The sequence below is a fragment of the Stenotrophomonas sp. YJH_SMC_16 genome (assembly GCF_059367875.1).
Map to the genome: position 1 here is coordinate 1 of NZ_JCAFRH010000006.1, position 57,671 is coordinate 57,671.

The window sequence follows — 57,671 nt, forward strand, 5'->3', positions numbered from 1 at the left end:
ACTGCGCCAGTCTCTACATTGTCAGGGCCTGCAACGCCGGTGGCTGTTCGGCATGGTCCGCAGACTTCCCCGTCACCCGCGGCGTATTGAATTGGGACTAAGCCATGAATGGACTCTGTTCGCTGTTGATTCGGGCGGTGCCCACGGTGGTGCTGCTGGCGGCCTGTGTGGCTCCGGCGGTCGCACAGGAAGTCGTCGAGTACATCCACACTGACGCACTGGGTCACCTGTGGCGATCACCGATGCCAGCGGAAACGTCATCGAGCGTACGGTGTATGAGCCGTATGGGGCGGTGGTGAATCGGCCGTTGAAGGATGGGCCGGGATATACGGGGCATGTGACGGACTCCGGGACCGGGCTGAGTTACATGCAGCAGCGGTACTATGACTTCCAAACTGTCGCATTTCTGGGGGCTGATCCAGTTGCAGCTAGTTCGGAAGGGGCTTCATTCAATCGCTATCGCTACGCTTCTGCCAATCCGTATAAGTTCAAGGATCCGGACGGCAGGGCAGACATGAACGTGTTCAGTGAAGCTGATCCGAACGGGCTGAGAGCGGCAGGAGATGCGCTCAACATTCCGGGCAAGTTCACGGTCGGAGGGCACGCCAATAACATGGTCATTCAGGACCAGCGAGGGGGGCGCATGGAAAACTACTCCACAGTCAGCTCATGGAATATGGCTCGGACCCAGTTTGGGCTAAAACAGGGCCAGGAAATATTCATGGCAGGTTGCCACCTTGGGGCGGAAATCGGTCAGGCAAAGGCTTTTGCTCAGGGATGGGCGAACCTGAATAAGTCGTCCGTATATGCTCCCAACGGATTCGTTCGCTATCCAAAAAACTACAAGCCTGGAGATGACATGACGCTCCGTGTCAGTATGGGTGAGAACGGAACCGGAGGTGCAGGTGTATGGCAAAGGTTCTCGCCTGGAGGGACGGGGCCGACGGGTCCAGCTATTCGTTCGATTACGATCAAAGCTGATGGTTCAATATCCTATCAGTTTGCTGAGCCTGAATTGGGGTCCGGAATTCGTAGAATGGAAACGGTGAAGGTGAAGCAATGAAAATTCTTTCGAATTCCGTTGTTTTGTCTTTGCTGCTTGTTGGCTGCGGTAACGGGGAGCCCCAGGAAGAGCGGCTTTCCCGAAATGAGAAGCATGATGAAGCGCCAAGTTTGGCCCTTTCCGAGGAAGAGTTGGAACGTCAGATTTCGATGGCTGAAAACGGGAATGCAGGGGCCCGTCTTAAGCTTGAATGGCACTACTCGACGCGTGGCGACATGGAGCGGTATCGCTACTGGCTTGAGGAGGGGGTCGCACGAATGGACGTTAGTTCAATGCAGCGATTGGCACTGTTTCTCTCCCTTGAGCAAGGCGGGGGAGACTGTAAGCGCGCGATGCAAATCCTCGAGGAAGGTTTGCGTCTTGATCCGCCGGAGACTACGCGCGAACTGATGGAGATGGATCTTCAGAGATTGCGGCATGAACGGGTCGGGGTTCCACCTTGCGGGGTGGGGCTCTCCAATTAGAGGCAGCAGTTGCGCGAATGCCGATAATAATTCGTTTGGATTCGATGATAGGAACGGGTGGTGCGGAGCGCATTCTGGTTTGAACTCGAGGTTATTGGTTGGGCAGGTCTCGATGAAGATCATAATTTCTCTATCTGCTGCCTTACCGATGCTGCTTCTTGCCTCCTGTGTGCAGGACCGCGGTTGTCTTCTTCGGGTGGCCAACCAGGACCACGACAGCTCCTCATCTCAGAAGATCCATGCTGATATGGATGAACTCATACATTCGCGCCCTGTGGATGGGGAGCGGGAAGTGAATGCAGAGTTAGTGGTATCGCAGCTCGAACTCTCTCGGGAGGGGCGGAGAAATAGAAGGATTTTCTATGTATTGACTGATGGTAGCGGGAAACTCTTGACTGCGGGGACTTGTGGTATTGACGAACGCCAGTGTGCCTCGATCATTGTGAAGCGAATGCTCAGGTTCTGTGAAAGGATGTAGATTGCGGGTGCGCCAAGTTTTGGGAGGTATTTCAGTGAGAAATTCCCAAGTGCTTGATCGCTTTGGGTGGCTGGCCGGTATTATTGTGGCGGCGCTTTGTTTTTTAGGAATTGCCGCCTGTGGCGGAAGAGATGAACGTTTGGATGTGGTCATGAATCATGATCCGGGAAACGCAGCGGCTAATCACTACGCACTTGCGCTTGAGTCAGTTTTTAGTGATTCCGGGAGCGTGCCAGAAGCGCAAATATGCAGGGTACATTTAATTGATGTCAGGAAATCATTTGATCAGGCTGGAAGCGAAAGGGTGAGGGTATATTTCGTCTTGGCCGATCATCAAGGTGTCGTCAGGTCGGCGGACACCTGTGGGCTTCCTTTGAATGAGTGTGTGACGATTATTGCCGAGAGGTCGAGGGTGGGCTGTCGTAAGGAAAAAGGGCTGGCTTTCCACTGATTCGGGCGGCAATCGCGGTGTTGGTGCGCATAGCCTGTATATAGTGCTGGGCGCTGCCGATGAAGTGGTCATGTACACTTGCACCGATGCGTTGGCTTCACCGGCGGTGATTACCGCTGTCAATGGAAATGTCATCGAGCGTACGGTGTATGAGCTTTCTGGTGAGGTGGTTCGGATGGTCATGGCTGAAGGGGTGATGGGCGAATGGCTATCCCAAGTAGAATGGGAGCACGTTGTCGCCAAACAGTGGCTGACGCGCTATTGATAGAATCACCACCGCAAACGCGGGTGGACACGCGGCCCACGGTGTTCCTTCCTGGGTTTCTCGACAAGTGGCGGGAGTGCTGTGAAATCCACAAGTTCATCTCGATGCCGACGGCCAGCGATGGTTCTTCAAGGGTTTGCGCGCACTTCAGTGCTATGTCTTGTATCTGTCGCTGGTTGTTCGCTACATGAAATAGGAAGCGGTCGGCTGGATGACAACTGTCTTTTGGTGGTGGCCGACTATGTAAAGTCGTCGCGGGGGTGGGGTGGGGATGTCTACGACATTGCTCCTGAGGGGACGGTGGCAGGGCTGCGAGGATATGCAGTAATGCATCGCTCGGACGACGGAAAACTGCCGTCCGGGGAGTTGAAATCATTTCATGTCGATTTGGATCCCGAGTGCAAGGCTATTGTTGATGAGCTTGGCTATCAATGATTCCGCGCACTTTTCGGCTGGCAGGAGGAGCTTGGGTTTATGGGTGTGGAGCGAAGAAGGTGAGCGGTATCCCATGGCGCTGGATGGCGACGCAGAGGTGTGGGCGTGAATGTTGATTTCCGGTTTTTCATGGTTATTTTTTTTATTTTCTACGGGGCTGGTTGCAGGCATCAAGAAGGCGGGGGCGAACCGTCTGGAAAGAGCTGTGGGGTCGAGGGCAGCTCCGCTTGCCGAGTCAGCTTCCGGGAACTAGCTGCTACGCCCCGGCTATTCGATGGAAAGTTGGTGCGGATGGAGGGCTATCTCGGGGTGAGCCGGGAGCTCTTTGTACTGAGTTCAAGCAAAGAGTTGTTTGAGGCCGGAGTGACTGAGGAGACTCAAGTTCGAATTAGAGGTCCAGTAGATATGCAGCAAGGCGTATTTGACGAATACGCGTATTCATGGGTTTCGATAATTGGGGTGTTCAGGACAAGAGAAGCTGACAATTCGACAGGTGATCTGCTGCTTGGCGAAATTCACGCCCCCCTTGAAGTTCGCTCCCTACGAATCCCTGGTCCCGTGCCACGTGCGAAATTTGGAGATGTGCTCGTCAATCTTGAAGATCTGAAGTGAGTGATAGGTTGTGGAAATGACGTCATGTGCTTTCATTTCTGCCTTCTATGGCAGGAAAGCGGGATGATTCAAAGGCGCGCCTAACATGTGATCACATGGTCCCCGTCTTAGGGGTGACACTTGCCAGGAAGGGGCTTCGGAACATTCTCGATCGCTGGTAGAGTCGCAGATGTCACATTACGCCATGGCACTCCTGGGCAGCTCAGTTCTCCTCGTTGCGCGATTGCGTCTGTGTCATTGCGAGCTGATCGATCACGTCGATAGGCTTTGGGGGGTTGCGCCTTGGTTGAAGAATATGAGGTATCGCATTGAGCGCTATCGATGAAAAGAATCTCGTTTTAGCCTGTCTGTGGAGGCTGTTGGAATCCGAGCCTGCTTCCGAGGAACAGGTGTCTGGCTGGTACCAGAGGGCGCAATTTATCAAGAACGTGATTCGGTCAAGTTCGTATGAAATCGGGGTTCCTCACGTGATATGGCACTATCTTGATGATGCCGATATCCGTATTCGCGATCCCCGCTATGCCGAAGCACAGGTGTTGGCCGTTAGGCGGAGTATTGATGAGTGGGCTTGAGTGCACTCAGAGAAGCCATGAGCATTACATGTTGCTGGCCAGATTTCATTGCGGCATCCCTCTCGGATGCTAACCCTCCGGATCTCCCTCTCCTCCGGGAGGACTGGGCAGGGATGGCGTTTGATCGCAACCTGTATGAGGATTTTGCTCCGAACGATGTTTGGGCGGCGTGGCTGAGCGCACTTTCGGAGCACTTTGCAGATATCGCAATGTGCGCGGTTCGATGTTCAGAGTGCTCCGACGGTGGAAGCTCTGTGGAAATTGAGCGAGGGCTGGATAGCCTGCGCTTTTACTGGCTGGAAGATGGGAACTTCATGCGTGATCATTTCTTGTTTTCGCGTGATGGTCGCTGGGTCGTAAAGCTGGATCAGGACGTGACGTTATTTGCGGGAGATGTCACTTTCCTTGCGGATGTTGTCGCGCGACTTGGTGGTGTAGAGCATGTCGAGAAGATGATGCGACGGGACCTGATTGGTACAGCTGAGGACGTAGTTGGCCTCGGTGGGTACGTCAAGGGTCTTCTTGCGCCCTTGAACGCATCGACTCCTCAGCCCGGCTCAGCGCTGAACGAACCGGAACCAAGATTAAAGAGGTGATTAAGGTTGGACTTAAGGAGGAGTAGGTTGCATGTTTGGTGATGATTCCCTGCTTTTTATGAAATATGTGAAAGGGCGGAGCAACGCTGTATACCCGTGGTCGTTGTCAATTGTGGATTGCTATTTTATATGGCTCGCATTTTGCAAGGTCTCTGGCAGTGACCGGCCGCTGCTGTCGAGGATATCTGCGGACGGCGAGCAGATTGAGGATGTTCTCATTGCTGATGCCTACGATATTTACGAGATTGATAGTCGCGCTGAAGGTTTCGAAGTTGTGCTGCGCCACCATTCGTCCGGCTCACTGTGCTATTGGGATATTCATGAGCGTTTTGTTGTAGCTGTTGGTGGTCGTGATTTTCTTGAGGTGGCAAGCCCCTATCCTGGGGACATAGAAAAACATCGCTATATTGAGGAGATGATGCATAGAGAGGCGTTCGGAATTGATGAGCCGCCTGAAGTGATTTATGCGGCCATCTCCAATCCGTTCTCTTGAAGGAGTGGCTAGCGTCGTTGTTCAGCACTTCAGTTGATCAACTCGCTGTGATAGTTAGGCTCGCCGGGTGAGAGACTAAACACCCGTGGGAGGGTGAACCCTGTCGGGCATCGTGAGAATCTCTGTCGCGCTTCCCGAGCTGATCAGTGCTCGCGAACGGTGCCAGCTTCTCGCTTCAGCTGAGCAGGGTGTAAGTGTGGCGGCTGAGTCATCGAGCGCCGTCGCGTTGTTGATGGCTTTGGAACACTGGCCGGGGCGGTACATCAGTTCGGGAGGTGCAGATTCTTCTCCATGTTCGGAGGCTGCAAGAAATGGCGAACTGCAAGTTGGATGCTGAGCACTCAGCCGCGTGGAGTGGTCGAATCCACTCATGCCTGGCTGCTGTGGTTCTTTCGCTGGGGTTGCAAGGTTGTGATTGGTTGTCGGATCCGGTGATTGTTGGAATGTTGGAAGGGAGGTGATTTATGACGTCAGCTTGGAGGTTGGCGGTGGTGGTAGGCGTAGGATCAATTCCTGTCGGTGAAAGCAGGGTTGTGAAGCCTGAGGTCGCTACTGATTCCTCACTTCTTTTAACTTACTACGAGAGCAGTGTCCGAGTGGTCTGCCATGGGGATGTGTATTTTACGAATAATCTCCACGTCAAGGTTGAGGCGGATGTGGGTGGAGGGGTTTGCCGTATTGCAGAAATTGCGGAATGATTTGATCTGCGGAGCGTGTTTGACGATTTTTATAGCGCGGTGCCAGGGTGAAGAACGATGAAAAGCCTTGTTGAGAGCTTCCCCATTTGGGCTTCCATCATCCTAGGTGCCATGTGCGTAAACGCATTTGCGGCTCACAGAATGTTGCTGAAAATCGAGCGTGAACGGCCGGAAGTACTCGCTGCAGTCGGAATCATCAAGGTTGATTGGTGGCTTAGGTGCTTGCGCGGTATTGCAGTGCTTGCCCTTACTTCCAAAGGGCAGACGCTCCATCAGGGGGAACGGTGGGTGTTGAGGGGCGTCGTGATGATGTACGTTTTCTTGATTGCCTCCGGGGTATCCATGCTTGTTGGCATGTAGAAGACGGTGTCTCAAGGCCGTTGATGATGGATGGATCGGCATTAGGGTGAGATTGCCCGTTCCTGGCATCACTCAGCATTTCCCCGTTACGCCTCTGCTTGCTTGCGTCCAGCGCGCAATAAAAAACGCCGCAGTTCCCTGCGGCGTTCTCGTAGTTCCCTGATTCTTGCGAATCCTCAGCCCAGCAGCTTCCGCACCTTGGTCAGTGCGGTCATGAACCGCTCGATCTCGGCATGCGTGTTGTAGAACGCCAGCGAGGCGCGGCAGGTAGCCGCGACGCCGAAGTACTGCAGCAACGGGTGTGCGCAGTGCTGACCCGAGCGCACGGCCACGCCTTCCAGATCCAGAAGGGTGGCCAGATCGTGCGCATGCGCGCCATCGATCAGGAACGAGACCACCGCAGCCTTCTCCGGCGCTTCGCCGATGATGCGCAGGCCATCCACCCGACGCAGCTCTTCGGTGAAGTGCGCCAGCAGTTCGGCTTCGCGGGCTTCCACGTTCTCCTGGCCGAGCTGCTGCAGGTAGTCGGCAGCCACACCCAGGCCGATGAAACCGGCGATGTTCGGGGTGCCGGCTTCGAATTTGTGCGGGGCATCGTTGAACACGGTGCCGTCGAAGCTGACTTCCTTGATCATCTCGCCGCCACCGAGGAACGGCGGCATCGCATCCAGGTGCTCGCGGCGCGCCCACAGTGCGCCGGTGCCGGTCGGGCCGCACATCTTGTGGCCGGTAATGGCGTAGAAATCGCAGCCGATCGCGGCGACATCGACCTTGCGGTGCGGCACGGCCTGCGAGCCATCGACCACGGTGATGATGCCGCGCTTGCGCGCTTCGCGGCAGATCTCGCGCACCGGGTTGACCGTGCCCAGCACGTTGGAGACGTGGGTGACGGCCAGCAGCTTGACCTCCGGGGTCATCGCCGCGCGCAGCGCATCCAGATCGAGTGCGCCGTCAGGCGTGATCTCGGCTACGCGGATGGTGGCGCCGGTACGCTGCGCGACCAGCTGCCACGGCACGATGTTGGCGTGGTGCTCCATGCGCGTGATCAGGATCACGTCGCCGGCCTTCAGTCGAGGCAGCGCCCACGAATAGGCCACCAGGTTGATGGCGAAGGTGGTGCCACTGCACAGCACCAGGTCGCTGGGCCGCACGTTGAGGAAGCGCGCCAGCGTGTTGCGTGCGCCTTCGTAGGCGTCGGTGGCTTCGCTGCCCAGTGCATGCACCGCGCGGCTGACGTTGGCGTTGTAGCGGCGGTAGAACTCGTCCACCGCGCCGATCACCTGCACCGGCTTCTGGCCGGTATTGGCATTGTCGAAATAGACCAGCGGCTTGCCGTGCACTTCACGCATCAGCAGCGGGAAGTCGAGGCGGACGCGGTCCCAGTCGGGGGCGCCGGTGCGTTCTTCGATCGGGCGCGGCGTGGACAGGTTCATGCCACACCTGCCTCGGCCAGCGCCTTGTCCAGGCGGCGTGCCAGCTGCGCACGCAGTGCGTCCGGCAGGATCTTCAACGGCTCGTGGCAGAACGCGGCGCTCAGCAGTGCCTGCGCCTGTGCCTGCGGCAGGCCGCGCGAGCGCAGGTAGAACAGCGCATTGGCGTCGAGCTGGCCGACGGTCGCGCCATGCGCGGCCTTCACTTCATCGGCGTCGATCACCAGCGTTGGCTGGGTGTCGATCTCGGCATCGGCCGACAGCAGCAGGTTCTTGTTGGACAGGTTCGCGTCGGTGCCATCGGCGCCTTCGCGGATCTGGATGCCACCATGGAACACCACGCGGCTGCGGTTGGCGGCGACGCCGCGCCACAGCAGTTCGCAGGCGGTATCGCGTGCGATGTGGTCGATACCCAGGCGGGTTTCGACGTGGCGGCGGCCATTGCCAAGCAGCACGCCGTTGGCGGTCAGCTGGGCATTGTCGCCTTCCAGGCGCACGTTCAGTTCATGGCGGCTGAGCGCGGCGCCCAGTTCCAGGTCCACGCGGTGGTACTGCGCGTCGCGGGCCAGCACCGCGTCGGTGCGCAGGAAGCTGGTCTGGCGCGCGCTGCCGGCCTGCACGCGGGCGTGCTTGAGCACGGCATCGCGGGCGACATGGGCATGCAGCACGGTATTGTCCAGGTGGGCGGAGTCGCCCACGCTGAAGCGATGCTCGACCACGCCCAGGCTGGCGCCGGCACGCAGTTCGATCAGGTGGCGGTGATGCCAGGCCAGGTCGGTGTCACCGGCGACGCTGGCGAACACCAGCTGCAGCGGCACGTCGACCTGCACGCCTTCATCCACGCGCAGCACCACGCCTTCATCGGCCAGCGCGGCATTCAGGCGGGCGAAGATCTCCTCGCTGCGCTCGTAGCGGCGGCCAAGGAAACGCACGGCGTCTTCGCCGGCGGCCAGTGCGGCCGACAGCGGCTGCAGCTGCACGCCGGCCGGCAAGGCCTGCACGTCGCTCAGCGCGGCATCCAGACGGCCGTTGACGAACACCAGGCGCGGCGCCGGGATGTCGTCCAGCAGGGCGGCGTCCAGCGCCGGGCCCTGCAGCGGTGCCGCAGCGAACGCACGGCGTTCCAGCTGGCGCAGCGAGGTGTACTTCCAGGCTTCGTTGCGGGCGGCCGGCAGGCCGTCACGCAGGGCCGCATCCAGCACTTCGCGGCGCGCATCGCTGCCGCAGAAGGCCTGGGCCATCGAATCAAGCAGGGCGCTCATCAGACCGCCGCCTCGGGCACGACCCGGTCCTTCAGGAAATCATAGCCGTGCGCTTCCAGCTCCAGTGCCAGCTCCGGGCCGCCACTTTTGACGATGCGGCCATCTGCCAGCACGTGCACCACGTCCGGCTTGATGTAGTCCAGCAGGCGCTGGTAGTGGGTGATGACCAGGAACGAGCGATCAGCAGCGCGCAGTGCGTTGACACCATCGGCCACGCTCTTCAGTGCATCGATGTCCAGGCCCGAGTCGGTTTCGTCCAGGATCGCCAGCTTCGGTTCCAGCACGGCCAGCTGGAAGATCTCGTTGCGCTTCTTCTCGCCACCGGAGAAGCCTTCGTTGACGCCACGGTGCAGCAGTTCGTCCTTCAGGTGCAGCACGGCCAGCTTCTGGCGCACCAGCTTGAGGAACTGCATGGAATCGAGTTCCTCCTCACCGCGTGCCTTGCGCTGGGCGTTCAGTGCCGCGCGCAGGAAGTAGGTGTTGTTCACGCCCGGGATTTCCACCGGGTACTGGAACGCCAGGAACAGGCCGGCGGCGGCGCGCGCTTCCGGGTCCTGGTCGAGCAGGTCGACGCCATCGAACTGCACGCTGCCTTCGGTCACTTCGTAGCCGTCGCGGCCGGCCAGGACATTGCCCAGGGTGGACTTGCCGGCGCCGTTCGGGCCCATGATGGCGTGCACCTGGCCCGGCTGGACGTCCAGCGACAGGCCCTTGAGGATTTCCTTGTCGCCGATGCGGGCGTGGAGGTTTTCGATCTTCAGCATGGTGGGGATTTCCGTGGGGCGGGCCGCGGCCCGCCGGTAAAGAGAATGCGTTTGCGAGGGGCAGGGGCGGGCGGTCAGCCCACCGAACCTTCCAGCGAGACTTCCAGCAGCTTCTTGGCTTCCACCGCGAACTCCATCGGCAGTTCGCGGAACACCTGCTTGCAGAAGCCGTCGACGATCATCGACACCGCGTCTTCCTGGCTGATGCCACGGGCGCGGCAATAGAACAGCTGGTCGTCGGAGATCTTGGAGGTGGTGGCCTCGTGCTCGACGGTGGCGCCCGGGTTCTTCACCTCGATGTAGGGGAAGGTGTGGGCGCCGCACTGCTTGCCGATCAGCAGCGAATCGCACTGGGTGTAGTTGCGCGCGCCATCGGCGTTGCGGTCCACCCGCACCAGGCCGCGGTAGGTGTTCTGGCCTCGGCCGGCGCTGATGCCCTTGCTGACGATCTTGCTCTTGGTGCGCTTGCCGATGTGGATCATCTTGGTGCCGGTGTCGGCCTGCTGGCGGTGGTGTGTGAGCGCCACCGAGTGGAACTCGCCCACCGAATCGTCGCCCAGCAGCACGCAGGACGGGTACTTCCAGGTGATCGCCGAACCGGTCTCGACCTGGGTCCAGGTGACCTTGCTGCGCGCGCCACGGCATTCGGCACGCTTGGTGACGAAGTTGTAGATGCCGCCGACGCCGTTCTCGTCGCCCGGGTACCAGTTCTGCACGGTGGAGTACTTGATCTCCGCGTCTTCCAGCGCGACCAGCTCGACCACGGCGGCGTGCAGCTGGTTCTCGTCGCGCATCGGCGCGGTGCAGCCTTCCAGGTAGGACACGTAGGCCTTGTCCTCGCACACGATCAGGGTACGCTCGAACTGGCCGGTGTGGCCGGCGTTGATGCGGAAGTAGGTGCTCAGCTCCATCGGGCAGCGCACGCCCTTGGGAATGAACACGAAGCTGCCATCGGAGAACACCGCCGAGTTGAGCGCGGCGAAGTAGTTGTCGCCGACCGGCACCACGGTGCCCAGGTACTGGCGCACCAGCTCCGGGTGTTCCTTGATGGCCTCGGACATCGAGCAGAAGATGATGCCCTTCTCGGCCAGTTCCTTGCGGAAGGTGGTACCGACCGACACCGAATCGAACACCGCGTCCACCGCCACGCCGGCCAGCTTGGCGCGCTCGTGCAGCGGCACGCCCAGCTTGTCGTAGGTGTCCAGAAGCTCCTTGGGCACGTCATCCAGCGAGGCGTACTTCGGGCCCTTCGGCGCGGAGTAGTAGCTGAGCGCCTGCAGGTCGATCGGGGCGATCTCCAGCTTGGCCCAGTCCGGCATCGGCATGGTCAGGAAGTGGCGGTAGGCGTCCAGGCGCCACTGCGTCATCCACTCCGGCTCTTCCTTCTTGGCCGACAGGGCACGGATGGTGTCCTCGTCCAGGCCCGGCGGCAGGGAGTCCGACTCGATCTCGGTGATGAAGCCGGCCGAATACTTGCGGCCGAGCTGCTCGTGGATCTCGCGGTTGGGGGTGTCGTCGTGGGCGACGTTTTCGATGGTTTCGGTGGCCATGGGGGGCTGCCTACGGATCAGGAGACGACGTCGACAGCGATGGTGCGGCGCTGTTCGTCATCGGCAAGGGGGAGAGGGGGCAGGATCTGGGCGAGGGTGACATCGCGCAGGGCCTCGGAGACCACGTCGTTGATCAGCCGCCAGCTGCTGCGCGCGCCGCACTTGGGCGCCATGCCGCACTGGTGGTGGTCATGGCTGCATTCGGTCAGGGCCAGCGGCCCTTCCATTGCTTCGACCACTTCGAACAGCGAGATCTCGATGGCCGGGCGGGTCAGGCGGTAGCCGCCACGGACGCCGCGCAGGCCTTCAACCAGGCCGGCCTGGGCCAGCGGCTTGAGTACCTTGCTGACGGTGGGCGGCTCCAGACCGGTGAATTCGGCCAGCTCGGTGGCACTGAGCACCTCGCCCGGACGGGCGGCGAGCACGGTCAGTACGACGGTGGCGTAATCGGTGAGTTTGGTGACGCGCAACATGGGGATGCGAGTGGCTCTTAAAGCGGACTGAAATTGTACGCTTTTATTCGTCGCCATCCAACCCGGGCATTCAGCCGGCGCTGGGGCCGGGCCGGGAGGACACACCGGGGCCGTTGCCAAGGCGCAATGCTGCGCCAACGGGGTGATTTTCGCAATCACCCGGAATGGGCGAGAATCAACGTTCCTTTCGCTGCAGACTTCCCTTGCCGATGCCCAAGAAGATCCAAGCCCGCAAGTCCGCCATCCACGGCAACGGTGTGTTTTCCGTGGCCCCGATCAAGCAGGGCGAGCGCGTGATCCAGTACAAGGGCCTGCTGCGCAGCCACGGCGACGTTGATGCCGATGACAGCGGCGACGTTGAAAGTGGCCATACCTTCCTGTTCACCCTCAATGACGACTGGGTGATCGATGCCAACTACAAGGGCAACGACGCGCGCTGGATCAACCACAGCTGCGACCCGAACTGCGAGGCAGTGATCGAGGAAGACGAGGACGGCGACAGCCGTGGCGACAAGGTGTTCATCGAGGCGCTGCGCGATATCAAGGCCGGTGAGGAACTGACCTACAACTACGGCATCACCCTGGCCGAGCGTCATACCGCCAAGCTGAAGAAGATCTGGGAGTGCCGCTGCGGCTCGCCCAAGTGCACCGGCACCATGCTGCAGCCCAAGCGCTGACCGGTACCGGGGACTGCCGGCCACTGGCCGGCACTACCCGGAGGGTCTCCACCTGCCGTGCACGGCAGGGTCACCGCCGTGCAAGGGCCGTTCTTCCATTCTGTCGGCTCCCCCAACCGGAGTGCACCCATGGCAGAGCGATTGAAGGGCAAGCAGATTGCCATCCTGGCCACCCACGGCTTCGAACAGTCCGAATTGACCGAACCCAAGCGGCTGCTGGAAGCCGAGGGCGCGCGCGTCAGCGTGGTGTCGCCCGCAAAGGAGGCGACGATCAAGGGCTGGAAGGAGAAGAACTGGGGCGACGCCGTCGCGGTGGACATTCCGCTGGATGAAGCGGATCCGGCACGCTTCGATGCCTTGGTCCTGCCCGGAGGCGTCATCAATCCGGACACGCTGCGTACCGACGAGGTTGTACTCGGCTTCATCCGGGCAGTGGATGAAGCCGGCAAGCCTGTCGCGGCCATCTGCCACGGCCCGTGGTTGCTGATCAACAGCGGCCTTGCTGAGGGGCGCGACGTGACGTCCTGGCCGTCCCTGCAGCAGGATCTGGTCAACGCAGGTGCGAAATGGCGCGATACCGCGGTTGTGATCGATGGAAACCTGATCACCAGCCGCAAGCCGGACGACATCCCCGCCTTCAGTGAGGCGGTGGTCAAGGCACTTGCCGCCTGATGCGCTACCGGTAGTGCCGGCCAGCGGCCGGCACTACCTCATTTACCCAGCACGCCTGCCGGCACCAGGTTGCCCAGGTTCTGGTTGAAGGTGACCACCAGCTTGCCGTTCTTCACCTGTGCCGACTGCACCTGCAGCGCGCCGAGCACCCCGGCCACGGCCGGGTCCAGCTTGTAGATCGGTTCGCGCTGGGCGTAGTCGCTCAGCCAGGCATTGAGCAGGCCGCGGGTGCGCGAATCGAGGCGACCGCCCTGGTTGGCCGGGGTGAAGTCATCCACGCTCGGCTGCTGCAGGTGGAAGCCCTGGGTCTGCGCGTCGTAGCGCAGGCCGCTGCTGAGCTTCACCGTTCCCAGCTTGGACGGGTTGCCACCGGCGGTGGCCAGTGCGACGTCCATGCCCAGGTTCAACCGTTCGCCGGCCGGAAGGCTCAGCTGCGGATGGCTCATGGTCAGGGCAATCAGGCCCCCCAGGGCGTCCTGGGTGCGCGGGAAGCTGCCATCGAGGTACTGCTGCACGTCGCTGGCACCGACCGACAGTTCGCGGCCGGAAATGGAAGGGGCGGCCTGGGCGCCGATCGCAGCAGCGATCAGCACGGTGGAGGCCGCGAGGCGGGTCATCAGGGAACGCAGGCGCATGGCGGTGACCGGTGAATGCGGAATGGATGGACCAAAGAGTAGCCTTGCCGGCTGAATCGCGCGTGCATGCCGCTGCAACGGTTCAGTCCAGCGATGGCCGCAGTTGCGCCGACTGGATCTGCCAGGCGCGGCCATCGCTGCTGGGCTGCACGCGGTACCAGCCGCCGAAGCGGAAGGTGCCCTCAGCGGTCACCGCGCGGATCTGCACCGGAACCTCCAGCAGCTGCGGTGGCTGGTGACCGTCGCGCGCGACTGGCAGTTCGCTGGTCAGGCGCAGGCTGCGCACGTCCGTGAGCTGGCGCAATGCGGCATCGTCGGCGCGTCGTGCATCGCTGGGCGGGAAGGTCCATGCGGCGTCGATGGCCTTGCGATCGCGATTGAGCAGGGCCATGACATAGGCATTGAGCATTCCCGCCGGCAGCTCGGCCTCGGCCGCGACGGCGGCAAACAGGGGATCGACATCGATGGCCTGCACGGCCGCTGCATCGCCTTCTGCGACGGCCTGTGGCTTCGCGCGGGCAGCCGCCTCGGTCGTGGCCGGCGGAGCGGCATCCGCAGGATGAGGTTGCGATGGCGGCCGGGAACAGGCCAGCAGCACCAGCGGTGCGATCAGTATCAGGAACCTGCGCATGTCTGCCTCCTCCCCGAGGCGAACGGAAGGAGGCAGTGTATCGGCTGTGCCGCGATCAGCGGGAGGAGGGCAGCTGTTCCAGTGCATCCAGCGCCGGCAGCACCTGCGCGGCGATGGCGGCCAAGGCATGGCCTTCGGTTTCGGCGTGGCGCTGCACGATGTCGCGCAGCAGCTGGGTGGCGATCACCAGGGTCGCGCGCTCGTCGCCGCTGATGCCTGCGGTGCGCGGCGCCGCTTCCAGCAGGCGCATCAGGTCGCGGCTGGCGCGATGTTCCAGTTCGATGGTGCAGCGCCCGGTGCACTGCAACCCGTCCTTTTCGATGGGGGTCACCGAGATCCGGTAGCGGGTGGAGGGGCTGGCCATGAGGGGACGCTCGCCGTAGCTGTGGAGGATGTGCCCACCTTAGGCAAGGCCGTGCCCGGCGGCGATGGCCGGGGCTGCACGCAGTGTTCCACCCGGTACGTTCCGGGGCCGCAACGCACCACGCCCAGCCAATGGCGACGGGCCTGTACGCGCATTCCCGGGGATGCGGCAACGCTGTGTTGCGGGCTGTGGTTGGGACAAAAAAAACGGGACGGCCAGAGCCGTCCCGTCGGAATCCGCGTTGGGGCGCGCGCTTACAGCGCGGCGTCCTTCAGCTTCTTCAGCGGACGCACCTTCAGCTTGGTGGTGGCCGGCTTGGCAGCGAACCACTGCTCTTCCTTGGTGAACGGGTTGATGCCCTTGCGCTTCGGCTTGGCCGGCACATTGACGGTGGTGATCTTCAGCAGGCCCGGCAGGGTGAACGAGCCAGCGCCCTTCTTGTGCACCGAGGAGGCGACGGCGCTTTCCAGCGAGGCCAGCACAGCGCGGACGTCCTTGGCGATGACGCCGGAGGCTTCAGCGATGTGTGCAACCAGGCCGGACTTGGTCAGCACTTCCTTGATCGGCTTCGGAGCGGCCGGCTTGGCGGCTGCCTTCGTCGCGACTTTCTTCACTGCCTTCTTCGGGGCAGCCTTCTTAGCGGTCTTTGCCATGGTTTCCTGTTCCGTGAACGGTTGGTTGTTTGGTCGGCGCCGAACCCCGTCGGCAAGCGCAATGTAGGGCAACTCTCGGGCGCCGCCAATAGCCCGAAGCGCGGAAAGTGCATGTTTTTTCATATCCAGGCCGATTCAGTACATGGCCGGCAGTGGGGGATGGGGGTGTGGCAGCGCACGCCATGGCCGGCGCCCGCCCATCGTCGGAATGCGCGAAACCACTGAAAACAAGAGGGAAATGCGTTTCCGGTTGGCGAGGAAGTGTCCACGCGCCGGGTTCGGAAGACGACCTCCAGCGTGCGGCGGAGCGACGCAGGGCTAACGCCTCCCGTGCGAGGGTGACCGTTCATCACCGTCACGCAGGAGCAGCACATGGGAATCTCGCGACACGCCACCGCGCACTGGGAAGGCGATCTGAAGTCGGGCAAGGGGCAGTTGAGCACGCCGCAGAGTGGCCTGCTGGACAAGACCCGCTACGGCTTCAACAGCCGTTTCGGCGACGAAAAGGGCACCAATCCGGAAGAGCTGATCGCTGCCGCGCACGCCGGTTGTTTCACCATGGCGCTGTCGGCCAAGCTCGGCGAAGCCGGCTTTACCCCGACCTCGCTGGATACCGAAGCCAAGGTCGATCTGTCGCTGGAAGGCGGCCCGCAGCTGTCGCAGATCCGGCTGAAGGTGAAGGCGGTGGTGCCGGGCATCGACGCCACGCAGTTCCGTGCGATTGCCGATGACGCCAAGCAGAACTGCCCGGTGTCCAAGGCACTGAGCGCCGTGCCGATCAGCCTGGAAGCCGAGCTGGGCTGAGCCGGCGCATCTGTAGAGCCGAGCCCAGGCTCGGCTTCTGCAGGTCCCGTGATCTGGCCGAAGAACAGCCGAGCGTGGGCTCGGCTCTACAGTGTCCCTTTACCAATCGATGGTGCCGGTGATGACGGTCTGCACCTGGCCGCCCGACCAGACCTCGCCGTCCTCGTCGACCAGCAGCGTCAGGCGCGCATCGTGGCCCACTTCGCGGCCCTGGCTGACTTCGAACGGTGCGCGGCCGCGCGGCAGCGCATCGCGCAGGTCCAGCCATGCGGCCAGCACGGCGTTGGCGGCGCCGGAGGCGGCGTCTTCGAAGCGGCGTCCATTGCCGACGAAGGCACGTACCGCCAGGTCGAAGCCCTCGCTGCCATCGCTGAAGGCATAGGCGAACACGCCCATGCTGTCGGTGGTCTCGGCCAGTGCGGCCACCGCATCCCAGTCCGGCTGCAGCGCGCGCAATGCGGCCTCATCGGCCACCTGCACCACCCACCAGCTGCGCCCGCCCTGCATGCGTGCCGGTGGCAGCGTGCCCAGCGGCCAGCCCTTCAGTGCGGCCTGCAGGCGAGGATCGGTCGCCTCGGCAGTCTCGGCCAGCTGCGCGCGCGGGGTGCGGATGGCGATGCGCTGCTGCGTACCCTCACCGCTGACGCGCAGCGGCAGGGCGCCGGCAATGCCGTCCTGCACCAGCACGCCATCGATCGGTGTGGCCAGGCCTGCCTGCAGCACCGCATGCGCCGTGCCGACGCTGGGGTGGCCGGCGAACGGCACTTCCTTCTGCGGGCTGAACATGCGCAGCCGGTAGCTGGCACCGGGTGCCTGCGGTGGAAACACGAAGGTGGTTTCGGGCAGTCGCGTCCAGCGGGCGATGGCCTGCATGCTGGCATCGTCCAGGCCCTCGGCATCGAGTACCACGGCCAGCGGGTTACCGGCGCCGGCGCGCGGGGAGAACACATCCAGCTGCAGGAAACGGCGGGTGGTCATAGGGGGCAAACTCCGTAGAACGAGAGGGGTACGGTAGCGCCGGGCCATGCCCGGCGTCCGTGTGCGGCGTTCGCCGGGCGTGGCCCGACGCTACCAATGGATGCTGCCGTCGATCACGCACTGCACCTGGCCGCCGATCCACACCGTGCCCTGCGCGTCGACCTGCACCTGCACGCGGCCATCGCGGCCCACTTCGCGGCCCTGGCTGGCCACGTAGCGGCCTTCGCGGCCGGGCAGGGCATCGCGCTGCCGCAGCCAGGCGCCGATCAGCGCATTGGCGCTGCCGGTCACCGGGTCTTCGGGTACGGCGGCCGCGTCAGCGGGGCAGAAGGCGCGCACCACGCGGGCGTGGTCGTCGCCGGGCTCGTCGGCGAACACGGCCAGGCCAGTAGCGTCGGTGGCCAGGCTCCAGTCGCGCAGGGCCGCCATGTCTGGCGCCAGTCCGCGCACGGCGGCGGCGTCGCGCAGCGGCAGCAGCCACCAGCGTGCACCGTTGTCCCACAGTTCGGGCACGTGCCCGTTGGCCGCCAGCGCCAGCAGCGTCTCCGGCGCGGCGTCCACCCTCGTGTCCAGTTGCCGTGCCGGTGGGCTGGCCAGCTGGATCTGCAGTGCCTCGGCCGGACCGCTCACCCGTACCGGCAGCAACCCCGCCGCGCATTGCTGCAGCAGGGCGCCGTCGCGCGGTTGCGCCAAGCCACAGCTCACCGCGGCCCAGGCGGCGCCGACGCTGGGGTGGCCAGCAAATGCCAGCTCGCGGGTCGGGGTGAAGATGCGGATGTGGTAGTCGGCACCCGGCGCGCTGGGGCGCAGGAAGAACACCGTCTCGGACAGATTCAGCCAGGCGGCCAGGGCCTGCATCTGGCGGCTGGAGAGCCCGTCGGCGTCCAGGATGACGCCCAGTGGGTTGCCGGTGCCGGGGCGGGGGGCGAAGACATCGAGCTGCAGGTAACGGAGGACGGCCATCTACGGGGATATTGCGCTTAGAATCAAAGGTTCCGCCCCCGAGGGCGGCTTCCCCACATTCTACATAGCCAATCCATGTCAGCTTCCCCCCTTGTCGATCGTTGGATCGTACTGAAGTTCGGCGGCACCTCGGTGTCGCGTCGTCATCGCTGGGACACGATCGGGAAGCTGGCGAAAAAACGTGCGGAAGAGACCGGCTCGCGCGTGCTGGTGGTGGTGTCGGCGTTGTCCGGGGTCACCAACGAACTGACCGCGATTGCCGACGGCGCACCGGACAGCCGTGATCGCGTGGCGGCGCTGGTCGAACGCCACGAGGGCTTCCTGGTTGAACTGGGCCTGGGCCGCGAGGTACTGGCCGAACGCCTGGCGGCGCTGCAGGGCCTGCTGGACGACGCGCGCGCCGCGACCCGTCCGCTGGACTGGCAGGCTGAAGTGCTGGGTCAGGGCGAGCTGCTGTCCTCCACCCTGGGCGCAGCCTACCTGCACGCCACGGGCCTGGACATGGGCTGGATGGATGCCCGCCAGTGGCTGGATGCGATGCCGCCGCAGCCGAACCAGAGCGACTGGTCGCAGCGCCTGTCGGTGAACTGCCAGTGGCGTGCCGATGCCGAGTGGATGCAGCGCTTCCGCGCGCAGCCGACCCGCCTGCTGATCACCCAGGGCTTCATTTCGCGGCATGCCGATGGCGGCACCGCCATCCTCGGCCGCGGTGGCTCGGATACCTCGGCGGCGTACTTCGGTGCGCTGCTCGGCGCCAGCCGCGTGGAGATCTGGACCGATGTGCCGGGCATGTTCAGCGCCAACCCGAAGGACGTGCCGGACGCGCGCCTGCTGACCCGCCTGGACTACTACGAGGCGCAGGAAATCGCCACCACCGGCGCCAAGGTGCTGCACCCGCGCTCGATCAAGCCGTGCCGCGATGCCGGCGTGCCGATGGCCATCCTCGACACCGAGCGCCCGGAACTGCCGGGCACCAGCATCGACGGCAGCGCCGCGCCGGTGCCGGGGGTAAAGGCGATCAGCCGCCGCAACGGCATCGTGCTGGTGTCGATGGAAGGCATCGGCATGTGGCAGCAGGTCGGCTTCCTGGCCGATGTGTTCAACCTGTTCAAGAAGCACGGCCTGTCGGTGGACCTGATCGGTTCGGCCGAGACCAACGTCACCGTGTCCCTGGACCCGTCCGAGAACCTGGTCAACACCGATGTGCTGGCCGCGCTGTCGGCCGACCTGTCGCAGATCTGCAAGGTGAAGGTGATCGTGCCGTGCGCGGCGATCACCCTGGTGGGCCGCGGCATGCGGTCGCTGCTGCACAAGCTGTCGGACGTGTGGGCCACCTTCGGCCGCGAGCGCGTGCACATGATCTCGCAGTCGTCCAACGACCTGAACTTGACCTTCGTCATCGACGAGGCCGATGCCGATGGCCTGCTGCCGATCCTGCACGCAGAGCTGATCGACAGCGGCGCGATGCCGGTGGAAGAGACCGAAGTGTTCGGCCCGCGCTGGCGCGAGATTGCCGGCACCGTGCGCCCGCGCGGCACGCCGTGGTGGCGCGGCCAGCGTGCGCACCTGCTGCAGCTGGCCGATGCCGGTACGCCGCGCTACGTCTACCACCTGCCGACGGTGCGCGCCCGCGCCCGTGCACTGGCCGCAATCAAGCCGATCGACCAGCGCTACTACGCGATCAAGGCCAACAGCCACCCGGCCATCCTGCAGCTGCTGGAAGCCGAAGGCTTCGGCCTGGAGTGCGTGTCGCACGGCGAGCTGAAGCATGTGTTCCAGCACCTGCCGGAACTGTCGCCCAAGCGCGTGCTGTTCACCCCCAGCTTTTGCCCGCGCAGCGAGTACGAGGCGGCGTTTGCGCTCGGCGTGACCGTGACCGTCGACAACGTGGAAGCGCTGCAGCGCTGGCCGGACCTGTTCCGTAACCGCGAGCTGTGGCTGCGCGTCGATCTGGGCCGGGGCGAGGGCCACCACGCCAAGGTCCGCACCGGCGGCAAGGAGTCCAAGTTCGGCCTGCCGATCGCCCGTGTCGACGAGTTCGTGCGCGCGGCCACCGACCTGGGCAGCCGCGTGGTCGGCCTGCATGCGCACCTGGGCAGTGGCGTGGAGACCGCGCAGCACTGGCGCCTGATGTGCGATGAGCTGGCCGGTTTCGCCCGCCGCATCGGCAGCGTGCAGACCATCGACATCGGTGGCGGACTGCCGATTCCGTACAGCGACGAAGACGAGCCGTTTGACCTGGACGCCTGGGCCGAGGGCCTGGCCGAGGTCAAGGCACTCCATCCGGCATTCCGCCTGGCGATCGAGCCGGGCCGCTACCTGGTGGCCGAGTCCGGCGTGTTGCTGACCCATGTCACCCAGGTGGTGGAAAAGGAGGGCGTGCGCCGCGTCGGCCTGGATGCCGGCATGAATGCACTGATGCGCCCGGCGCTGTACGACGCCTGGCACGACATCGAGAACCTCAGCCGCCAGGGCGGTTATGCCGAAGCGGCGTTCGATGTGGTCGGCCCGATCTGCGAATCCAGCGATGTGTTCGGCAAGCGCCGCAAGCTGCCGGTGTCGACCGCGCCGGATGACGTGATGCTGATCGCCGATGCCGGCGCCTACGGCTATTCGATGGCCAACACCTACAACCAGCGGATGCTGCCGCGCGAAGACGTGATCGAATGATCGCCGCGCGCGCCCTGCACCCGCCCACCGACACGCCCCGCGCCCTCGCGCGGGCCCGTGCCTGACCGGATACACCATGACTGCTTTCGACAAACACCAGGTTTCCCGCTTCCGCTTCGTCCGCTGCGAATTCGCTGCGGAAACCGGCGTGGCCAAGCTGGTCTACGCCTTCGATGACGGCCCGGAGATGGTGGAAACCATCACCGTGCCGGGCGCCCCGTTCGTGCTTGACGAGGCGCGTACCGCCGCCGTGCAGCGCGCGCTGCAGCTGCTGCACCTGATCGCCGGTGTCAGCTACTACAAGGCGGGCGTGCCGGAGACGGTCAGCATCGACAGCTACGCCATCGATGCCGATACCGCGGCGCTGGTGGAGACGGTCTACCTCAATGGCCTGGGCGAGTTCGCCTACCGCAACGGCCTGAACCTGCGCGGGCGTTTCCGCCTGCCGGTGCAGGGCGAAGTGGTGCAGGCACCGGTGCTGGGCCTGCAGCCGCACGCACTGGTGGCGATCGGCGGCGGCAAGGATTCGCTGGTCAGCATCGAAGCGCTGCGCCGTGCCGGCGTGGACGAAACGGTGACCTGGATCGGTGGTTCGCAACTGATCCGTGCCTGTGCCGAGCGTACCGGCCTGCCGACGCTCAACCTGGGCCGCGCGCTGGCACCGGAACTGTTCGAACTCAACCGCCAGGGCGCCTGGAACGGCCATATCCCGGTCACCGCGGTGAACTCGGCGATCATGGTGCTGGCCGCGCTGCTGCAGGGCGTGGACCAGGTGGTGTTCTCCAATGAGCGTTCGGCCAGCTACGGCAGCCAGATTCCGGGCACCGGCGAAGTGAACCACCAGTGGTCGAAGGGCTGGGCGTTCGAGCAGGCCTTCGGCAGCCATGTGCAGGCGCACGTGGCGGCGGACCTGCAGTACTACTCGCTGCTGCGCCCGATGTCCGAGCTGGCGGTGGCCCGCCAGTTCGCCAAGACTGATTTCTACGACGCGCACTTCTCCAGCTGCAACCGCAACTTCCACATCCTCGGCGAGCGCCCGGTGAACCGCTGGTGCGGCGTCTGCCCGAAGTGCCATTTCGTGTTCCTGGCGCTGGCCCCGTTCATGCCCAAGACGCGCCTGGTGCGCATCTTCGGCCGCAACCTGCTGGACGATGCCGAGCAGGCCGGTGGCTTCGATGCGCTGCTGGAATTCCAGGACCACAAGCCGTTCGAGTGCGTGGGCGAGGGCCGCGAATCGCGTGCAGCGATGGCGACCTTGGCGCAGCGCCCGGAGTGGAAGGAAGATGTGCTGGTGAAGCGCTTCTGCAACGAGATCCAGCCGCAGCTGGATGCCGCCGAACTGGAACTGGCGCCGCTGCTGCAGCTGCAGGGCGAGCACCGCGTTCCGGCTGCGCTGTGGGAACGGGTCCGTGAAGATTTCGAAGCTTGAGGGAAAGCACGTTGCGCTGTGGGGCTGGGGCCGTGAGGGCCGCGCCGCGTTTGCGGTGCTGCGTGAGCGCCTGCCAACGCTTGGCCTGAGCCTGTTCTGCCCGGCCGCTGAAGCCGAAGCCGCGCGTGCGGAAACGCAGGGCGCGCTGGACGTGCGTGGCGAACCCTCGGCCGATGCGCTGGCCGCGTTCGATGTGGTGATCAAGTCGCCCGGCATCAGCCCTTACCAGCCGATCGCGCTGGCGGCGGCAGAGCAGGGCACCACCTTCATCGGCGGCACCGCGTTGTGGTTTGCCGAACACGCGGCCGACGACGGCATCGTGCACGACACCGTGTGCGTGACCGGTACCAAGGGCAAGAGCACCACCACCGCCTTGGTCGCGCACCTGCTGCGTGCCGCCGGTCATCGTACCGGCCTGGTCGGCAACATCGGCCTGCCGCTGCTGGAAGTGCTGGATCCGCAGCCGGCACCCGAGTATTGGGCGGTGGAACTGTCCAGTTACCAGACCGGTGAAGTGGCGCGCAGTGGCGCTCATCCGCAGGTGGCGGTGGTACTGAACCTGTTCCCCGAACACCTGGACTGGCACGGCAGCGAACAACGTTACATCGAAGACAAGCTGCGGCTGGTGACTGAAGCTGCGCCGCGCATCGCCGTGCTCAATGCCGCCGATCCGCACCTGGCGGCACTGTCGCTGCCCGATAGTGAGGTGGTCTGGTTCAACCAGCCGCAGGGCTGGCATATGCGGGGCGACATCGTGTATCGCGGCGAACAGGCGGTGTTCGATACCCGCAACACGCCGCTGCCGGGCCGCCACAACCGCGGCAACCTGTGCGCGGTGCTGGCTGCACTGGAAGCGCTGGGCCTGGACGCGGTGGCGCTGGCACCGGCGGTGCAGGATTTCCGCCCGCTGCCGAATCGCCTGCAGCGGATTGGCGTGGCCGATGGCCTGACCTACGTCAACGATTCGATCAGCACCACGCCGCATGCCAGCCTGGCTGCGCTGGAGTGCTTCGCCGGGCAGCGCATCGCGCTGCTGGTGGGCGGGCACGACCGTGGCCTGGACTGGACCGACTTCCTGCAGCACATGGCGCACGATGTGCCGCCGGTGGAGATCGTGACCATGGGCAGCAACGGCCCGCGCATCCACGCGATGCTGCAGCCGCTGGCCGACGCCGGCCGCTTCGGCCTGCACGCTGCGGGCGATCTTGCCGAGGCGATGGCGTTGGCGCGCACGGCGCTGGGCGCGCAGGGCGGGGTGGTGCTGTTGTCGCCGGGTGCGCCGAGCTTTGGTGCTTACCGCGACTACGTGGCGCGTGGCCGCCATTTCGCCGAACTGGCCGGGTTCGATCCGGACAGCATCAGCGCGATTCCGGGGTTGGGCATCGCCTGAGGGTAGTGCCGGCCGCTGGCCGGCAACCCAGCGGGGAATTCATCCACCCATGGCGTGGATCTACTGGTCTTCGTCGATGAACGCGTAATCGCCATCGATCAGCTGCTGCAGGTACGCATCGAAGCTCGGTGCGATCACCGCGTAGCTGTCCGGATCGTGCAGGTAGCGCACCACCTGGCCGACGGTGCCGCCCGGTGCCGGATCGAAATCCAGATACAGCATCGAGGTGCCACCGTTGTTCATGCAGTGCGAGAAACACAGCCGGCGGCTCATCGGCAGATCCGCATCGATGCCCTCGCCGAGAATCTCCGGCTCGTCATCCAGCCACTCTTCGTAGATGGAACGGATGCTGTCGTCCCACCGCTGCTGGTCCTCGAAGATCTGCGCGACCGATCGCAGGTAGTACGGATAGCCGCCGTCCTCGACATCCGAGCCGAGCATCAGCACGCAGACCTTGCCCGCGGGGTACTCCCGGTAGTGGGTGCCATCCACGCGCGACAGCAGCTCCACCAGGCTGCCCGGCACCTGCGGCCACTGCACACGCAGGCGCTGCAGGTCTTCGGCGCTGGCGCCCTGGACATGTGCCCACTGCGGGGCATCCTCGGCAGGCAAACGCGGGATCAGGCCAGACAGAAAGCGATCAACAAGATTCATGCGAAAAAAGGGGACGGAGGGGGTTAAGTCGTATCCAACCACACCTGCGTCACGCCGCCAATGCAGAATGCGACGCGGGAGGGGCGATTACGGCTTAATCCCCTCCGTCCCCTTTTTCTTGCGGAGCAGGCGCATGAATCGTTGGCGATGCGGTGTGGCGATGATCCTGGGGCTGGCGGCGATGCCGGCGTGGGCGGCGATGAAGACGCAGCCGGTGGAATGGAAACACCAGGGCACGACCTTCAGTGGCGTGCTGGTCTATGACGACGGCGAGCATGACAAGCGCCCTGGCCTGGTGATGGTGCCGAACTGGAAGGGCGTGAACGAATCGGCCATCGAGAAGGCCAAGCAGCTGGCCGGTGACGACTACGTGGTGCTGGTGGCCGATGTCTACGGCAAGGGTGTGCGGCCGAAGACCGATGCCGAGGCCGGGCCGGTGGCGACCAAGCTGCGCAACGACCGGCCGTTGCTGCGTGCCCGCGCGCTGGAGGCGGTGAACGTGCTCAAGGCGCAGGCCGGCAAGGTGCCGCTGGATGCCAGCCGGATCGGCGCGGTGGGCTTCTGTTTTGGCGGCACCACGGTGCTGGAGCTGGCCCGGGCCGGTGCGCCGCTGGCCGGTGTGGTGAGCCTGCACGGTGGATTGGGCTCGCCGTTGCCGGCGCAGGCCGGTGGCAGCCATCCGTCGGTGCTGGTGCTCAATGGCGCCGACGACAAGAGCGTGACCGCCGAGGACATCGCCGGTTTCCAGAAGGAAATGAACGCGGCCAAGGTCGATTGGGAGTTCACCAACTACAGTGGTGCGGTGCACTGCTTTGCCGAGCGCGATGCCAACAGTCCGCCGGGCTGCCAGTACAACGAACGGGCGGCCAAGCGCGCATGGAAGGCGCTGGATGAGTTCTTCGAGGAGCGGTTCCGGTAAACAAAGGCGTGCCGACCAAGGTTGGCACCCACCGATGTTCCAGTGCCGACCAATGGTCGGCATCCACCCACAGCCGCGGTAGGTGCCGACCGTTGGTCGGCACACCTCAACCGATCAATGCGAGCGCTGCACCGCGTAGCGGGCCAGGCCGCGCAGGGCGGCGACCGCGTCGTTGTCGCCCAGGCCATCGAGCGCACGCTCGGCAGCTTCGGCATATTCCTCGGCACGCGCGCGACTGTACTCCAGGCCGCCGGTGGCGCGGATCGCAGCCAGCACTTCCGGCATCGCCGAGGCGTCGCCGTCCTGCACGATAGTGCGCAGGCGCTCGCGGGTGGCGTCGTCGGAGTGGGCCATCGCGTGGATCAGCGGCAACGTGGCCTTGCCCTCGGCGAGGTCGTCGCCCAGGTTCTTGCCCAGCTCGTCGGCGTTGGCCGAGTAGTCCAGCACGTCGTCGGCGATCTGGAACGCGTAGCCCAGGTGCATGCCGTAGTCGAACAGGGCCTGTTGCTTGGCTTCGTCCACGCCACTGGCCAGCGCGCCCAGGCGGGTGCCGGCGGCGAACAGCACCGCGGTCTTGCGCTCGATCACGCGGAGGTACGCGGCTTCGTCGGTATCGGGGTTGTGCACGTGCAGCAGCTGCAACACCTCACCCTCAGCGATGCGGTTGGTGGCATCGGCCAGGATCTGCATCACCGACATGCGCTCCAGTTCGACCATCAGCTGGAAGCTGCGCGAGTACAGGAAGTCGCCGACCAGCACGCTCGGCGCATTGCCCCAGAGCGCGTTGGCGGTGCTGCGGCCACGGCGCAGGCTGGATTCGTCCACCACGTCGTCGTGCAGCAGGGTGGAGGTGTGGATGAACTCGATGATTGCCGCCAGCTGGTGGTGATCCGGGCCGGCCTGGCCGACCGCATGGCCGGCCAGCATGACCAGCATCGGGCGCAGGCGCTTGCCGCCGGCGGAAATGATGTGATCGGCGATCTGGTTGATCAGCACGACGTCCGAGGACAGCCGGCGCCGGATCAGGGCGTCGACGGCGGCCATGTCGGCCGCAGCAAGCGACTGGATCTGGGGCAGGCCCAGGGCGGGACGGGTGTCTTCGGTGATGGTCATGCGATCAGGCTTTCAGGCTCGCCGTTGATTATAGGCGTTGCCCGTGAACTCCGGGCGCAAACCGGACTGGCACGCCGCTGCGGCGCGGTCACGCCAGCGGCCAGCGTGAATACGTATGCAGGCTGCGCCATGCCCCGGAGGCCACCGCTAAGCTTGCCGGAACAGGATTTCGGCCCGCTTCCGGTGGGCCCTGCATGCCCGGAGGGGGGCTGTCGATGTCGCACTATCCATGGTGGCGCGGAGCCGTCATCTACCAGATCTACCCGCGCAGCTACCTCGATGCCAACGGCGACGGGGTGGGTGACCTGCCGGGCATCATCGAGCGGCTGGACCACATCGCCGCGCTGGGCGTGGACGCGATCTGGATTTCGCCGTTCTTCAAGTCCCCCATGGCCGACTTCGGCTACGACATCGCCGACTACCGCGACGTCGACCCGCTGTTCGGCAGCCTGGACGACTTCGACCGGCTGCTGGCCAAGGCCCACGGCCTGGGCCTGAAGGTGATGATCGACCAGGTGCTGAGCCATACCTCGATCGAGCACGCCTGGTTCCGCGAGAGCCGCCAGGACCGCAGCAATCCGAAGGCGGACTGGTACGTGTGGGCCGACCCGCGCGAGGACGGCACCCCGCCCAACAACTGGCTGTCGCTGTTCGGCGGCGGCGCCTGGCAGTGGGAGCCGCGCCGTGAGCAGTACTACCTGCACAACTTCCTGGTCGACCAGCCGGACCTGAACTTCCACCACCCGGACGTGCAGCAGGCCACCCTGGACAACGTGCGCTTCTGGCTGGACCGCGGCGTGGACGGCTTCCGCCTGGACGCCATCAATTTCTGCTTCCACGACGCGCAGCTGCGCGACAACCCGCCAAAGCCCGCCGACAAGCGCGTGGGCCGCGGCTTCAGCCCGGACAACCCGTACGCGTACCAGTACCACTACTACAACAACACCCAGCCGGAGAACCTGCCCTTCCTGGAGCGCCTGCGCGCGCTGCTGGACGAGTACCCGGGCGCGGTGAGCCTGGGCGAGATCTCCTCGGAGGACTCGCTGGCCACCACCGCCGAGTACACCCGGGACGGCCGCCTGCACATGGGCTACAGCTTCGAGCTGCTGGTGGACGACTACAGCGCGGCCTATATCCGCGACACGGTCTCGCGGCTGGAAGCGGCGATGACCGAAGGCTGGCCGTGCTGGGCGGTTTCGAATCACGACGTGGAGCGGGCGGTCAGCCGCTGGGGCGGCCACCCGGCTGACCCGCGCCTGGCGCGGATGCTGGTGGCGATGCTGTGCTCGCTGCGCGGCTCGGTCTGCCTGTACCAGGGCGAGGAGCTGGGCCTGGCTGAGGCCGAGGTGCCGTTCGAGGCGCTGCAGGACCCCTATGGCATCACCTTCTGGCCGAACTTCAAGGGCCGCGACGGCTGCCGCACCCCGTTGCCGTGGACTGATGCGCCGCTGGCCGGTTTCACCACGGGCCAGCCGTGGCTGCCGATCCCGGCCGAGCACCGCGCCGCGGCCGTGGCGGTGCAGGAGCGCGACCCGGGCTCGGTCCTGGCCGCATTCCGGGGGTTCCTGGCCTGGCGGCATAGCCAGCCGGCGCTCCTGCATGGCAGCATCCGGTTCATCGAAAGCGCCGAGCCAGTGCTGCTGTTCGAGCGTATGCTTGCAGATGAAACCCTCCTGCTGGCCTTCAACCTGTCGGCCGAGGCGGTGAGCCATCCGCTGCCGCCGGGCAACTGGCAGCAGGTGGAGGTACCGGGCCCGGATGCGGGCACGGTGCAGGGCAATGAACTCGAGCTGCCGCCGCGCGCGGTGTATTGCGCCCGACGCAGCTGACCGTTTTCTCCGGTGGCGGTACTTGCGGGGACGGGGCCGAAGCGCCCCGTCCCTTTTTTGTGGGTGGGCCTGGCCGACCAACGGCCAGCATCCGCGCAGAAGAAAACCCGCTGCCTGCGCAGCGGGTTTCCGGTCCTGCTCCCCATGGGTTGCCGGCCAGCGACCGGCACTACCCGGTCGTGATCAGAACTTGTAGTTCACGCCCAGCATGTAGGTGCGGCCCCACTCGATGTACTCCAGCGGGCGATCCTTGCTGCCGGCGTAGGTGCGGTACGGCTCGTTGGTCAGGTTGCTGCCCTGCAGCAGCAGGGTCAGCCCGCGCAGGCTGCTGCTGTCGCTGAAGGTGTAGCTGACCTGTGCATCGGTCACGTTCTCGCCTACCACGTAACGCAGCGTGCGGTTGCCGTTGAAGTTGCCGATCTCACCAATGAAGTCCGAGCGGCGGCGTTGGCTCACGCGTGCTTCAAAGCCACTGCGCTCGTAGTAGGCGGTGAAGTTGTACACGCGCTTGGACAGGCCCGGCAGGCTGATCGGGCCACTGCCCACGCTGGAGGCGCTTTCCGGATCCAGGATGGTGATGTCGCTCTTGTTGAAGGTCGCGCTGGCCTGCACGCCGAAGCCACGCAGGCTGTCGGTCAGCATCTCCAGCGGGAACGACCCGGTCAGCTCCAGCCCCTTCAACGTGCCGCCCTTGCCGTTCTGCGGCGTGGAGAAGGTACCGGTGGTCAGCACCGGTGCGGTCATGCCCGGCGGCGGCACGTAATTGCCCAGCAGGCCGCTGAAGTCATAGTTGTCCACCGACTGCGTGTAGACGTAGCTCTTCAGATCCTTGTAGAAGATCGCCGCAGCCACGTAGGCCTTCTCGCCGAAGTACTTCTCGTAGGACAGGTCCAGCGCGGTCGCGCGCCACGGATCCAGCAGCGGATTGCCGCCGCTGCCACCGGGGCGGCCGTTGTTGGTATCCACACCGAACTCCAGGCCGGCACGCATCTGGTCCACGCGCGGGCGCGCGACCTGCTTGGCGGCGGCGAAGCGCAATGTCTGCTGGTGCGGGAACATGAACACCAGGTTCAAGCTCGGCAACCAATCCTTGTAGGTCTTGCCGGCAGAGAAGGGCTGGATGTTGCTGCCCGCCGGCTGTGAGCTGTCCCAGTAGCGCGAATCCGAGCTCTGGTCGGTGTGCTGCATCTGTACGCCGATGTTGCCGCGCACGCCGACCACGCCGATGTCGGTGTTGATGTTCAGGCGTGCCCACGCGGTGGTGATCTTCTCCTCGACCGTCCACGACTTGGGAATCAGGTAGTCCAGATTGTCGACCGGGTTGAAGGTCATGTAGCGACCCACCGCTGCCGGCACGTTCCACGACGGGATGTAGCCGATGCCGGCGAAGCCGAGGTTGACCGGGCGGTACTGCAGGTCCGGGGCGATGGTGGATTCGCCTTGGGCGCCGAGCAGGATGTTGCCTTCGGCCTGGGCCTTCTGCTTGCGGCGGTCGGCATAGTTCACGCCCACGTCCACATCCGAGAACCAGCTGGACATGGCCTCGGGAACCGGCAGCGTCGCCGCCAGCTTGGCGCCCTTCAAGCGGTCTTCAACTTCCGGCACCTTGCCGTAGCCGGAACCATAGATCGTATTGGTCAGGAACAGGCTGTCCGGATTGGAATAGTCGCGCCCCGGCGTGATCTGCGAGAAGCTGTTGTTGTTCACCACCAGGCCGATCGTGTCGAACTGCGGGCGCGGCACCAGCTGCAGGTTGTTTTCCAGGTTGATCTCGCGGCGGGTCGCCTTCGAGTAGTTCAGGTCGGCGACCAGTTTCACACCGCCGACGTTGAACTCGTTGTTCCAGCCGAACGCGTCGATCTTGTCCTTGCGCTTGTTGTACATGCCGCGGACCAGCGGGTACGCATTGCTGATCGTGCCACCGGTGAAGCTGCCATCGGCATTGCGGCCGACATTGCTGAACACCGGCAGGATCGCGTTGGGATTGTTGCTGTCCTCGCCATTGCCACTAAGGCTCAGCTCGAACTGGTTGGCGGTGTCGATCTGCTCGGCTTCGGTGTGGAACGCGTCGAAGGTGCTGGTCCAGCTGTTGCTTGGGCGGAACTGGATCGTCGCCATCACGCCGTCGCGCTTGTTGTTGCCGGTACGGCGCAGCGCCTTGATGCCATCGGTGAAGTAGGTGCCTGGCGCGATTCCGCGACGCTCGCCCTTGTCGGTGTGTTCGGTGGTCCAGGGCTCGTAGAGGCCGACCTGGTTCTCCTGGATCGGCATGTCGCTGTGCGCGTAACCGATGGCGATGCCCAGGGTGTTGTCGAAGAACTGGTCGATGTAGCTGGCACTGAAGCGGTTGCCATACGGATCGATGTTGGCGGCGCGGCCCAGGGAGCTCTTCTGGTAGCGGCCGCTGACCGCGATCACGCGCTCGCCGAAGCTGAGCGGGCGTGCGGTCTGCATGTCGATGGTGCCCGACAGGCCCTGGCCGACCAGAGCCGCGTCCGGGGTCTTGTAGACAGTCACGCCGTTGACCAGCTCGGATGGGTACTGGTCGAACTCGACGCCGCGGTTGTCGCCGGTGCTGACCACTTCACGGCCATTGAGCAGGGTGGTGGCGAAGTCGGGTGACAGGCCGCGCACGCTGATCACCTGCGCACGGCCGGCAACGCGCTGGGCGGCCAGGCCGGGAAGGCGCGAGATGGATTCGGCGATGCTGACGTCGGGCAGCTTGCCGATGTCTTCGGCGGAAATCGCCTCGACCACCGAGGTGGCGTCCTGCTTGATCGCGATCGCGTTTTCGATGCCGCGGCGGATGCCGGTGACCTGCACCGTATCCAGGTTGGTGGCGGCGGTGGCGGCCGGCGTGGTGGTGCTCTGCGTGGACTGTGCAGACGCCAGCGTCGGCGCCAGGACAACGGCCAGCGCGATGCTCAGCGCGCTGCGCTTGTGGTTCAACATTTTCCCCTCCCAGGCAATGTTGCAGATCGATTCGTGAACGTCCCGGAGTGACCGTGGACGTGCGACGCGGTGGCCGCTGTCGTCGCCGCTATGGTAGGCAGCGCGTTCTTCGCGGGAATCACCCTGCATACGTATTCAATGCCGTTTGCAGGGGTGTAATCGCTTTCAGGTGCATCGTTCTGTAGAGCCGAGCCCATGCTCGGCTGCGTTCCGGTGCTGCGCACCGCCGCCCGAGCGTGGTCTCGGGCGCTACAGCGGCGCGCAGGCAGGAAGACGTTCAACGGATAGGCGTGAAGCGAATGGCCTGTCCACCGCCCGGTGCCAGCACCAGCGTCAGGGCATCGGCGCTGGTCACCTCCCGGGTTTCTCGTGCGAACGCGAACGGGTTGCTGCGGAAATCAGCGCCGTCACCATCGCGGTAGATCTCGGCGCGATAGCGCACGCCCGGCTCCAGGAAGCCCAGCGATACCGGCAGCATGCGGCCGTGCTCATCGGTGATGCTGCCGAGGAACCAGTCACGGCTGTTGCGGTCGCGGCGTACGATCGTCACGTAGTCGCCCACCTCGCCATCGAGCACGCGGCTCTGCTCCCAGTCCACCGCCACGTCTTCGATGAAGCGGAACGCCTCGCGATGCTGCAGGTAGTGCTCGGGCAGGTCGGCGGCCATCTGGATCGGGCTGTACAGCACCACGTACAGCGCCAGCTGGCGCGCCAGCGTGCTGGGAATGGCCTGGCCGTGGCGGCCCTTCAGGCTGAGGATGCCGGGGGTGTAATCCATCGGCCCGGCCAGCATCCGGGTGAACACCAGGTTGACCTCGTGCTCCGGCGGGTTCGGCGGCTGGCCCCAGGCGTTGTACTCCATGCCGCGTGCGCCTTCGCGCGAGATCCAGTTGGGGTAGGTGCGGCGCAGGCCGGTGTCCTTGATCGGCTCATGCGGGTTCACCGACAGGTGCCGGCGCGCGGCCTCCTGCACCACCTTCAGGTGATGGCGGGCCATGAACTGCCCGTCGTGCCACTCGCGCCAGAGCGAGCCGCCAGCCGGATTTCGCCGGTCGACCTGGCCATCGTCGCAGACGTAGCCGGTCTTGAACTGGTCCACCCCCAGCCGTGCGTACAGGTCCAGCGCGGCGCCCAACTGATCCTCGTAGTGCTCGATGGCACAGCCGGTTTCGTGGTGGCCGATCAGGTGCACGCCCTTTTTCAGGCCATACGCCGACAGCGCTTCGATATCGAAATCGGGCGTGGCGCGGGTGAAATCAAAGTTGTAGCCATTACCCACCCACATGCCGTCCCAGCCCGGATTCCAGCCTTCCACCAGCACGCCGCGGAAGCCGTGCGCAGCAGCGAAGTCGATCACCTTCTTTGTCCTGGCGGTGGTGGCCGCATGCTTCGGCCCGGTCGCCCAGCTCTCGTTGTCCAGGTGCATCGACCACCACACCCCGAGGTACTTGGCGGGCTTCACCCAGCTCACGTCGCCCAGCGCATTGGGTTCGTTGAGGTTGAGGATCAGGTCCGATTCGATCAGGCCACCCGCGCGGTCAGCAACCTGCAGCGTGCGCCAGGGTGTGGCGAAGGGGAGGGCACGGCGCACCTTCCAGCCTTCGGCCGAGGGCGAGAGCTGCGCGCGCAGGCGCTGGCCCTCGGTGCGGCGCAGCCACATGCCGGCGTAGTCCACCAGCGCAGCCTCGTGGATCGCCACGTGCAGGCCATCGCGGCTGCGCAGGGTCATCGGCGTATGCACCAGCGGCACTTCGCGCAGCGGGGTACGCTGGTACAGGTACTCGTAATGGATCGGTTCGCCGGCGGGAATCCACCAGGCGGTGGAATCCTGTGCGATGGCAAACTCGGTCAGCTCGTCATCGATGATCGCTTCGCGCAGGTTCGGCTGCTCGGGGAACACGTAGCGGAAGCCGATGCCGTCGTCGTAGACGCGGAACACCACATCCAGCCGCCGCTTGCTGCCCGTGGTCTCGGCCAGCTGCACGGTCAGCTCGTTGAAGTGGTTGCGGGTGAGCCGGCGCTCGCCCCACGGCTGCTCCCAACTGTCGTCGACGCTGCGCCGCTGCTGGCCGAGCAGGGCGAAATCGCGGTCCAGGCGGCCATCGCGCAGGGCGAAGCCGAGCTTTGAATCCTCCACCACGGGCTCGCCGAAACGCTCGACGCGGTAGCGGGCGGTCCCGCCGTCCAGCACCAGGCTGACCTTCAGCACCTTGCCGGGTGATTCGACGCTGGCGACCTGTGGCGCGGCCTGTGCCAGCGTGGCCCAGGCCAGCAGGGCCAGGCCGAGCAGGTGCGCGATTGCCGCGCGTACAGCAGTGGGTGACATCGGCAGTTCCCCTCCCAAGGCGCCGTTGGCAGACCCGGACCATAAGCCAGCACAGCAGGCGCGCTACCGCGTGGCGCCATGAATACGTATGCAGCTGGACGCAGCCGACAGCCCCGCGTCTACCATGGGGCCAAGGCACCTTGAGGGAGGGGCCGTGCCCGCCCGCCGGCAACGACGGTGCGGACCTACAACGCGTGCAGAGAGGGAGGGAGGCCGACGGGCGCAAGCCGGTCCGCCGCTTCGATGCTGAAGATCATTTGCCTGACCGCTGTCCTGGGGGCAGCGCTGGGATCGACCGCGCAGGCGGCCGACCTGCAATTCGACGGCCGCCATGCGCGTGCCGAAGCCGCTGCCAACGGCAGCTTCGTACTGCATGCGCCGAAAGGTGAGGTGCGTATCGCGCCGATGCCGATGCGCAGCCAGACCGGCAGCGTGATGTTCGACGCGTTGTTCGCGCTGGCCCAGCAGGAGATGGACCAGGACCGTGTGGACGCGATTCGCGATCCCGCGTTCGACGAAGGCCGGCCGGTGCCGTGCGAGTGCTTCCAGACCGGCGCGCGCTGGCCCTATGTGTGGACCCGCGATGTCAGCTTCGCCGCCGATCTGGCGTTGGCGCGGCTGGACCCGCAGCGCACCCGGCAGTCGCTGCAGTTCAAGCTGTCGGCGGCGCGCGACGGGCACACGCCCGGCCTGTTCGTGGCGCAGGACACCGGGTCCGGCGGCAGCTGGCCGATCAGCAGCGACCGCGTGGTGTGGTTCCTGGCCGCGCGCCACCTGCTGGATGATCCGGCGTTTGCCGATCAGGTCTGGCAGGCGCTGCAGGGCACGCTGGCACAGGACCGCGCGATGGTGTTCGACGCGCAGGTGGGCCTGTACCGCGGCGAGACCTCGTTCCTGGACTGGCGCGAGCAGACCTATCCGGACTGGACCCGCGAGGACGTGCGCTTCATCGGTGATTCCTACGCGCTGTCCACCAACGTGCTGCACTACCAGGCGCTGCGCCTGGCCGAACGCCTGGCCGGCAAGCGCGGCGATGCCCGCGCGGACGAGTACAAGGCGTGGGCCGATGCGTTGGCGCAGCAGGTCGATGCGCGCTTCTGGCGGGAGGACATGGGCCAGTACATGAGCTACATCGGCGAAGCGGCGCACCCGGTGCCGTACGCCAAGGTCGATCTGCTGGGCCTGTCGCTGGGTATCCTGGCCGACGTGCTGCCGACCGGGCGTGCGCGCCGTGCGCTGGCGGCGTACCCGATCGGGCCGGCCGGCAGTCCGGTGGTCTGGCCGCAGGAAGGGCAGCAGCCGATCTATCACAACCGCGCCATCTGGCCGTTCGTCAGCGCCTATTCGCTGCGCGCGGCGCGCCAGCTGGATGATGTCCCGCGCATTGCCGCCGAGATCCGTTCGCTGATGCGCGGCGCCGCGCTGGCCGGTTCCAACATGGAAAACTACGAGCTTGTCAGCCAGGCCGTGCATGTGGACGAAGGCGCGCTGAGCGGGCCGGTGGTCAATTCCGAGCGCCAGCTGTGGTCGGTGGCCGGCTATCTGGCCATGGTCACCGAAGGCGTGTTCGGCGTGCAGGACGATGGCCGCGTGCAGCCCAAGCTGCCGGCCGTGCTGGTGCCAGAACTGTTCGGCACGCATCCCCGTATCACGTTGGAAGCCAACGGCAAGCGCTATGTGCTGGAGCGCCCGCAGAACGTGGGCGATGGCCTGCTGGTGGCCGGCAGAACCACCACGCGTGGCAGCACCACGACAGTGCAGCTGGTCGCCGCCCCGGCAGCAACCGGTTTCGCTGCCACGACTGCGGATGCCAACGTGCGTGCGCCGGCCACGCCGGTTGCGCCGCAGGCCCCGCGCAAGGGCACGGGCTGGAACGTTCCGGTGGCAGCCGATCAGGTGCTGTGGAAGGACGGCAAGGCGGTCACCGCCAGCAACGGCGTGGCGCGCATCAACGACGATGGCCTGCAGCATTGCCTCAGCCTGACCCGGCGCGAAGGCACGTTGGAATCGCTGCACAGCCCGATGCTCTGCGTCGGTCCGCAGCAGGTGCTGAAGGGCGAGGAACGCTGGCAGTTCACCTCGGCCAAGGCCGGGCAGGTGCGCCTGCGCCTGCAGTACCGCAACCCGAACGGGCCGATCAACACCGGCGTCACGGCTGCAGTCAAGCAGCTGGTGCTGCAGTGCCCGGGCCAGCCTTTGCAGCGGCATACGGTTGCGATGCCGCACAGCGTGGCCGTGCAGGACTCGACCTCGGCAACGTTCGCCGTGCACAAGGGGCCGTGCACGGTCGCGCTTGAAGAAGGCTTCAACATGAGCGCGCTGCAGCATTTCGCGCACTACACCGGCGGAAAGGGCGGGCGCGACGGCGTGCTCAACCATGCGCAGGTGCAGGCGTTGAAGGTGACGCAGGTGGCGGCGGAAGAGGACGCACGATGAATCGTCCCGCCAAGCCACAACTGTCGTTCTGGCAGATCTGGAACATGTGTTTCGGCTTCCTCGGCATCCAGTTCGGATTCGCCCTGCAGAACGCCAACGCCAGCCGCATCTTCGAGACGCTGGGCGCGGACATCGACGCGGTACCTGGATTGTGGATCGCCGCGCCGCTGACCGGCCTGCTGGTGCAGCCGGTGATCGGTTACCTGTCCGACCGCACCTGGACCCGCTGGGGGCGCCGTCGTCCATACTTCATGATCGGTGCGGTGCTGACCACGCTGGCCCTGCTGGTGATGCCGAATTCGCCAACGCTGTGGATCGCCGCCGGTACGCTGTGGGTGCTGGATGCCTCGATCAACGTATCGATGGAGCCATTCCGCGCCTTCGTCGGCGACCAGCTGGCGCCACGCCAGCGCCCCACCGGCTATGCCATGCAGAGCTTCTTCATCGGCGTGGGCGCCATCGTCGCCAGCTTCCTGCCGTTCATCCTGGCCCACTTCGGCGTCGCCAATACGGCCGCCGCAGGTGAAGTGCCGGACACCGTGCGCTATGCGTTCTACTTCGGCGCGGTGGTGCTGCTGGCGGCGATCACCTGGACGGTGGTCAGCACCCGCGAATATTCACCGGCGGAGCTGGCCGGGTTCGATGATGCCGAGCCGCCGGCACATCACGCAGCGGCGACGATCAGCGGTCCGGCGCCCTGGGCGCAGGTGGCCGTATGGCTGGGGCTGGGCGTGCTGCTGGCGCTGCTGATCGCGTGGCGGCAGGGCGACCGGATGCTTTACGTGCTGGCCGGCCTGTGTGCCGGCTACGGCCTGCTGCTGGCCGTGGCCCGCGCGCTGCCTGGCACGCATATGCTGGCCGCCATCGTGGGCGACCTGCGGGCGATGCCGGTCACGATGCGGCGGCTGGCCTGGGTGCAGTTCTTCTCGTGGTTCGCGCTGTTCGCCATGTGGATCTACACCACTGCCGCAGTGGCCGGTGTCCACTTCGGTTCGGACGACCCGAAGACGGCGGCCTACAACGAGGGCGCCAACTGGGTGGGCGTACTGTTCGGCGCCTACAACGGCTTCGCTGCGTTGGCCGCGGTACTGATTCCACCGATGGTGCGTGCCATCGGCCTGCGCTGGAGCCACCTGCTCAACCTGTGGTTGGGTGGCGCCGGTCTGGTCTCGCTGATGTTCATCCGCGACCCGCACTGGCTGCTGCTGTCGATGGCCGGCGTCGGCTTCGCCTGGGCGTCGATCCTCTCACTGCCCTACGCACTGCTGTCCGACAGCGTGCCGGCGTCGAAGATGGGCGTGTACATGGGCATCTTCAATTTCTTCATCGTGATCCCGCAGCTGGTCGCGGCCAGCGCGCTCGGCTTTGCCCTGCGCGCCTGGCTGGGTGGTCAACCGATGCATGTGCTGGTGCTGGGCGGCTGCAGCCTGTTCGTCGCCGGCCTGTGCGTGCTGCGGGTTCCGTCCCGTCCGGAGGTGGTGTGATGCGTGGTGCGCTGTCTGTTGCTGTTTCCCTGGTGCTGGCTGGTCAGGCGGTGGCCGCGCCGCGTCCGGACTACGTCGGTACCACCGAACCGTTCGCCAGTGATGCGGTGTATTTCGTGGTCACCGACCGCTTCGTCAACGGCGATCCGTCCAACGATCACCGCGACCAGGGCGGCAAGCACCGCACCTTCGATATCCCGGTGCCGTGCCCGGACAAGGTGGACGGCAACATCGGTTACCTCGGTGGTGATTTCCGCGGCGTGCTCGACAATGCGCAGTACATCCGCAATCTGGGGTTCGGCGCGGTGTGGATCACGCCGATCGTGGACAACCCGGACGAAGCCTTTACCGGCAGCAAGCCGATCAGCTGCACCAGCACGCTGACCGACCGTGGCAAGACCGGCTACCACGGCTACTGGGGCATCAACTTCTACAAACTCGATGAACACCTGCCCAGCAAGGACCTGGACTTTGCCGGATTGACCAAGGGGCTGCACGGTACTGGCTTGAAGGTGGTGCTGGATATCGTGGGCAACCACGGTTCGCCGGCCTGGACCATGCCGACGCGGCAGCCACAGTTCGGCCAGATCTTCGACAGGGATGGAAAACTGATTGCCGACCACCAGAACCTGCCCCCGCAGAAGCTGGATCCGAAGCACAACCCGCTGCACGCGTTCTACAACAACGTTGGTCCGGTCGACAGCAAGGATGGCTCGATCTTCGATGGCAACCTGGCCGAGCTGTCCGACTTCAACCAGGACAATCCGGCGGTGATGGAGTACCTGGTCGGCGCCTACCTGCAGTGGACCGCGCAGGGCGTGGACGCGTTGCGCATCGACACCATCGGCTGGCTGCCGCACCCGTGGTGGCATGAATTCGTCAAGCGCATCCGCGCCGAGCATCCGGGCATGTTCATGTTTGGCGAAGCCTTCGACTACAACGCGGCGACCATTGCCGAGCACACCTGGCCGGCCAACGCCAATGTCAGCGTGCTCGACTTCCCGCTGCGCGGTGCACTGGAGCAGACCTTCGGCACCGCCGGCAAGGGCTTTGAAACGCTGGCCGAGCCGCTGCACCTGAGCGGGGGGCCGTACGCCAACCCGTACGAGCTGATGAGCTTCTACGACAACCACGACATGCCGCGCCTGCAGGCCAGCGACAGCGGTTTCATCGATGCGCACAACTGGCTGTTCACCGCGCGCGGCATTCCGGTGGTCTATTACGGCTCGGAGACCGGTTTCATGCGTGGTCGCGCCGAGCACGCCGGCAACCGCGCCTACTTCGGCCAGCCGCGTGTGGATGCGGCGCCGAAGAGCCCCATCTTCGCGCCGCTGCAGCGTATCGCGCGACTGCGTGAAGCCACCCCGGCGCTGCAGCGCGGCCTGCAGGTGAACGAGCGCCTGCAGGGTGATGAGGCGGTGTTCTTCCGTGTGCTGCAGCAGGGCGAGGTGGCGCAGACCGCGCTGGTGCTGCTGAACAAGGGCGACCAGGCCAGGAGCTTCACCGTGGCGCGTTACGTCCAGGCGGGCCGCTGGCGTGATGCGCTGGACGGCGGTTCGTTGCAGGTGGATGCCTCCCTGAAGGCCGAAGTGCCCGCGCATGGCGTGAAGGTGTACGTGCTGGATGCCGCCGTGCAGCAGCCAGCGCTGCAGGCCGAGCTGGACAAGGCGATGACCGACCAGAAGGCTCGGGACCAGCGTCTGGGACGATGAGGGCGCCGCCGGGCATGGCCCGGCGCTACCGCTCTGGTGGGTGCCAACCTCGGTTGGCACGCTCTTCGAGCAGTCGAGCAGGCTCGACCCTACAATAGGCCCCCCTCACGCCCTGCCGTACCGCCATGACCGACCTCGCCCCGCAGACCCCGATCGAAACCCTGCTGAAGGCGGCGATGGACGGGGCGGTGCCGATCCGCGCCTTCATGGAGGCCTTCGTCGCTTCCGAGGTAGTGCTGCTGACCGGCAGCCTGGTCACGCCCGACGGCAGCGGCTTCGACCCGCTGCTGTTCGACAAGCAGGGCATCCTGCACGTGGCCGTGTTCACCGATCCATCGCGGGTGGGCATCTACAGCCAGCAGGCCCAACACCAGATCCGCTGGTTGATGCTGGACGTTCTGCGCCGCGTGCCGGGGGGCTACGGCGTGGTGATCAACCCAGGCACTCCGCTGGGCTTCGAGATCTCGCCCAGCGGCGTCGGCGAGATCCTGAAGGACTTCGCCCAAGGCTGATTGTCCTGTAGAGCCGAGCCCATGCTCGGCTGCCGTTCGCGCAATGCCGGATCAGTCGAGCACGGCCCGACCCTACAGAACGCTTCCCTTCGGGTGCCGTACGTGATCCCCTTTGGTTGACACCAGGATCGAGGCTCTGCCATGGAATTGAGGGAACTACCTGCCGGCTCACCAGCACGATCACGCCATTCCCGCTCCGCACTGATCTTCCTGATCTCAGCGATCGCTGCCGCGCTGGTGTCCATGCCCCTGCTGCGCGCGGTGGGCATGGTGCTGTGGCCGGTGTTCGTCATTGCCTGGCTGATCAACCTGGGCGCGGCCTGGCATCTGGCCCAGTGGGCACGCCAGCAGGGCCGTTCGGCGTGGGCGTTCGGGTTGCCGGCAGCGTTCGGCACCGTCGCCTCGATCGTGGTCTATGTGCTGCTGGCATTGCTGGGGCCGAAGGCCGCGGTGCACTGAATTTTCGCGGCTGCCGTAGACAATGTGCTGAGCATGGCTCGGCACTACAGGAGGGCCAAGCCAAACATCAAGGCCGAGCCAAGCCCGCACGTGTTGCGTGGAACGCCGGCGCACAGGCCGGCGCCACGTTGCCTCACATCGTCACCTTGCGCCGGTTGTCGTCGCTCACCCGGTCGATCAGCTTGTTATACGGATCGAAGCCCGCTTCATCCGGCTTTTCATCCACGGTCACCGTGATCTTCGGATCGGCGCTGGTGATGTGATGACGCTGCAGGTACAGCACTCTCTGGTCGCGTTCCTTGCCTGAAGGCCCGTTGGCGAACACGCCGATCTCGATCCAGTCATCCATCTTCCCGTCGCTTTCCTGGCCCTTGCCGTCGGCATATTGCTTGGCAGCATGCAGGTCCAGGGTCACGTCGTAGCGGCCGTCATCGCGCTTGCGGGCGCTGGCGACCATCACCCGGTTGTCGTAGAAACTGATCTTCTCGAACAGGTCGGTAACCAGCGGCTGGCGGTCGGCCGGGGTCTCGGCGCGGATGTAGGCCAGCAATTCGCGCGAGGTGGTGTAGGGCGGTTGCTGGTAACCCTTGTCCTGCAGGAAACGCTTCAATGCCCGGTTAAGCGCCTGCTCGCCGATCTCCTCGCGCAGCCGGTAGAACACCAGCGAACCCTTCTGGTAGTGGATGTACTGCTGGTTCTCCACACGTTCCAGCGGCTGTTCCTCGATGGCCTCGCCACCACGCCCGGACAGGTAGCCGTCCAGTTCGCGCTTGAGGAACTGGCGCATGTGCTGGCGGCCGTACTCCTGCTCCATCACCATCAGTGCCGAATACTGCGACAGCGATTCGGACAGCACCGTCGCGCCCTGCACGTTGGCACCGATTACCTGGTGCGCCCACCACTGGTGTGCGATCTCGTGCGCGGTCACATAGAACACGTAGTCCACCTTGTCCGGGTCACGCAGGTCGGCGATGAAACCGATGGCCTCGGAGTAGGGGATGGTGTTGGCGAACGACTGCGCGAAGCGCGCATAGCCCGGGAACTCGATGATGCGCACCTGGCGATGCTGGTACGGGGTGAAGTTCGCCTCGTAGTAGGCCAGCGATTTCTGCACCGCTTCGATCATCCGGTCCACGTTGTAGCCGTGCGCCGGGTCGAAGTAGACCTCCACCGGAATGTTCTTGTACTTCGCCTTGCGCACCTCCCAGCGCGCCGACAGATAGGCGTAGAAGTTCAGCATCGGCCGGTCCATGGCATAGCTGAAGCAGCGCCGGCCGTTGACCGTGGTCTCATGCTGGAGGTACCCCGGGGCCAGCGCCACCTGGTCCGGTGCCGTGCAGACCGTGGTGCGGAAGTCGAGCCAGTCGGCATCGTTGGAGATGTAGGTGTTGGCGCGTGCGGCTTCGTCTTCCAGCTTGGGCATGCGCCGCGGCTCGCCCAGGTCGCGCTTGCGGCGTTCGTTGCGGTCGCTGATCTCGGCGCCTTCGTTGTAGCCGAAGGAAGGCAGCACGCGGCTGTTGAAGAAGGTGCCGTTGTCGACGATGTTGCTTGGTGCCTGGCCGGCGGTGATGCCGTTGGGCTTCTGCACCACCCGGAAATGCACGCTGCGGGTTTCACCCGGTTGCAGTGGTTTCTGCAGGCGGTAGATGCGGTAGCCGAGATCGGCGTCATGCATCGCAAGTGTCTGCCCACCCAGGTCGACCGCGATCAGCTGCTTGTCATCGCCCATCGAGACGTGCACGTCCTGGATCGGCGTGGCGTGGGTGTTGCGTACCGTCCAGTTCGCATCGATCACCATCGACTGCGATTCCGGGAACAGGTCCACGCGGTTGTCCACGGCGACAATGCGTGGTTGCGGCAGGTTGCGGTATTTCGACAGCTCGCGCTCGTAGCGGGCCTGCAGATCCAGCTGCTGGTCCGGAGAAAGGAACTCGTTGCGGATGTTGGTGCTCCAGTACAGCCAGCTCCCCACGCCGACGAACGCCAGCGCGGCCACCGCGGCGAAGGCGCCGGTCGGACCACGCAGGCGGCGGCCGGCCAGGGCCAGGCGCTGGCGCAGGCCCTGGCTGACACCCCGTACCCAGAAGGCCGACGCCAGGCACATCAAAGTCAGCAGGAACAGCGCCCAGTAGCCCTGGAACGCCAGCTGCCCGGTCAGGAAGTGGCCGTAGCCGTTCATGTCCGAATAGGGCGCGTTGGGCCAGCTGCCGAAGTTGTACAGGTTCTGCGTGTAGTCGAGCAGGCCGAGCACGCCCTGGCCGATCATCACCACGATCAGCAGCGCATAACCGACGAACTTGTTGTTGGTGAGCACCTGCAGCACCAGCGCCAGGCCGCCCATCAGGATGTAGACCACCGAATCCAGCGCCAGGCTGCGCAGGTACAGCAGCGGCTCCAGATGCGTGTAGCCCTTGGCCAGCTGCACGCCCATCGCCGCCAGCGCGCCGGCGGCCTGGAAACAGACGATCACGGCCAGCAGTGCGGTGAACTTGGCCAGCAGCGGCACCCAGTTCGGCACCGGCATGGCATCGGTCACTTCGTTGATGCGCGCACTGCGTTCCTTCCAGACCAGCTCACCGGCGAAGAACAGCACAATGATCACCAGCAGCCAGCTGAAGGCCCCCTGCAGGCCCATGATCATCTGCGAGGTGACCGGCCAGATCGAGGTGCCGTACAGGGTCTGCCGGAACAGCGCGCTGGGCAGGAAGTTGGCCAGGCCCAGTACCAGCAGCACGATGAACGGCACGCTGCGCAGGACGCCGCGTGTATCGAAGCGGACCTGGCGCAGGAACTGCTGCCACGCGGTGGTGGCGGTGAACGCCGGTACCACGCGCGGCAGTGTCGCGCGGGTGGGGCGGGCGCCGGCGGCATCGGCAACCGGTTGCGCTTGCCTGCGGCCCCAGCGACGGCGGCCGCTACCGCTGCGCTCGGTACGGAACAGCGCGAAGGTAGCGGCGAACAGCGCCGCCGCCACAGCCAGCCACAGGACACGGTTGGCCAGCAGATAACCGGTCAGCTCGGGAATCCCGTTGTTGCGCTCGGCGGTGGACCAGTAGCGGATCGTGCGGCCGAGTGCGCGCATGCCCAGCGGTTCGCTCAGCACCGCGATCCACGTATTGTCGATGTCGCGCAGCAGGGCCGCGCTGGCGCCGTACAGCACCAGGTAGGCCACCAGGCCGATGTAGACCCACAGGATCGAGCGGGTCAGCGCCGCCAGCAGCGACAGCAGCGCGGTGGTGAACAACAGGTTCGGGATGACGATGACCGCGAACGTCCACGCATAGCCCTGCCAGCTGATCGGGCCCATGCGCTCGGGATCGACCCATGGCATGAACGGCGCCAGCCACAGTCCGAACGCGATCAGGACGTAGACCAGCAGTCCGGCCGCCAGTGCCGCGGCGATGCGCCCGGCCAGGTAGTCGCGCCGCTTTACCGGGCTGGCGAAGATCAGCTCGGCGGTGCCCAGTTCGAAGTCACGCAGGAGCGCGTTGCTGACGAACAGGGCAGTGATCAGCATGCCGAGCAGGGTGAAGATGCCCAGCATCTGCGCGATCACGGTGGGCGCGTTGCTGTGCACGTTGCCGGCGCCACCGCCGATCTGCACCGCGTCGCTGGACGCTGCGGCGAAGGCAAGCAGGGCGAACAGCCCGGCCAGGAGCCACAGCAGCGGGGAACGCAGCTGCTCGCGCAGCTCGAAGCGGAAGAAGTTGAAGATCATGGCGTGCTCCGCTCAGGCTGCCGCGCGGGCACGGGCCTGCAGGCGCAGGCGCTGGAAGTACACGTCCTCGAGGTCGGGAGCCACGGCCGCGAAGCCGTCGCCGGGGTCGTTGGCGCTGTGCACGTGGATCACCGGGCGGCCACCGACCAGGCGGGTGGACAGCACCACGTAGCGTGCTTCATGGTCGGCCAGTTCCGACGGATCGACCTGCTTGCGCCAGACCTGGTGCTGCAACGCGTCGATGGCCTCGGTAGGCCGGCCGGTCAGCAGCACCTGGCCCTTGTTCATGATCGCCATCGTCGGGCACAGATCGGTCACGTCCTCGACGATATGGGTGGACAGGATGACTGCCACGTTCTCGCCGATGGCCGCCAGCAGGTTGAGGAAGCGGTTGCGTTCCTCCGGATCGAGGCCGGCAGTGGGCTCGTCGACGATCACCAGCCGCGGGTCACCCAGCAGCGCCTGGGCGATACCGAAGCGCTGGCGCATGCCGCCGGAGTAGGTGCCGAGCTTGCGCTTGCGCGCGTCCCACAGGTTCACCTGCTGCAGCAGTCCATCGACCACCTCGCGGCGCTGCGCGCGTTGGGTCAGGCCCTTGAGCACCGCGAAATGTTCCAGCAGGTCCAGCGCGCTGACTTTCGGGTACACGCCGAAATCCTGCGGCAGGTAGCCCAGCCGGCGGCGCACCGCGTCCTTGTCGCGCAGTACGTCGATCGGCGCCTCGCCTGGAATGGTGAGGGTGGCCGTGCCGCTGTCGGCTTCCTGCAGGGTGGACAGCGTGCGCATCAGCGACGACTTGCCGGCGCCGTTCGGACCGAGCAGGCCGAACATGCCGCGCGGGATGTCCAGGGTGACGTTGTTGAGGGCATGCACGCCGTTGGCGTAAGTCTTGGACAGCGAATCGATCTTCAGCATGCGACGTACACCTTTCCATGGGCGATGTCTGCGCGTTATCCGCGCATCGGCTTCCGTGCGCATCCGCCGTTGGTCATGGGGGGAGAATTCCGCCGTCGCACGTTGAGGCGTGGCGGGAGGTCTGGTGGCGCTTACCGGCGCAGCGACGATTCCCGCACCACCAGCTTCACCGGGATGCTCTGGCCCTCCACCGGTTGCCGGCCGATCAGCGTCAGCAGGCGCTCCACCAGCAGCTGGCCGGCCTGCTTGGTGTCCTGCTGGACCGTGGTCAGCGCCGGAGACACCGAGGCCGCCAGCGGGATGTCGTCGAAGCCGGTCACCGCCACGTCCTGCGGCACCCGTAGCCCGGCCTCGCGCAGGGCGCGCATCGCACCGATGGCGATCAGGTCGCTGGCGGCGCAGATCGCATCGATCGGTTCGCCGCGCGCCAGCAGCGCCTGGCAGGCCTCCTGGCCGGAAGCCTCGGTGGTGATCGCATCGTGCTGCAGCGCCGGTTCGGCGGCCAGGCCGTGGTCCTGCAGGGCCGTGACATGGCCGCGGTAGCGCTCCTGGAATTCGGGGTAATGGCTGGAGGCATGGCCGAGGAAGGCGATGCGGCGGCAGCCCTGCTGCAGCAGGTGGGTGGTGATGTCATGCCCGCCCTGGAAGTTGTCGCTGCCGATCGAGACACCGGGCTGGCCGGGCAGGGCGGCGCCCCAGCGCACGAAGTGCGTGCCCTGTTCGACCAGCCGCTGCAGGCGGTCGCGCGATTCGTGGTAGTCGCCGTAGCCGAGCAGGATGATGCCGTCGGCCTTGTTGCTGTCCTCGTAATCGGCCTGCCAGTCGGTGGACAGTTGCTGGAACGAGACCAGCAGGTCCTGCCCGTGCAGCGCGCAGGCGCGGGTGATCGAGCCCAGCATCGAATGGAAGAACGGGTTGATCAGCGAGTCGTCGTTGGTCGGGTCCTCGAAGAACAGCAGGGCCAGGGTGCCGGCGTTGCGCAGGCGCAGGCTGGAGGCGTTCTTGTCGACCTTGTAGTTCAGCTCGCGGGCGATGCGCAGGATGCGCTCGCGGGTCTCGGCATTGACCATCGGGCTGCCCCGCAGGGCCCGCGACACGGTGGGCTGGGAGACCCCGGCCAGGTGGGCGATGTCCAGGGAGGTGGCTTTGCCTTTGATCGTCATGGGAACGGATAGGGAACGTGCAGCGATCATGATGCCATGAGGCTGGCCCTCCGCTTGCAGGTGCGCTCCTGTCTGAATGAACGGGGTTGATGTTAAAAAATGTGACCAATTTGTCATTTTTACTTGATTTGCACAAAAACGCATTCAGCAGATGGACAGCTGCCATGGCATGGCCCTAGAGTCCGCGCACCAGGGGACAACAAGGCAGTTGACGTGGGCAGTAACGGATCAGGGATCGATCTGCAGGAGTCGCTGTGCGTGGACGATGGGGGCGCGCTGGCGTGCTTCGTCGCCCTGTTGGGGTTTCTGGATCGGCCTGCCGACCCCGAGCAACTCCGGCACCAGCTGGGCCACCCCGAGGGCCGTATCGATACACAGGATCTGTTGCGCCTGGCCAAGCGGATGGACGTCAAAGCACGCGTGGTACAGGCGCGGGTAACCGCGCTGCGCGACCATCCGCTGCCCGCCATCGCCTGCCTGGCCGATGGGCGCTATACGCTCGTGCTCAAGGCTGACGCCGAGAACGTGTTGTGCTTCGACGCGGCGGCCGACGGACGCCCGGTCACGCTGTCCCTTGGCGAGTTCTCGCAGGAGTTCGATGGCCGCCTGTTGCTGATGACCACGCGTGAAAGCGTGGCCGGCGCCGCGAGGCGCTTCGATGTCGGTTGGTTCATTCCTGCCTTGGTGAAGTATCGCCGCCTGCTGCGTGACGTGCTGGTAGCCTCGTTCTTCCTGCAGTTGATGGCACTCATCACGCCGCTGTTCTTCCAGGTGGTGATCGACAAAGTACTGGTGCACAAAGGCATCACCACGCTGGAAGTGCTTGCCCTCGGCCTGCTGGTGGTTTCGGTGTTCGAAGTGCTGATGGGCGGGCTGCGTACCTACCTGTTCTCGCACACCACCAGCCGCGTTGATGCCGAACTTGGCTCGAAGCTCTTCTCCCACCTCACGCATCTGCCATTGGCCTATTTCCAGGCGCGCCGGGTGGGTGATTCGGTGGCGCGCGTACGCGAACTGGAGACCATCCGCGAGTTCCTCACCTCCTCAGCGCAGACGGTGGTGCTGGATCTGTTCTTTGCCATCGTGTTCCTGGCCGTGATGTGGCTGTACAGCCCTGCATTGCTGCTGATCGTGCTGATCACGCTGCCGCTGTACGCGGTGGTGGTCATGGTGGTCGGGCCGATGCTGCGGCGTCGGCTGGATGAGAAGTTCGTGCGCGGCGCCGAAAACCAGTCGTTCCTGGTCGAAGCAGTGACCGGTGTGGAGACCATCAAGGCGCTGGCGGTCGAGCCGCAGGCGCAGAACCGCTGGGACAAGCAGCTGGCGGGCTACATCCAGGCCAGCTTCCGCGCCAGCATGCTGGCCAACTGGGGCTCGCAGGCGGTACAGCTGATCCACAAGCTGGCCACGGTGGCGCTGCTGTTCTTCGGCGCGCGGCTGGTGATCGACGGCAAGCTGACCGTGGGCGAACTGGTGGCGTTCAACATGCTTGCCGGGCAGGTTGCCGGCCCGGTGCTGCGCCTGGCGCAGCTGGCCCAGGACTTCCAGCAGGCGCGCATCGCCGTGGAGCGGCTGGGCGACATCCTCAACTCGCCTACCGAACCGGCCAGCTCACCCTCGCGTGCCAGCCTGCCGGCAGTGGATGGCCGCATCGCGCTGGAGCATGTGTCGTTCCGCTATCGCCCCGAAGGCCAGGAAGTGTTGTCGTCAGTCAGTCTGGAGATTGCTCCGGGTGAGATCCTCGGCGTGGTCGGTCCCTCGGGGTCTGGCAAGTCGACCCTGACCAAGCTGATCCAGCGCCTGCACACCCCGGAGCGTGGCCGTGTGCTGGTGGATGGTGTCGATCTGTCCATGGTGGACCCGGCGTGGCTGCGGCGGCAGGTGGGTGTGGTACTGCAGGAAAACCTGCTGTTCAACCGCAGCGTGCGCGAGAACATCGCCATGGCAGACCCGGCGATGCCGATGAGCCGAGTGGTGGAAGTGGCCAAGCTGGCCGGCGCACACGATTTCATCCTGGAGCTGCCCGAGGCCTACGACACACGCATCGACGAGCGTGGTGGCAATCTCTCCGGCGGCCAACGGCAGCGCCTGGCGATCGCGCGTGCATTGGCGATCGATCCGAAGATCCTGATCTTCGACGAGGCGACCTCGGCGCTGGATGCGGAGAGCGAGGAAGTCATCCAGGACAACCTCAAGCGGATGTCCGCCGGCCGCACCGTGATCATCATCGCGCATCGTCTGTCGGCGGTACGCCAGGCCAACCGCATCGTGACCCTCGAACGTGGCCGCATCACCGAGACCGGCACGCACGAGGATCTGCTGCGCGCGGGAGGCCGTTACTCACTGCTCTACACCAAACAGATGGGCCTGCCCGCCGTGGCCGCCCCGTTGAACTGACCACCGCGCGCCCAGCCAAGGACAGCACGCATGTTGAAAGGACTGAGGCATCATTTGGGCATCCTGCGCGAGAGCCTGCGCGCGGAGCGTGCGCAGCAGGACCCACGCAGTTCGGCCGCGCCGGACTTCCTGCCGGCGGCGCTGGAGATCCTGGAAAAGCCCCCGAACCCGATCGGCCGCACCGTTCTCTGGCTGCTGATCGCCTTTCTGGCCATTGCATTGATCTGGTCGTGCCTTGGCCGCCTGGACATGGTCGCCGTGGCCGAAGGCAAGGTGATTCCGCGTGGCAATGTGAAGGTGATCCAGGCTGCGGACCAGGGCGTGGTCCGTGCAATCCATGTGGTCGAAGGGCAGTCAGTGAAGGCCGGCACACCGCTGCTCGAACTGGATCCGACGGTCAGCCATGCCGAAGTCGAGCAGGCGCGCCAGGCGTTGCTGACCGCGCAGATCGATGTGGCACGGGCGCAGGCCGTGGTTGACCACGTTGCCGGCCGGGCCGGTCGCTTCATCGCACCGGAGGGGGCACCTGACAGTATTGTTGCCGTCCAGCAGGCACTCGTCGCCGCCAAGCAGCGCGAGTTCGATTCCACCGTGGGCGGCTTGCAGCAGGAGCGCAGCCAGCGCGATGGCGAGCACGGCATGATCCTGGCCGAGATCGCCAAGCTGGAAGAGCAGCTGCCGCTGGCTACCGACCAGTTGAACAAGCTGGAGGAGCTGAGCCGCGACAACTACGTGCCGCGACTGCAGGTGGCCGAAGTGAAAGAGCGTGTTGTCGGCATGCGCCAGGACCTGGCTATTCGCCGTGAAGAGCAGCGCAAAGCGACCGCCGCGCAACTGGCGGCCAGCCAGCAGATGAGCAAGAGCCGCAGCGAGTTCGCACGTGAAGCACTGGATGCGCTGACTGAGGCGGAAGCGGCGCGCGCACTGCGTGGCGAAGAATTGAAGAAGGCCCATGACAAGGCTGGGCACACGGTATTGCGCGCACCCGTGAATGGCGTCGTGCAGCAACTACAGGTGCACACCATCGGTGGTGTGGTGAAGCCGGCCGATGCGCTGATGGTGCTGGTGCCGCATGACGGCGAGCTGGTGGTCGATGCGATGCTGCCCAATCGCGATGCCGGCTTCGTCCGGGAAGGGCAGCCCGTGGAGGTGAAGCTGGAGGCCTATCCGTTCACCCGCTACGGCGTGGTGGATGGCGTGGTCGAGACTGTGGGCCGCGATGCGGTACAGACCGAGAAGGAAGGGTTGCGCTATCCGGCCCGCGTGCGCCTGCTGCAGCCCTGGATCGAAGTGGATGGCCGGCGTCGCGCGCTGGCGCCGGGCCTTGCCGCAACGGCGGAAATCAAGACCGGTGATCGCCGCATCATTGAATACCTGCTGTCGCCGCTGTCCAGGCGCGTGCAGGAAGCGGGGAGGGAGCGATGAACCTGGTCAAAGGCTTGAGGCAGATGTTCACTCGGGAAGCGGGCGGCTTCCTGCTTGGAATGATCCTGATCGTGCCTGCCAATGCCATGGCCGCCGAGATCACCAAGCGCAAGCCGGCACCCTCTGGAGATATCAGTGCCGACCTTCTCTCCCAGCGGATTGTCAGCCTGCTGTCCGAGCAGCGGGCAGTACCCGGATTCAAGGGGATCTCGAGCTCGAGCTGGAATCGTCTTTCCGCTCGCCCCATGGCGCCCTCGCCTTACCGCACTGGTGTGTTGCGGATAGACGCCAAGGTTCGCGAAGGCTGGAACTACTGGATTGAATCCAGAGAGCGCCCCAATGGCGGGAACGTCGTTGCGTTCTACGTAGTGGGGGAGCAAGGCCGCCGGGTACCAGGGTACTGCACCTTCTCTTTCGCGGAGTTTGCCGATCGGCTGAGAAGAAACGGCTTTGATCACACGCGTCCCCAGGTGCCGCCAGGCTCTCCTCGCATACATTTTTTTTCTCGACCACATCTGCCCGTGGTCGTGATCACTTACGTCCCCACTGGATCCGTCAGCGGCGAATCCTGTGTGGAGAGCATCCAGGTCGAACCATCGGAGCAGGGAAATGGCTGAATTCAATTCGCAGTTGAAGTCGATTCTCGATATTCTCAGGGCGCGAGGTGGCGAATCGCTGCGCGCCGCGAATCTGATTCAGAGAGCACTGGAGGGCTCCCCGCAGCTCATCCTGCAGTTCAATCGCGCGGCGCTTCAAGGGAAGCTGAAGGCGATTGAACTTCTTCCGGAGAGTGCCAGCGAGGGCGGGCATCTCGACGACGGGGTCATGCGGCTGTCAAGGAACGCGCTTTCCAGAGGCGTTGGCACGGCAGTGATGGACAACCTGAGATCCACGCTAGGTCATGAGATCGGGCATGGCTTGTTCAGTGGTGCTGTCGATGCTGCTTCCGGGAATTTCTCGAATGTAGTGATCAATCTGTCGCAGTTCCGTGATTCGGATCGCAACTACACCATAGCGATCAAGAACTATGTGCTTGCAGCACGTGCCAACGAGGCCGTCGCAACAATCAACGGGTGGAATGCCGTCCGCAATGAAATGGTTGCCAGCAATGGGGGCAAGCCAATTGATCGCCAGGCGCTGTTGGAACGCATGTACTTTGTGCGCCCGGACTGCGTAACAAGGTTGCCCAGCGGGCTTTACGAAACTGCCCCCGGGATCGTGCTTGATCAGAATCTCGTTCTGCAACAGACAGCGGCCAACATCGAAGCGGTGGCCGTATGCTACTTCGATGATCCACGTTCAAAGCTCGGCCCGAACGCCAATCTGAGCTATCACGAGTACTACACGCTCGGAGCGATCAACAGGATTCTGTATTACGAATCCGAGTATCGCCGCATCTTGGGGGCCGGAAAGCCCAATGCGCTGACCATCGATTTTTCAGCACTCGGAGTGGACAGAGCAAAGCTGGAGGCATCGGGCTTCTATTTCACCGGGAACAGTGAAACCCTGGGAATCTCGGATGGTCCGAACAACTGGACGACCATCACGCGCAAGGGCTCAGCGACACCCGGCTGGAACTCCCCGTATGCATTGAGTTGGCTGTTCAATGCCGACGATGGGCTCTTGCAGAAGATTGCCTTGGCGGGTGGGCTCGGCGGAGCCATCGGCGGCGCCGTTTCTTCGGCACTGCGTATCAAGGATCCTGCATGGCGGGTGCTGAGTTCCACCATCCTGACAACCGTCGGTGAGAATCTGGCAGAGGCCATCCAAGCCGGCGGTGTGTCTGTAACGCTTCCGTCGGGAGTGGTCCAGAACGTCCTTGACGACCTTCCGGAAGAGTTCCAGGCCAACCTGCGCAGTGCAGGTGTGGGTGCGATCTCCTCCTACCTGGCCGCAGAGCTGATCAGCTCGCTTGGTATTGAAGGAACGCTTGGCGAACTGGGGCAAACCGTCGCGTCGGCGGCGATCGCGCAGATCATCCAGAACGCGGCAGCGATTTCCAATGGCGCGAACATCAGCCTGTTCAATGGCATCAAATCCGCCCAGCTGTTCAATGCGGTGGGGGCTTATGTCGGCGCGCGCATCGGTGCCAGCCTGGTAGAGTTCGATACCATCGGTGGCCAGATCGGTGCGCAGGTGGGATCGGCCATTGGTGCTTATGTCGGTGCATCTGCGGCGACGACATGGGCTGCAGCGGGCAGTAAAGTGGGTGGGGCGGCATACGGCGCGATCGGTGCGGCAGTCGGCGCATTGGTCGGCTACATCCTGGGAGGACTGATCGGCTCGTTCTTCTCAAGTGGAAAGCCGCGGTCGTGGGCCACGGTCAGCTGGGAAGAGACATCGGAGAGTTTCGTCATCAGCGGAGTGCGGTCACGCTCCGGTGGCTCCAAGGCCGGTGCGAAGATCCTCGCCAGTGCCGTGGCGGAGAATCTCAATGCTGTGCTGAAATTGTCCGGAAGCCGGGTAGCCTCTGGTAGCTCTGTCGATGGGGGCACCTTTGGCGCGTATGGAAAGGAGTATCGATACTGGTCGGCGGCTCCCGTCGCGTTCTCCAGCGCGGAAGAGCTGATCGGATACGGATCGGCACTGGCACTGACCAATCTTGCCGGGAAGATGATCGGCGGCGACATCCATATCAAGCGCGCCCTCGTGCAACACCTGGGGATGCTGCCGTCTTCGCGTGAGTTCAACGTGACGTCTCTGGTCGGGGATCTTGCGATGGCGGCCGACTACGGGCGCTATCTGATGGACCCCTTCCAGATCAACGCGCTCATTGCCGGCGCTCCGGAAAGCGGACTGGCAGCACAATGGGCTATCACATTTGCGCGTGCCACAGAACTTGGGTTGAACAAGCGTGCATCGACTGACTGGGTAGGCGGATTTGCGGCATGGATGGATCAGTTGCCCGATGGGGAGCTGAATGGCGTAGGCCTGAATGCGGCGAACGTCGTTGCATCGCTTGACAGTTCGAGTGGACGGAAGTTCCTGTTCATGGGATGGAGCGGCGAGGAGCTCCTCTCTATTGGCGACACCATCGTCACCGCAGACAAGGATCGCATCCTCGGTGGCACCGGCAACGATAGCATCATCGTCAATGGTGCAACGCTGTCCAGCACCACTGGCCTGCTGATCAACGGCAAGGCCGCCCCGGCCACCCATCGCATCGGCATCGCTGCGGTCATCGATGCCGGTGCTGGCGACGATCTGGTCCGTGGCGGGGATCTCGGCAACGATCTGCTCGGCGGCAGTGGGAACGACACCCTTGTGGGTGGCCTGCTCGATGACTGGCTGTTTGGCGGTGACGGCAACGATGTGCTGTTCGCCGGCAATGTCACCAATGTGAACTTCGCCATCGGTGATGCCAGCGCACAGGCGTTGGCGATCGCTGCGCGTGGTGGCAATGGCAACTACCTCGACGGCGGTGCCGGCGACGATCGCCTGTATGGCGGCACCGGTTCGGACTGGCTGGAAGGCGGCGCTGGCAACGACCTGCTGGCGGGTGGCGAGGGTGGCGACATCATCGCCGGTGGCGCCGGCGATGATCGGGGGGGCAATGGCGAAGCGCGCCTGTTCGGTGGGGGCGGCGCGGACCAGTACCTGTTCCGGCTCGGTGACGGCCGCGATGTGGTCTACGACGAAGAGGGGGCGGGGGCCATCCGCGGCAGCGGCGACAGCTTGAATGACCGCCTCGCGAAGATCGCCAATGGACAGCTGGCGCGCAACTGGGCCGGTGGCGGCGATTACGAGGTCAACGGCTCGGTGAAGGGGGGGGAGGACGCGATCGTGTTCGGCACCGGCCTGTCGCTGCAGAACATCCAGATGCGTCGCTCCTCGGCCAGCGGTGCCGGCAACGACCTGATCATTGCCCTGGTCAGCTATGACGCCGCCGGCAACGCGATCCTCACCGGCGACGAGCTGACCATCAAGGACTGGTTCGAATCTTCGCATCGCGTGGAGTGGCTGCGGTTTGCCGATGGCGAGGACATCCGCATCGGCGATATGACCTCGTACATCATCGGCACTGGTGGCTCGGATGTGATCCTGGGTACCTACGGTGCGGACTTCCTGTATGGCGGGGCTGGCAACGACGAGATCCGCGGCCTGGCCGGCAATGACTTCGGCAATGGTGGCTCGGGCGACGATTTCGTTGCTGGCGATGGCGACCAGGACTGGGTGATGGGCGGCTCCGGCAACGATCAGGTGCTGGGCGGCGCGGGCAACGACACGGTGTTTGGCGATGATGGCAATGACCGTGTGTATGGTGGTACGGGTTCGGACCTCGTGGTCGGCGGTCGTGGCAACGACGAAGTGGTGGGCGGTGAAGGCGATGACGTCTTCCGCTACCAGCGCGGCGATGGCGACGACATTGTCATGGACGACTATGTCGACAACTGGGATCTGGTCTGGGAGAAGGGCGCCTACGTCAACGGCTATGTGCGTAATGCCGATGGCACCGTCAGCAAGGATGGCGTGGTCTATTTCGACGGTTCCACCTGGATCAGCCACAACGACTGGAACGACGAGGCGCAGGTGCTGCGCCGGCACAAGGGCGCGCTCAATGGCCTGATAGCGCGCAACGCGGGTGTTGATTCGCTGGAATTTGGCGTTGGCATCGATATCCAGGATGTGATGTTGCAGCGCGATGGCAATGACCTGCGCCTGGTGATCGGTCGCGATGGTGAGAAGGAGCGCCTCTCGGCGTCCAGTGACCGGATCACTATCAGGGACTGGTACGCACTCGGCGGATCGATCGAGAACATGGTGTTTGCCGCGACCGGCCGCCATGCGCTCACCGACATGACCCTGCTTGGGGGTGGCGATGGCAACGACACGATCGTCGGTACGGCTGGCAAGGACTGGTTGACCGGCAACGGTGGCGATGACGTTATCGACGGCGGTGCGGGCAACGACCTGCTGATGGGCAATGAGGGCGACGATACGCTGCGTGGCAGTGCGGGTGACGACATCCTGTACGGCGGCCAGGGTGACGATCTGCTGCACGGCGGTGCCGGCGCGGACACCCTGTTCGGTGGCGGTGGCGTGGACATCGCCTCTTACGCGGGAAGTGCGGCGGTGCGCGTTTACCTGGAAGGCACGTTCGCCAATACCGGCGACGCCAAGGGCGATGCCTACAGCAGCATCGAAGGCATCGAGGGCGGCGCCGGCGCCGACCGCCTCGGCGGCAGCATAGGCGCAGATGTGCTGCGTGGTGGCGGTGGCGCGGATGCGTTGTACGGCGGTGAGGGCGACGATGCCTATGAGTACAACATCGGCGACGGTAGTGATGTCATCTATGAAGGCGCATTCTATCTTGATGAGGTGATGTCCAGCTCAGGGACGTTGGGATCAGCCTACACGGCGTCTTGGGAGTATCTGGGCATTGGCGAGACAACGGTGGGCAACAAGCATCAGTATCGGTTGACGGTCAAGGAGATCGGATCCGGCACTGTTGTCTACCAGAGCGTGGACAAGGTGGACTTCCTGTTTGACGCCCCAGTGGCGAACGCGCCAGCCTCCACCACGTGGCCATCGGCGCAGGGGCAGTTCCGTTCGTCGACCTGGCGAAACGGGCCAAATGGGCAACAGATCGTACGCGAAGTGTTCCAGGCCATCGACGGGGGCCAGGATACGCTGGTACTGGGAGCAGGGCTCAGCCTCTCCAATCTTCGGTTGGCGCTGAGCGGGACGACGCTCCAGGTGGATGTCTTCGCCGCACAGAACGGTACGATCAAGCTCGCCAATCACACGAATGCCCAACGTCGCGTCGAGTTCATGCAGTTGAAGGACGGACTGGTGCTGGATCTGCGCCAGTTCCGCCAGCTTTCCCAAGGCGGTAGCGCGAGTGACGATGTATTGTTCGGGTCCGATGGCGCGGACACGCTTACGGGTCTTGCAGGTCACGACGTGCTGGCGGGTGGAGATGGCAATGACACGCTGCGGGGCGGCGACGGCGACGACACGCTGGAGGGCGGTGCCGGTGCCGATATCCTCGACGGTGGCAGCGACCGCATCAGCCTCGGCCAGGCGGCGGTGGCGGGTGAAGCCTATGGCGATACGGTCCGCTATGTGACGTCCACCGCGTCGCTGGTGCTGGATTTGGCCGCGGGCACGCTGTCGGGCGGGCATGCCGATGGCGATACCCTGGTCGCAGTCAACGGCGTCAGCACGCTGGAGAACGTGGTGGGCAGCGACGGCTTCGCCGATACCATCAGTGGTGATTCGCGGGCCAATCGCCTGATCGGGCTGGGCGGCAACGACTGGCTGGATGGGCGTGGGGGCGATGACGTGCTCATCGGTGGTGATGGCAACGACACCCTGATGGGCGGCGACGGCAACGATGCGTTGTCCGGCGATGCCGGCGATGACCGACTTGAAGGTGGCGCGGGCAACGATGTGTTGGCCGGTGGCGCGGGTGCTGACGACCTTTACGGTGGGCTGGGCGACGACCAGATCAGCGGCGATGTAGGCAACGACAAGGCCTGGGGCGGCGAAGGCAATGACACCCTGGGGGGGCAGGATGGAGACGACCAGCTCTACGGCGAAGCCGGCAACGATACTCTGGTGGGTGGCGCGGGCGACGACCTGCTGGACGGCGGGACCGGCAACGACACCCTGGCCGGTGAGGCCGGTAACGACCTGCTGCGGGGCGGTGATGGCAATGACACCTACCTGTTCGATCGGGAGGGCGGCAACGACCGGATCGAAGACGCACTGGGCGTCAATCGCATCGTGCTGCAGAACGTGGCCAACCACGAGGTCTGGCTGCAGAAGGTGGGCAACGATCTGCTGGTCAGCGTGATCGGAGGCAGCACCCGGATCACCATCGCGGGCTACTACACCGGCTCCAGTCGGATCACCGAGATCGCGACCGGTGCGGGCTCGCTTTTCCTCGCCCACGCCGAGCCACTGCTCGCGGCAATGGCGGCAGAGTCGGCGTCCGTGCCGGCCGGGATGTCCTCCAGCTTGCAGGGCCTGCTCGGCACCTACTGGCAGAACTCGAACAAGCCGGCACCACTGGTCGAGACGCAGTACCTGGCCACCGATGAGGACGTGCCGCTCAGTGGCAGCGTCAATGCCGTCGACCATGATGGGAACATCACCGGGTACACGGTGATCACCGCACCCGGTATGGGGGCCGTCACGCTCAATGCGGCCACCGGCGCCTGGGTCTACACGCCGGCTGCGGACCGCCACGGCAATGACCGTTTCGTGGTCCGGGTGACCGATGCGGACGGCAATACCGCCGACCAGATCGTCGATCTGGTGGTGCGCTCGGTCAACGACGCGCCCAGCGACATCCTCGCACCCGGCCCGCTGGCCGTGGACGAGAACGCCGCCAACAACCTGTCGCTGGGCCGCTTCGGTCATATCGATCGCGACGGCGCGGAAGATACGGCCACCTTCACCCTGATCAATGATGGCGGCGGGCGCTTCAAGCTCACGGCCGATGGCACGCTCAGCGTTCGTGACGGCACCAAGCTGGACTATGAGACCGCCACCGCGCACACCATCCGGGTACGCGTGACCGACAGTGCCGGCGCGTGGTTCGAGAAGGACTTCAAGATCGACGTCCGCAACGTCAACGAGGCACCGTTCACGCCGACGCGGCCACCGAACACCGCACCCGTACTGGCCGGTGAAAAGACGGGCGCCGGTACGGTGGTAGGCACCTTCGTGATCGGGGACCCCGACAAGACCACGCCGACCCTGCAACTTGTAGCCAACCCGGGCGGTCTGCTGGAGGTGGTGGGTAACCAGGTACGCGTGCGTGCGGGCGTTGCAATCGACTTCGAGGCGCTGGCCGCCGCCCAAGGCGCGACCTTGG

At 64.8% G+C, this 57,671-nt stretch carries 43 protein-coding genes (1 of these 43 running past the window's edge); 25 read left to right on the plus strand and 18 right to left on the minus strand.

From position 1 onward, the window contains the following. Window positions 1-229 precede the first annotated feature (229 nt). The 8 genes from AC5P6E_RS14205 to AC5P6E_RS14240 all read left to right on the plus strand — a co-directional run bounded on the left by AC5P6E_RS14205 (window position 230) and on the right by AC5P6E_RS14240 (window position 5,429). Window positions 230-1,063: an RHS repeat-associated core domain-containing protein gene (locus AC5P6E_RS14205; RefSeq protein WP_231298850.1), complete on the plus strand. Its 834-nt coding sequence runs from the start codon at window positions 230-232 to the stop codon at window positions 1,061-1,063. Then, on the plus strand, window positions 1,060-1,527 hold the full coding sequence (locus AC5P6E_RS14210; protein WP_019337102.1) for a hypothetical protein: 468 nt from the start codon (window positions 1,060-1,062) through the stop codon (window positions 1,525-1,527). Before AC5P6E_RS14205 ends, AC5P6E_RS14210 begins: the two co-directional genes overlap by 4 nt. A gap of 485 nt (window positions 1,528-2,012) precedes the next feature. Next, window positions 2,013-2,456: a hypothetical protein gene (locus AC5P6E_RS14215; protein ID WP_138984352.1), complete on the plus strand. Its 444-nt coding sequence runs from the start codon at window positions 2,013-2,015 to the stop codon at window positions 2,454-2,456. Between the two features lie 70 nt (window positions 2,457-2,526). Continuing rightward, window positions 2,527-2,721 carry a hypothetical protein gene (locus AC5P6E_RS14220; RefSeq protein ID WP_019337101.1) on the plus strand — a complete coding sequence of 65 codons (195 nt, stop codon included), beginning with the start codon at window positions 2,527-2,529 and terminating at the stop codon, window positions 2,719-2,721. 540 nt (window positions 2,722-3,261) lie between these two features. After that, a complete protein-coding gene (locus AC5P6E_RS14225) occupies window positions 3,262-3,768 on the plus strand; it encodes a hypothetical protein (protein ID WP_126561029.1) in 507 nt (168 codons plus the stop codon). Between the two features lie 308 nt (window positions 3,769-4,076). Further along, window positions 4,077-4,340 carry a hypothetical protein gene (locus AC5P6E_RS14230; RefSeq protein WP_138984351.1) on the plus strand — a complete coding sequence of 88 codons (264 nt, stop codon included), beginning with the start codon at window positions 4,077-4,079 and terminating at the stop codon, window positions 4,338-4,340. A gap of 113 nt (window positions 4,341-4,453) precedes the next feature. Next, on the plus strand, window positions 4,454-4,936 hold the full coding sequence (locus tag AC5P6E_RS14235) for a hypothetical protein (RefSeq protein WP_019337099.1): 483 nt from the start codon (window positions 4,454-4,456) through the stop codon (window positions 4,934-4,936). Window positions 4,937-4,967: 31 nt separating this feature from the next. Next, window positions 4,968-5,429, plus strand: a complete 462-nt coding sequence (locus AC5P6E_RS14240; RefSeq protein ID WP_019337098.1) for a hypothetical protein — start codon at window positions 4,968-4,970, stop codon at window positions 5,427-5,429. Between the two features lie 1,234 nt (window positions 5,430-6,663). Here the strand turns inward: AC5P6E_RS14240 and AC5P6E_RS14245 are convergent. The 5 genes from AC5P6E_RS14245 to AC5P6E_RS14265 all read right to left on the minus strand — a co-directional run bounded on the left by AC5P6E_RS14245 (window position 6,664) and on the right by AC5P6E_RS14265 (window position 11,966). Further along, on the minus strand, window positions 6,664-7,920 hold the full coding sequence (locus tag AC5P6E_RS14245) for a cysteine desulfurase (RefSeq protein ID WP_010483557.1): 1,257 nt from the start codon (window positions 7,918-7,920) through the stop codon (window positions 6,664-6,666). Further along, complete coding sequence (sufD, locus tag AC5P6E_RS14250) at window positions 7,917-9,179, minus strand: Fe-S cluster assembly protein SufD (protein WP_134735517.1); 1,263 nt, start codon at window positions 9,177-9,179, stop codon at window positions 7,917-7,919. The genes AC5P6E_RS14245 and sufD overlap by 4 nt, the downstream gene beginning before the upstream one ends. Beyond that, the gene (sufC, locus tag AC5P6E_RS14255) at window positions 9,179-9,943 is read right to left on the minus strand and encodes a Fe-S cluster assembly ATPase SufC (protein ID WP_019659403.1); all 765 of its coding nucleotides are present in this window, start codon (window positions 9,941-9,943) and stop codon (window positions 9,179-9,181) included. Before sufC ends, sufD begins: the two co-directional genes overlap by 1 nt. A 74-nt stretch (window positions 9,944-10,017) precedes the next feature. After that, window positions 10,018-11,493, minus strand: a complete 1,476-nt coding sequence (sufB, locus tag AC5P6E_RS14260; protein WP_010483551.1) for a Fe-S cluster assembly protein SufB — start codon at window positions 11,491-11,493, stop codon at window positions 10,018-10,020. 17 nt (window positions 11,494-11,510) lie between these two features. Beyond that, entirely contained in the window at window positions 11,511-11,966 is a 456-nt protein-coding gene (locus AC5P6E_RS14265; RefSeq protein ID WP_005408436.1) for an SUF system Fe-S cluster assembly regulator, read from the minus strand. Window positions 11,967-12,175: 209 nt separating this feature from the next. Between AC5P6E_RS14265 and AC5P6E_RS14270 the strand changes: the two genes are divergently transcribed. Then, the gene (locus AC5P6E_RS14270; protein ID WP_010483549.1) at window positions 12,176-12,643 is read left to right on the plus strand and encodes an SET domain-containing protein; all 468 of its coding nucleotides are present in this window, start codon (window positions 12,176-12,178) and stop codon (window positions 12,641-12,643) included. Window positions 12,644-12,772: 129 nt separating this feature from the next. After that, window positions 12,773-13,315, plus strand: coding sequence for a type 1 glutamine amidotransferase domain-containing protein (locus tag AC5P6E_RS14275; protein ID WP_010483547.1), 543 nt, complete (start codon window positions 12,773-12,775; stop codon window positions 13,313-13,315). A 38-nt stretch (window positions 13,316-13,353) separates the two neighbouring features. Here AC5P6E_RS14275 and AC5P6E_RS14280 read toward each other — a convergent pair whose 3' ends face one another. The 4 genes from AC5P6E_RS14280 to AC5P6E_RS14295 all read right to left on the minus strand — a co-directional run bounded on the left by AC5P6E_RS14280 (window position 13,354) and on the right by AC5P6E_RS14295 (window position 15,598). Further along, window positions 13,354-13,950 (minus strand): YceB family lipoprotein, encoded by a 597-nt coding sequence (locus tag AC5P6E_RS14280; RefSeq protein ID WP_171953988.1) that lies wholly within the window; start codon window positions 13,948-13,950, stop codon window positions 13,354-13,356. An 82-nt stretch (window positions 13,951-14,032) separates the two neighbouring features. After that, the gene (locus AC5P6E_RS14285; RefSeq protein ID WP_191862950.1) at window positions 14,033-14,581 is read right to left on the minus strand and encodes a hypothetical protein; all 549 of its coding nucleotides are present in this window, start codon (window positions 14,579-14,581) and stop codon (window positions 14,033-14,035) included. 55 nt (window positions 14,582-14,636) lie between these two features. Continuing rightward, window positions 14,637-14,945: a DUF3861 family protein gene (locus AC5P6E_RS14290; RefSeq protein ID WP_010483541.1), complete on the minus strand. Its 309-nt coding sequence runs from the start codon at window positions 14,943-14,945 to the stop codon at window positions 14,637-14,639. 254 nt (window positions 14,946-15,199) lie between these two features. Then, window positions 15,200-15,598 carry an HU family DNA-binding protein gene (locus tag AC5P6E_RS14295; protein WP_010483539.1) on the minus strand — a complete coding sequence of 133 codons (399 nt, stop codon included), beginning with the start codon at window positions 15,596-15,598 and terminating at the stop codon, window positions 15,200-15,202. 372 nt (window positions 15,599-15,970) lie between these two features. Here AC5P6E_RS14295 and AC5P6E_RS14300 point away from each other — a divergent pair, with 372 nt between their 5' ends. Further along, window positions 15,971-16,402 carry an OsmC family protein gene (locus AC5P6E_RS14300; RefSeq protein ID WP_005408443.1) on the plus strand — a complete coding sequence of 144 codons (432 nt, stop codon included), beginning with the start codon at window positions 15,971-15,973 and terminating at the stop codon, window positions 16,400-16,402. A gap of 99 nt (window positions 16,403-16,501) precedes the next feature. Here the strand turns inward: AC5P6E_RS14300 and AC5P6E_RS14305 are convergent, their stop codons facing one another. After that, window positions 16,502-17,380, minus strand: a complete 879-nt coding sequence (locus tag AC5P6E_RS14305) for a PhzF family phenazine biosynthesis protein (protein WP_191862949.1) — start codon at window positions 17,378-17,380, stop codon at window positions 16,502-16,504. A gap of 90 nt (window positions 17,381-17,470) precedes the next feature. Further along, window positions 17,471-18,343 carry a PhzF family phenazine biosynthesis protein gene (locus tag AC5P6E_RS14310; protein WP_043396944.1) on the minus strand — a complete coding sequence of 291 codons (873 nt, stop codon included), beginning with the start codon at window positions 18,341-18,343 and terminating at the stop codon, window positions 17,471-17,473. A 75-nt stretch (window positions 18,344-18,418) separates the two neighbouring features. On the opposite strand from AC5P6E_RS14310, the gene AC5P6E_RS14315 reads away from it, so the two are divergent. From AC5P6E_RS14315 to murD, 3 genes are all read left to right on the plus strand, one after another. Beyond that, the gene (locus AC5P6E_RS14315; RefSeq protein ID WP_495231057.1) at window positions 18,419-21,013 is read left to right on the plus strand and encodes a bifunctional aspartate kinase/diaminopimelate decarboxylase; all 2,595 of its coding nucleotides are present in this window, start codon (window positions 18,419-18,421) and stop codon (window positions 21,011-21,013) included. A gap of 76 nt (window positions 21,014-21,089) precedes the next feature. Continuing rightward, complete coding sequence (gene murL, locus AC5P6E_RS14320; protein WP_495231058.1) at window positions 21,090-22,442, plus strand: UDP-N-acetyl-alpha-D-muramoyl-L-alanyl-L-glutamate epimerase; 1,353 nt, start codon at window positions 21,090-21,092, stop codon at window positions 22,440-22,442. After that, window positions 22,423-23,832 (plus strand): UDP-N-acetylmuramoyl-L-alanine--D-glutamate ligase, encoded by a 1,410-nt coding sequence (gene murD / locus AC5P6E_RS14325; RefSeq protein WP_495231059.1) that lies wholly within the window; start codon window positions 22,423-22,425, stop codon window positions 23,830-23,832. Before murL ends, murD begins: the two co-directional genes overlap by 20 nt. A 60-nt stretch (window positions 23,833-23,892) precedes the next feature. Here the strand turns inward: murD and AC5P6E_RS14330 are convergent, their stop codons facing one another. Continuing rightward, a complete protein-coding gene (locus AC5P6E_RS14330; RefSeq protein ID WP_019337089.1) occupies window positions 23,893-24,486 on the minus strand; it encodes an SMI1/KNR4 family protein in 594 nt (197 codons plus the stop codon). 133 nt (window positions 24,487-24,619) lie between these two features. Here AC5P6E_RS14330 and AC5P6E_RS14335 point away from each other — a divergent pair, with 133 nt between their 5' ends. Then, complete coding sequence (locus AC5P6E_RS14335; protein WP_019337088.1) at window positions 24,620-25,405, plus strand: dienelactone hydrolase family protein; 786 nt, start codon at window positions 24,620-24,622, stop codon at window positions 25,403-25,405. Window positions 25,406-25,519: 114 nt separating this feature from the next. On the opposite strand, the gene AC5P6E_RS14340 is transcribed toward AC5P6E_RS14335, so the two are convergent. Further along, a complete protein-coding gene (locus AC5P6E_RS14340; RefSeq protein WP_010483521.1) occupies window positions 25,520-26,518 on the minus strand; it encodes a polyprenyl synthetase family protein in 999 nt (332 codons plus the stop codon). Between the two features lie 215 nt (window positions 26,519-26,733). On the opposite strand from AC5P6E_RS14340, the gene AC5P6E_RS14345 reads away from it, so the two are divergent. Next, window positions 26,734-28,347, plus strand: coding sequence for an alpha-glucosidase family protein (locus AC5P6E_RS14345; protein ID WP_191862945.1), 1,614 nt, complete (start codon window positions 26,734-26,736; stop codon window positions 28,345-28,347). A gap of 183 nt (window positions 28,348-28,530) precedes the next feature. On the opposite strand, the gene AC5P6E_RS14350 is transcribed toward AC5P6E_RS14345, so the two are convergent. Next, complete coding sequence (locus AC5P6E_RS14350) at window positions 28,531-31,299, minus strand: TonB-dependent receptor (RefSeq protein WP_053443794.1); 2,769 nt, start codon at window positions 31,297-31,299, stop codon at window positions 28,531-28,533. A 277-nt stretch (window positions 31,300-31,576) separates the two neighbouring features. Next, entirely contained in the window at window positions 31,577-33,631 is a 2,055-nt protein-coding gene (locus tag AC5P6E_RS14355) for a glycoside hydrolase family 97 protein (RefSeq protein ID WP_495231078.1), read from the minus strand. 237 nt (window positions 33,632-33,868) lie between these two features. On the opposite strand from AC5P6E_RS14355, the gene AC5P6E_RS14360 reads away from it, so the two are divergent. The 5 genes from AC5P6E_RS14360 (at window position 33,869) to AC5P6E_RS14380 (ending at window position 40,228) form a co-directional block, all read left to right on the plus strand. Continuing rightward, window positions 33,869-36,061, plus strand: a complete 2,193-nt coding sequence (locus AC5P6E_RS14360; RefSeq protein WP_495231060.1) for a glucosidase family protein — start codon at window positions 33,869-33,871, stop codon at window positions 36,059-36,061. Continuing rightward, a complete protein-coding gene (locus tag AC5P6E_RS14365) occupies window positions 36,058-37,545 on the plus strand; it encodes an MFS transporter (protein ID WP_100447961.1) in 1,488 nt (495 codons plus the stop codon). Before AC5P6E_RS14360 ends, AC5P6E_RS14365 begins: the two co-directional genes overlap by 4 nt. Beyond that, window positions 37,545-39,257, plus strand: a complete 1,713-nt coding sequence (locus AC5P6E_RS14370) for an alpha-amylase family glycosyl hydrolase (RefSeq protein WP_313208420.1) — start codon at window positions 37,545-37,547, stop codon at window positions 39,255-39,257. Before AC5P6E_RS14365 ends, AC5P6E_RS14370 begins: the two co-directional genes overlap by 1 nt. Before the next feature lie 125 nt (window positions 39,258-39,382). Further along, window positions 39,383-39,769 (plus strand): SseB family protein, encoded by a 387-nt coding sequence (locus AC5P6E_RS14375; protein ID WP_010483507.1) that lies wholly within the window; start codon window positions 39,383-39,385, stop codon window positions 39,767-39,769. Between the two features lie 141 nt (window positions 39,770-39,910). Next, window positions 39,911-40,228, plus strand: a complete 318-nt coding sequence (locus AC5P6E_RS14380) for a hypothetical protein (RefSeq protein WP_019337081.1) — start codon at window positions 39,911-39,913, stop codon at window positions 40,226-40,228. Window positions 40,229-40,361: 133 nt separating this feature from the next. On the opposite strand, the gene AC5P6E_RS14385 is transcribed toward AC5P6E_RS14380, so the two are convergent. The 3 genes from AC5P6E_RS14385 to AC5P6E_RS14395 form a co-directional block, all read right to left on the minus strand. Beyond that, window positions 40,362-43,946, minus strand: a complete 3,585-nt coding sequence (locus AC5P6E_RS14385; protein ID WP_495231061.1) for an ABC transporter permease/M1 family aminopeptidase — start codon at window positions 43,944-43,946, stop codon at window positions 40,362-40,364. Window positions 43,947-43,958: 12 nt separating this feature from the next. Further along, the gene (locus AC5P6E_RS14390; protein ID WP_010483501.1) at window positions 43,959-44,861 is read right to left on the minus strand and encodes an ABC transporter ATP-binding protein; all 903 of its coding nucleotides are present in this window, start codon (window positions 44,859-44,861) and stop codon (window positions 43,959-43,961) included. Window positions 44,862-44,992: 131 nt separating this feature from the next. Continuing rightward, on the minus strand, window positions 44,993-46,024 hold the full coding sequence (locus AC5P6E_RS14395) for a LacI family DNA-binding transcriptional regulator (protein WP_019337078.1): 1,032 nt from the start codon (window positions 46,022-46,024) through the stop codon (window positions 44,993-44,995). A 213-nt stretch (window positions 46,025-46,237) separates the two neighbouring features. Here AC5P6E_RS14395 and AC5P6E_RS14400 point away from each other — a divergent pair, with 213 nt between their 5' ends. The 4 genes from AC5P6E_RS14400 to AC5P6E_RS14415 form a co-directional block, all read left to right on the plus strand. Next, window positions 46,238-48,421, plus strand: coding sequence for a type I secretion system permease/ATPase (locus tag AC5P6E_RS14400; RefSeq protein ID WP_275043469.1), 2,184 nt, complete (start codon window positions 46,238-46,240; stop codon window positions 48,419-48,421). A 30-nt stretch (window positions 48,422-48,451) separates the two neighbouring features. After that, window positions 48,452-49,846, plus strand: coding sequence for an HlyD family type I secretion periplasmic adaptor subunit (locus AC5P6E_RS14405; protein ID WP_029550716.1), 1,395 nt, complete (start codon window positions 48,452-48,454; stop codon window positions 49,844-49,846). Then, on the plus strand, window positions 49,843-50,463 hold the full coding sequence (locus AC5P6E_RS14410; protein ID WP_049413466.1) for a hypothetical protein: 621 nt from the start codon (window positions 49,843-49,845) through the stop codon (window positions 50,461-50,463). Before AC5P6E_RS14405 ends, AC5P6E_RS14410 begins: the two co-directional genes overlap by 4 nt. Before the next feature lie 1,186 nt (window positions 50,464-51,649). Beyond that, on the plus strand, window positions 51,650-57,671 hold the 5' portion of the coding sequence (locus AC5P6E_RS14415; protein ID WP_495231062.1) for an SPM autocatalytic domain-containing protein. It continues 5,321 nt past the right edge of the window; 6,022 of the gene's 11,343 nt are visible here — the first part of the coding sequence; the start codon lies at window positions 51,650-51,652; its stop codon lies off the right edge, out of view.

Coding starts and splice junctions, on each gene's coding strand:
- AC5P6E_RS14210 (WP_019337102.1), top strand. CDS start 1,060: ATGAAAATTCTTTCGAATTCCGTTGTTTTGTCTTTGCTGCTTGTTGGC.
- AC5P6E_RS14220 (WP_019337101.1), top strand. CDS start 2,527: ATGTACACTTGCACCGATGCGTTGGCTTCACCGGCGGTGATTACCGCT.
- AC5P6E_RS14235 (WP_019337099.1), top strand. CDS start 4,454: ATGGCGTTTGATCGCAACCTGTATGAGGATTTTGCTCCGAACGATGTT.
- AC5P6E_RS14240 (WP_019337098.1), top strand. CDS start 4,968: ATGTTTGGTGATGATTCCCTGCTTTTTATGAAATATGTGAAAGGGCGG.
- AC5P6E_RS14245 (WP_010483557.1), bottom strand. CDS start 7,920: ATGAACCTGTCCACGCCGCGCCCGATCGAAGAACGCACCGGCGCCCCC.
- sufD (WP_134735517.1), bottom strand. CDS start 9,179: ATGAGCGCCCTGCTTGATTCGATGGCCCAGGCCTTCTGCGGCAGCGAT.
- sufC (WP_019659403.1), bottom strand. CDS start 9,943: ATGCTGAAGATCGAAAACCTCCACGCCCGCATCGGCGACAAGGAAATC.
- sufB (WP_010483551.1), bottom strand. CDS start 11,493: ATGGCCACCGAAACCATCGAAAACGTCGCCCACGACGACACCCCCAAC.
- AC5P6E_RS14265 (WP_005408436.1), bottom strand. CDS start 11,966: ATGTTGCGCGTCACCAAACTCACCGATTACGCCACCGTCGTACTGACC.
- AC5P6E_RS14270 (WP_010483549.1), top strand. CDS start 12,176: ATGCCCAAGAAGATCCAAGCCCGCAAGTCCGCCATCCACGGCAACGGT.
- AC5P6E_RS14275 (WP_010483547.1), top strand. CDS start 12,773: ATGGCAGAGCGATTGAAGGGCAAGCAGATTGCCATCCTGGCCACCCAC.
- AC5P6E_RS14280 (WP_171953988.1), bottom strand. CDS start 13,950: ATGCGCCTGCGTTCCCTGATGACCCGCCTCGCGGCCTCCACCGTGCTG.
- AC5P6E_RS14285 (WP_191862950.1), bottom strand. CDS start 14,581: ATGCGCAGGTTCCTGATACTGATCGCACCGCTGGTGCTGCTGGCCTGT.
- AC5P6E_RS14290 (WP_010483541.1), bottom strand. CDS start 14,945: ATGGCCAGCCCCTCCACCCGCTACCGGATCTCGGTGACCCCCATCGAA.
- AC5P6E_RS14295 (WP_010483539.1), bottom strand. CDS start 15,598: ATGGCAAAGACCGCTAAGAAGGCTGCCCCGAAGAAGGCAGTGAAGAAA.
- AC5P6E_RS14300 (WP_005408443.1), top strand. CDS start 15,971: ATGGGAATCTCGCGACACGCCACCGCGCACTGGGAAGGCGATCTGAAG.
- AC5P6E_RS14305 (WP_191862949.1), bottom strand. CDS start 17,380: ATGACCACCCGCCGTTTCCTGCAGCTGGATGTGTTCTCCCCGCGCGCC.
- AC5P6E_RS14310 (WP_043396944.1), bottom strand. CDS start 18,343: ATGGCCGTCCTCCGTTACCTGCAGCTCGATGTCTTCGCCCCCCGCCCC.
- AC5P6E_RS14315 (WP_495231057.1), top strand. CDS start 18,419: ATGTCAGCTTCCCCCCTTGTCGATCGTTGGATCGTACTGAAGTTCGGC.
- murL (WP_495231058.1), top strand. CDS start 21,090: ATGACTGCTTTCGACAAACACCAGGTTTCCCGCTTCCGCTTCGTCCGC.
- AC5P6E_RS14330 (WP_019337089.1), bottom strand. CDS start 24,486: ATGAATCTTGTTGATCGCTTTCTGTCTGGCCTGATCCCGCGTTTGCCT.
- AC5P6E_RS14335 (WP_019337088.1), top strand. CDS start 24,620: ATGAATCGTTGGCGATGCGGTGTGGCGATGATCCTGGGGCTGGCGGCG.
- AC5P6E_RS14340 (WP_010483521.1), bottom strand. CDS start 26,518: ATGACCATCACCGAAGACACCCGTCCCGCCCTGGGCCTGCCCCAGATC.
- AC5P6E_RS14345 (WP_191862945.1), top strand. CDS start 26,734: ATGTCGCACTATCCATGGTGGCGCGGAGCCGTCATCTACCAGATCTAC.
- AC5P6E_RS14350 (WP_053443794.1), bottom strand. CDS start 31,299: ATGTTGAACCACAAGCGCAGCGCGCTGAGCATCGCGCTGGCCGTTGTC.
- AC5P6E_RS14360 (WP_495231060.1), top strand. CDS start 33,869: ATGCTGAAGATCATTTGCCTGACCGCTGTCCTGGGGGCAGCGCTGGGA.
- AC5P6E_RS14365 (WP_100447961.1), top strand. CDS start 36,058: ATGAATCGTCCCGCCAAGCCACAACTGTCGTTCTGGCAGATCTGGAAC.
- AC5P6E_RS14370 (WP_313208420.1), top strand. CDS start 37,545: ATGCGTGGTGCGCTGTCTGTTGCTGTTTCCCTGGTGCTGGCTGGTCAG.
- AC5P6E_RS14375 (WP_010483507.1), top strand. CDS start 39,383: ATGACCGACCTCGCCCCGCAGACCCCGATCGAAACCCTGCTGAAGGCG.
- AC5P6E_RS14380 (WP_019337081.1), top strand. CDS start 39,911: ATGGAATTGAGGGAACTACCTGCCGGCTCACCAGCACGATCACGCCAT.
- AC5P6E_RS14385 (WP_495231061.1), bottom strand. CDS start 43,946: ATGATCTTCAACTTCTTCCGCTTCGAGCTGCGCGAGCAGCTGCGTTCC.
- AC5P6E_RS14390 (WP_010483501.1), bottom strand. CDS start 44,861: ATGCTGAAGATCGATTCGCTGTCCAAGACTTACGCCAACGGCGTGCAT.
- AC5P6E_RS14395 (WP_019337078.1), bottom strand. CDS start 46,024: ATGACGATCAAAGGCAAAGCCACCTCCCTGGACATCGCCCACCTGGCC.
- AC5P6E_RS14405 (WP_029550716.1), top strand. CDS start 48,452: ATGTTGAAAGGACTGAGGCATCATTTGGGCATCCTGCGCGAGAGCCTG.
- AC5P6E_RS14410 (WP_049413466.1), top strand. CDS start 49,843: ATGAACCTGGTCAAAGGCTTGAGGCAGATGTTCACTCGGGAAGCGGGC.